At 73.2% G+C, this 56426-nt stretch carries 51 protein-coding genes, 1 pseudogene and 1 riboswitch (2 of these 53 running past the window's edge); of the genes and pseudogenes, 22 read left to right on the forward strand and 30 right to left on the reverse strand.

Going from position 1 to position 56426, the window contains the following annotated elements:
- The 6 genes from ABZZ38_RS04555 to ABZZ38_RS04580 all read left to right on the forward strand — a co-directional run.
- Positions 1-619: the 3' portion of a PmoA family protein gene (locus tag ABZZ38_RS04555; protein ID WP_356735667.1), read on the forward strand. Its footprint begins 272 nt before the window's first position; 619 of the gene's 891 nt are visible here — the last part of the coding sequence; its start codon lies off the left edge, out of view; the stop codon is at positions 617-619.
- Positions 616-2187 carry a family 43 glycosylhydrolase gene (locus ABZZ38_RS04560; RefSeq protein ID WP_356735669.1) on the forward strand — a complete coding sequence of 524 codons (1572 nt, stop codon included), beginning with the start codon at positions 616-618 and terminating at the stop codon, positions 2185-2187. Before ABZZ38_RS04555 ends, ABZZ38_RS04560 begins: the two co-directional genes overlap by 4 nt.
- A 29-nt stretch (positions 2188-2216) precedes the next feature.
- On the forward strand, positions 2217-4343 hold the full coding sequence (locus ABZZ38_RS04565; RefSeq protein ID WP_356735671.1) for a pectinesterase family protein: 2127 nt from the start codon (positions 2217-2219) through the stop codon (positions 4341-4343).
- 16 nt (positions 4344-4359) lie between these two features.
- On the forward strand, positions 4360-5703 hold the full coding sequence (locus ABZZ38_RS04570; protein WP_356735673.1) for a sugar ABC transporter substrate-binding protein: 1344 nt from the start codon (positions 4360-4362) through the stop codon (positions 5701-5703).
- A gap of 137 nt (positions 5704-5840) precedes the next feature.
- On the forward strand, positions 5841-6668 hold the full coding sequence (locus tag ABZZ38_RS04575; protein ID WP_356735867.1) for a rhamnogalacturonan acetylesterase: 828 nt from the start codon (positions 5841-5843) through the stop codon (positions 6666-6668).
- Positions 6669-6725: 57 nt separating this feature from the next.
- Entirely contained in the window at positions 6726-8075 is a 1350-nt protein-coding gene (locus tag ABZZ38_RS04580; protein ID WP_356735675.1) for a polysaccharide lyase family 1 protein, read from the forward strand.
- 202 nt (positions 8076-8277) lie between these two features.
- On the opposite strand, the gene ABZZ38_RS04585 is transcribed toward ABZZ38_RS04580, so the two are convergent.
- Positions 8278-9834, reverse strand: coding sequence for a D-glucuronyl C5-epimerase family protein (locus ABZZ38_RS04585; protein ID WP_356735677.1), 1557 nt, complete (start codon positions 9832-9834; stop codon positions 8278-8280).
- 211 nt (positions 9835-10045) lie between these two features.
- Between ABZZ38_RS04585 and ABZZ38_RS04590 the strand changes: the two genes are divergently transcribed.
- The 3 genes from ABZZ38_RS04590 to ABZZ38_RS04600 all read left to right on the forward strand — a co-directional run bounded on the left by ABZZ38_RS04590 (position 10046) and on the right by ABZZ38_RS04600 (position 13774).
- A complete protein-coding gene (locus tag ABZZ38_RS04590; RefSeq protein ID WP_356735679.1) occupies positions 10046-12232 on the forward strand; it encodes a cellulase family glycosylhydrolase in 2187 nt (728 codons plus the stop codon).
- 76 nt (positions 12233-12308) lie between these two features.
- On the forward strand, positions 12309-13394 hold the full coding sequence (locus tag ABZZ38_RS04595; protein ID WP_356735681.1) for a lytic polysaccharide monooxygenase: 1086 nt from the start codon (positions 12309-12311) through the stop codon (positions 13392-13394).
- A 140-nt stretch (positions 13395-13534) separates the two neighbouring features.
- Positions 13535-13774 (forward strand): hypothetical protein, encoded by a 240-nt coding sequence (locus ABZZ38_RS04600; RefSeq protein WP_356735683.1) that lies wholly within the window; start codon positions 13535-13537, stop codon positions 13772-13774.
- A 30-nt stretch (positions 13775-13804) separates the two neighbouring features.
- On the opposite strand, the gene ABZZ38_RS04605 is transcribed toward ABZZ38_RS04600, so the two are convergent.
- The 3 genes from ABZZ38_RS04605 to ABZZ38_RS04615 all read right to left on the reverse strand — a co-directional run bounded on the left by ABZZ38_RS04605 (position 13805) and on the right by ABZZ38_RS04615 (position 16044).
- The gene (locus ABZZ38_RS04605) at positions 13805-14452 is read right to left on the reverse strand and encodes a dihydrofolate reductase family protein (protein ID WP_356735685.1); all 648 of its coding nucleotides are present in this window, start codon (positions 14450-14452) and stop codon (positions 13805-13807) included.
- Positions 14453-14613: 161 nt separating this feature from the next.
- Positions 14614-14745, reverse strand: a complete 132-nt coding sequence (locus tag ABZZ38_RS04610) for a hypothetical protein (protein ID WP_356735687.1) — start codon at positions 14743-14745, stop codon at positions 14614-14616.
- A gap of 171 nt (positions 14746-14916) precedes the next feature.
- Positions 14917-16044, reverse strand: a complete 1128-nt coding sequence (locus ABZZ38_RS04615) for a cellulose binding domain-containing protein (protein ID WP_356735689.1) — start codon at positions 16042-16044, stop codon at positions 14917-14919.
- A gap of 263 nt (positions 16045-16307) precedes the next feature.
- Here ABZZ38_RS04615 and ABZZ38_RS04620 point away from each other — a divergent pair, with 263 nt between their 5' ends.
- Positions 16308-17024, forward strand: coding sequence for a hypothetical protein (locus ABZZ38_RS04620; RefSeq protein WP_356735691.1), 717 nt, complete (start codon positions 16308-16310; stop codon positions 17022-17024).
- A gap of 71 nt (positions 17025-17095) precedes the next feature.
- Positions 17096-17629: a hypothetical protein gene (locus tag ABZZ38_RS04625; protein WP_356735693.1), complete on the forward strand. Its 534-nt coding sequence runs from the start codon at positions 17096-17098 to the stop codon at positions 17627-17629.
- Here ABZZ38_RS04625 and ABZZ38_RS04630 read toward each other — a convergent pair.
- The 8 genes from ABZZ38_RS04630 to ABZZ38_RS04665 all read right to left on the reverse strand — a co-directional run bounded on the left by ABZZ38_RS04630 (position 17589) and on the right by ABZZ38_RS04665 (position 23858).
- Complete coding sequence (locus ABZZ38_RS04630; protein WP_356735695.1) at positions 17589-18620, reverse strand: LacI family DNA-binding transcriptional regulator; 1032 nt, start codon at positions 18618-18620, stop codon at positions 17589-17591. The two genes, ABZZ38_RS04625 and ABZZ38_RS04630, sit on opposite strands and share 41 nt — an antisense overlap.
- 115 nt (positions 18621-18735) lie before the next feature.
- On the reverse strand, positions 18736-19086 hold the full coding sequence (locus ABZZ38_RS04635; RefSeq protein ID WP_356735697.1) for a hypothetical protein: 351 nt from the start codon (positions 19084-19086) through the stop codon (positions 18736-18738).
- 55 nt (positions 19087-19141) lie between these two features.
- The gene (locus ABZZ38_RS04640) at positions 19142-19573 is read right to left on the reverse strand and encodes a hypothetical protein (protein WP_356735869.1); all 432 of its coding nucleotides are present in this window, start codon (positions 19571-19573) and stop codon (positions 19142-19144) included.
- A gap of 193 nt (positions 19574-19766) precedes the next feature.
- A complete protein-coding gene (locus ABZZ38_RS04645) occupies positions 19767-20414 on the reverse strand; it encodes a response regulator transcription factor (protein ID WP_356735871.1) in 648 nt (215 codons plus the stop codon).
- A complete protein-coding gene (locus ABZZ38_RS04650; RefSeq protein WP_356735699.1) occupies positions 20414-21691 on the reverse strand; it encodes a histidine kinase in 1278 nt (425 codons plus the stop codon). The genes ABZZ38_RS04645 and ABZZ38_RS04650 overlap by 1 nt, the downstream gene beginning before the upstream one ends.
- Positions 21688-22752 carry a hypothetical protein gene (locus tag ABZZ38_RS04655; RefSeq protein WP_356735701.1) on the reverse strand — a complete coding sequence of 355 codons (1065 nt, stop codon included), beginning with the start codon at positions 22750-22752 and terminating at the stop codon, positions 21688-21690. Before ABZZ38_RS04655 ends, ABZZ38_RS04650 begins: the two co-directional genes overlap by 4 nt.
- Positions 22753-22935: 183 nt before the next feature.
- On the reverse strand, positions 22936-23091 hold the full coding sequence (locus ABZZ38_RS04660) for a hypothetical protein (RefSeq protein WP_356735703.1): 156 nt from the start codon (positions 23089-23091) through the stop codon (positions 22936-22938).
- On the reverse strand, positions 23088-23858 hold the full coding sequence (locus ABZZ38_RS04665; RefSeq protein ID WP_356735705.1) for an IclR family transcriptional regulator: 771 nt from the start codon (positions 23856-23858) through the stop codon (positions 23088-23090). Before ABZZ38_RS04665 ends, ABZZ38_RS04660 begins: the two co-directional genes overlap by 4 nt.
- Positions 23859-23993: 135 nt before the next feature.
- Here ABZZ38_RS04665 and ABZZ38_RS04670 point away from each other — a divergent pair, with 135 nt between their 5' ends.
- The gene (locus ABZZ38_RS04670; protein ID WP_356735707.1) at positions 23994-25523 is read left to right on the forward strand and encodes an aldehyde dehydrogenase (NADP(+)); all 1530 of its coding nucleotides are present in this window, start codon (positions 23994-23996) and stop codon (positions 25521-25523) included.
- 390 nt (positions 25524-25913) lie between these two features.
- Positions 25914-26966 carry an aminotransferase class V-fold PLP-dependent enzyme gene (locus tag ABZZ38_RS04675; RefSeq protein WP_356735709.1) on the forward strand — a complete coding sequence of 351 codons (1053 nt, stop codon included), beginning with the start codon at positions 25914-25916 and terminating at the stop codon, positions 26964-26966.
- Here ABZZ38_RS04675 and ABZZ38_RS04680 read toward each other — a convergent pair.
- Complete coding sequence (locus ABZZ38_RS04680) at positions 26915-27448, reverse strand: MarR family winged helix-turn-helix transcriptional regulator (RefSeq protein WP_356735711.1); 534 nt, start codon at positions 27446-27448, stop codon at positions 26915-26917. The two genes, ABZZ38_RS04675 and ABZZ38_RS04680, sit on opposite strands and share 52 nt — an antisense overlap.
- A gap of 133 nt (positions 27449-27581) precedes the next feature.
- On the opposite strand from ABZZ38_RS04680, the gene ABZZ38_RS04685 reads away from it, so the two are divergent.
- A complete protein-coding gene (locus ABZZ38_RS04685) occupies positions 27582-28670 on the forward strand; it encodes an alkene reductase (RefSeq protein WP_356735713.1) in 1089 nt (362 codons plus the stop codon).
- 127 nt (positions 28671-28797) lie between these two features.
- Here the strand turns inward: ABZZ38_RS04685 and thpD are convergent, their stop codons facing one another.
- The 4 genes from thpD to ectA are packed head-to-tail and all read right to left on the reverse strand — an operon-like array spanning position 28798 to position 31930.
- Complete coding sequence (gene thpD / locus ABZZ38_RS04690) at positions 28798-29670, reverse strand: ectoine hydroxylase (protein ID WP_356735715.1); 873 nt, start codon at positions 29668-29670, stop codon at positions 28798-28800.
- Positions 29671-29673: 3 nt separating this feature from the next.
- Positions 29674-30072, reverse strand: coding sequence for an ectoine synthase (locus ABZZ38_RS04695; protein WP_356735717.1), 399 nt, complete (start codon positions 30070-30072; stop codon positions 29674-29676).
- Positions 30073-30103: 31 nt separating this feature from the next.
- The gene (gene ectB, locus ABZZ38_RS04700; RefSeq protein WP_356735719.1) at positions 30104-31372 is read right to left on the reverse strand and encodes a diaminobutyrate--2-oxoglutarate transaminase; all 1269 of its coding nucleotides are present in this window, start codon (positions 31370-31372) and stop codon (positions 30104-30106) included.
- 24 nt (positions 31373-31396) lie between these two features.
- Positions 31397-31930 carry a diaminobutyrate acetyltransferase gene (gene ectA / locus ABZZ38_RS04705; RefSeq protein ID WP_356735721.1) on the reverse strand — a complete coding sequence of 178 codons (534 nt, stop codon included), beginning with the start codon at positions 31928-31930 and terminating at the stop codon, positions 31397-31399.
- A 481-nt stretch (positions 31931-32411) separates the two neighbouring features.
- On the opposite strand from ectA, the gene ABZZ38_RS04710 reads away from it, so the two are divergent.
- Positions 32412-33332, forward strand: coding sequence for a LysR family transcriptional regulator (locus ABZZ38_RS04710; RefSeq protein WP_356735723.1), 921 nt, complete (start codon positions 32412-32414; stop codon positions 33330-33332).
- 30 nt (positions 33333-33362) lie between these two features.
- Here ABZZ38_RS04710 and ABZZ38_RS04715 read toward each other — a convergent pair whose 3' ends face one another.
- Positions 33363-34463 carry an aminotransferase class V-fold PLP-dependent enzyme gene (locus tag ABZZ38_RS04715; protein WP_356735725.1) on the reverse strand — a complete coding sequence of 367 codons (1101 nt, stop codon included), beginning with the start codon at positions 34461-34463 and terminating at the stop codon, positions 33363-33365.
- Positions 34464-34552: 89 nt separating this feature from the next.
- On the opposite strand from ABZZ38_RS04715, the gene ABZZ38_RS04720 reads away from it, so the two are divergent.
- Positions 34553-35644 carry an amidohydrolase family protein gene (locus ABZZ38_RS04720; RefSeq protein ID WP_356735727.1) on the forward strand — a complete coding sequence of 364 codons (1092 nt, stop codon included), beginning with the start codon at positions 34553-34555 and terminating at the stop codon, positions 35642-35644.
- Here the strand turns inward: ABZZ38_RS04720 and ABZZ38_RS04725 are convergent.
- Entirely contained in the window at positions 35634-36200 is a 567-nt protein-coding gene (locus tag ABZZ38_RS04725; protein ID WP_356735729.1) for a GNAT family N-acetyltransferase, read from the reverse strand. The genes ABZZ38_RS04720 and ABZZ38_RS04725 overlap by 11 nt on opposite strands.
- Positions 36187-38253: a penicillin acylase family protein gene (locus tag ABZZ38_RS04730; RefSeq protein WP_356735731.1), complete on the reverse strand. Its 2067-nt coding sequence runs from the start codon at positions 38251-38253 to the stop codon at positions 36187-36189. The genes ABZZ38_RS04725 and ABZZ38_RS04730 overlap by 14 nt, the downstream gene beginning before the upstream one ends.
- A 233-nt stretch (positions 38254-38486) precedes the next feature.
- On the opposite strand from ABZZ38_RS04730, the gene ABZZ38_RS04735 reads away from it, so the two are divergent.
- On the forward strand, positions 38487-39365 hold the full coding sequence (locus ABZZ38_RS04735; protein ID WP_356735733.1) for an SCO1860 family LAETG-anchored protein: 879 nt from the start codon (positions 38487-38489) through the stop codon (positions 39363-39365).
- A 635-nt stretch (positions 39366-40000) separates the two neighbouring features.
- Here ABZZ38_RS04735 and cobC read toward each other — a convergent pair.
- From cobC to ABZZ38_RS04780, 9 genes and pseudogenes are all read right to left on the reverse strand, one after another.
- Positions 40001-41068 carry an Rv2231c family pyridoxal phosphate-dependent protein CobC gene (gene cobC / locus ABZZ38_RS04740; protein WP_356735735.1) on the reverse strand — a complete coding sequence of 356 codons (1068 nt, stop codon included), beginning with the start codon at positions 41066-41068 and terminating at the stop codon, positions 40001-40003.
- A 146-nt stretch (positions 41069-41214) separates the two neighbouring features.
- A pseudogene (locus ABZZ38_RS04745) lies at positions 41215-41694 on the reverse strand (cobalamin biosynthesis protein); the annotation flags it as partial.
- Entirely contained in the window at positions 41640-43004 is a 1365-nt protein-coding gene (locus ABZZ38_RS04750) for a cobyrinate a,c-diamide synthase (RefSeq protein ID WP_356735737.1), read from the reverse strand. The pseudogene ABZZ38_RS04745 and the gene ABZZ38_RS04750, both read right to left, overlap by 55 nt.
- Positions 42998-43606 carry a cob(I)yrinic acid a,c-diamide adenosyltransferase gene (gene cobO, locus ABZZ38_RS04755; protein ID WP_356735739.1) on the reverse strand — a complete coding sequence of 203 codons (609 nt, stop codon included), beginning with the start codon at positions 43604-43606 and terminating at the stop codon, positions 42998-43000. The genes ABZZ38_RS04750 and cobO overlap by 7 nt, the downstream gene beginning before the upstream one ends.
- A complete protein-coding gene (locus ABZZ38_RS04760) occupies positions 43606-45648 on the reverse strand; it encodes a putative cobaltochelatase (protein WP_356735741.1) in 2043 nt (680 codons plus the stop codon). Before ABZZ38_RS04760 ends, cobO begins: the two co-directional genes overlap by 1 nt.
- Positions 45645-47180 (reverse strand): cobyric acid synthase, encoded by a 1536-nt coding sequence (locus ABZZ38_RS04765; protein WP_356735743.1) that lies wholly within the window; start codon positions 47178-47180, stop codon positions 45645-45647. The genes ABZZ38_RS04760 and ABZZ38_RS04765 overlap by 4 nt, the downstream gene beginning before the upstream one ends.
- On the reverse strand, positions 47177-48136 hold the full coding sequence (locus ABZZ38_RS04770) for a cobalamin biosynthesis protein (RefSeq protein ID WP_356735745.1): 960 nt from the start codon (positions 48134-48136) through the stop codon (positions 47177-47179). The genes ABZZ38_RS04765 and ABZZ38_RS04770 overlap by 4 nt, the downstream gene beginning before the upstream one ends.
- A gap of 108 nt (positions 48137-48244) precedes the next feature.
- Positions 48245-48379: riboswitch (cobalamin riboswitch) on the reverse strand.
- A gap of 140 nt (positions 48380-48519) precedes the next feature.
- Positions 48520-48741, reverse strand: coding sequence for a hypothetical protein (locus ABZZ38_RS04775; RefSeq protein WP_356735747.1), 222 nt, complete (start codon positions 48739-48741; stop codon positions 48520-48522).
- 12 nt (positions 48742-48753) lie between these two features.
- Complete coding sequence (locus ABZZ38_RS04780) at positions 48754-50037, reverse strand: inorganic phosphate transporter (protein ID WP_356735749.1); 1284 nt, start codon at positions 50035-50037, stop codon at positions 48754-48756.
- A 272-nt stretch (positions 50038-50309) separates the two neighbouring features.
- Between ABZZ38_RS04780 and ABZZ38_RS04785 the strand changes: the two genes are divergently transcribed.
- The 3 genes from ABZZ38_RS04785 (at position 50310) to ABZZ38_RS04795 (ending at position 53712) form a co-directional block, all read left to right on the forward strand.
- Complete coding sequence (locus ABZZ38_RS04785; protein ID WP_356735751.1) at positions 50310-50978, forward strand: class II aldolase/adducin family protein; 669 nt, start codon at positions 50310-50312, stop codon at positions 50976-50978.
- Between the two features lie 57 nt (positions 50979-51035).
- The gene (locus ABZZ38_RS04790) at positions 51036-52190 is read left to right on the forward strand and encodes a hypothetical protein (RefSeq protein ID WP_356735753.1); all 1155 of its coding nucleotides are present in this window, start codon (positions 51036-51038) and stop codon (positions 52188-52190) included.
- 214 nt (positions 52191-52404) lie between these two features.
- Positions 52405-53712 (forward strand): hypothetical protein, encoded by a 1308-nt coding sequence (locus ABZZ38_RS04795; RefSeq protein ID WP_356735755.1) that lies wholly within the window; start codon positions 52405-52407, stop codon positions 53710-53712.
- 29 nt (positions 53713-53741) lie between these two features.
- Here ABZZ38_RS04795 and ABZZ38_RS04800 read toward each other — a convergent pair whose 3' ends face one another.
- Positions 53742-54143, reverse strand: coding sequence for a VOC family protein (locus ABZZ38_RS04800; RefSeq protein ID WP_356735757.1), 402 nt, complete (start codon positions 54141-54143; stop codon positions 53742-53744).
- A gap of 349 nt (positions 54144-54492) precedes the next feature.
- Here ABZZ38_RS04800 and ABZZ38_RS04805 point away from each other — a divergent pair, with 349 nt between their 5' ends.
- Complete coding sequence (locus ABZZ38_RS04805; RefSeq protein ID WP_356735759.1) at positions 54493-56091, forward strand: ABC-F family ATP-binding cassette domain-containing protein; 1599 nt, start codon at positions 54493-54495, stop codon at positions 56089-56091.
- Between the two features lie 311 nt (positions 56092-56402).
- Positions 56403-56426 carry the start of a helix-turn-helix domain-containing protein gene (locus ABZZ38_RS04810; RefSeq protein WP_043439149.1) on the forward strand. 198 nt of this gene lie beyond the right edge of the window, so the window shows 24 of its 222 coding nt (coding positions 1-24); it begins with the start codon at positions 56403-56405; the stop codon falls past the right edge of the window.

Here is a 56426-nt window from a genome sequence, read left to right on the forward strand (position 1 = left end):
GCGCACCTTCGTACGCGACCGGGGGCCCACCCCGCTCGACAACCACGGCGAGCAGCGCCACCAGGACTGGAAGCTGCGGGACCCCGACGGCTTCGTCGAGGACCTGTCCTGGAGCAGCGGCGGACACGAGCTGCTGCGCGAGCGCCGCACCGTCGCCGCCACCGAACTGACCGACACGGCCTGGGCGCTGGACTTCACCTACTCGCTTACCAACCGGGGGACGGAAGACCTCTCCATAGGGTCCCCGGCCACCAACGGCCGCCCGGGAGCCGGTTACGGAGGCTTCTTCTGGCGCGCGCCCAGGGCGGCCACCCCGCCCACCGTCCACACGGCGGACGCGGAGGGTGAGAGCTCCGTGCACGGCCGCACCGCCCCGTGGCTCGCGCTCACCGGACCCGACTGGACGCTCGTGTTCGCCGGAGCGACCGAGGAGACGCGGAAGGACCCCTGGTTCGTGCGCACCGAGGAGTACCCGGGCGTCGGCTCCTCCCTGGCCTGGGACACCAGGCTGCCGTTCCCCGCCGGCGCGACCGTCGTACGCCGTGTGGTGACGGTCGTCGCCGACGGCGCCCTCGAGCGGGCCGAGGCCGCCGCCCTCGTCCGGAAGGCCCTGTCATGACACCGGTATGGACAGCGGATCTCGGCGACGGGACCTACCGCAACCCGGTCCTCAACGCCGACTGGTCCGACCCCGACGTCATCGCCGTCGGCCAGGACTTCTACCTGACCGCCTCCAGCTTCGGCCGCGCCCCCGGGCTGCCCCTGCTGCACTCCCGCGACCTGGTCAACTGGTCACTCATCGGGCACGCGCTCGAACGGCTGTCGCCCGCCCCGGAGTTCGCCGCGCCCCGCCACGACCGGGGCGTGTGGGCGCCCTCCCTGCGGTACGCCGACGGACGCTTCTGGATCTTCTGGGGAGACCCCGACCACGGGATCCAGCAGATCAACGCCGAGCGGATACGCGGGCCCTGGAGCGAACCCCACCTGCTGAAGGCGGGCAGGGGGCTGATCGACGCCTGCCCCCTGTGGGACGAGGAGACCGGCGAGGCGTACCTGGTGCACGCCTGGGCCAAGTCCCGGTCCGGGGTGAAGAACCGGCTCACCGGCCACCGGATGAGCCGCGACGGCCGCACCCTGCTGGACGAGGGCAAGGTGATCATCGACGGGGACCGGATCCCGGGCTGGTTCACCCTGGAGGGGCCCAAGCTGTACCGGCGCGACGGCTGGTTCTGGATCCTCGCCCCGGCCGGGGGAGTGGAGACGGGCTGGCAGGGCGCCTTCCGCTCACGGGACTTCTTCGGCCCGTACGAGGAGAAGGTCGTCCTCGCGCAGGGCCGCACCGACGTCAACGGCCCCCACCAGGGCGGCTGGGTGCGCACCCCGGCGGGGGAGGACTGGTTCCTGCACTTCCAGGCGCGCGGCCCCTACGGCCGGGTCGTCCACCTCCAGCCGATGGCCTGGGGAGCGGACGGCTGGCCGGTGCTCGGCGACGCGGGCGAGCCGGTCCGCGTCCACCGCAAGCCGGCCGGGCCGCCGCAGCCCGTCGAGGCGCCGGCGACCGACGACGCCTTCCCGGGCGGGCGCCACGGGCGGCAGTGGCAGTGGACGGCGAACCCTCCCCCGAGCCCTGGGCCTCGCTCGAACAGGGAGGACCCCCATGCCGGGTGGACCGTCGAGCACGGCGGCGACGGGCTGCGCCTGGCGTGCGTCCGGACGGCCGACACCCACGACCTGCGCCTGCTGCCGAACGTGCTGACCCAGCGGTTGCCCGCCGAGACGTTCACCGCCGAGGTGACGCTCGCCCTGGAGTCCACCGAGCCGGGCGCCCGCGCGGGGCTCGCCGTCCTGGGCGACGCCTACTGCTGGATCGGGCTGCGGCGGGCGGCGGACGGACGGGTGGAGCTCGTCCACCGGTTCGCCGAGACGGTCGCCGAGCGGGAGCGGGACGCGGCGCACGCGCGCGTGGCGCCCGCCCCGGACGGGCGGGTGCGGCTGGGCGTCGAGGTGTCGACGGGCGCCCGCTGCCGGTTCTCGTACGACACGGGGGACGGGTGGCAGCCGTCGGGACCGGTCTTCGCCGCCACGCCCTGGCGCTGGGTCGGGGCGCTGCTCGGCCTGTTCGCGGTGGCGCCCGAGGGACAGGGCGGCGCGGGGACGGCCATGTTCACCGACTTCCGGATCCACTGACCGTTTTCGATCGTCTGTTGGGAGCCGCAATGCCCTACCCGAACAGCAAGCGCTTGCCGGGCGGAGTCCTGGCCGCCGTCACCGGCCTCGTGGCCGCCCTCACCCTCGGCGCCGTCACCCCTGCCGAGGGTGCGCCGGCCGCCTCCGTCTCCGTGCCGGCCGCCCCCGTCTCCGCGCCGGCCGTTCCCGGACCTCCACCGGCCGCCCCCGTGTCCGGCGCCGCCCCGGTGTCGGACGGGTCCGACCCCGTCGCACTGTCCGACCCCGCGCCCGCCTCCCGGCCGCAGCGGAACCGCGCCCCCTGGGCCGAGGAGCCGCACGGCTTCGCCTCCCTCGCCGGCGGCACCACCGGCGGCAGGGGCGGCAAGGTCGTCACCGTCCGCACCCAGGCCGACCTGGCGGCCTACGCGGGGGCCGCCGAGCCCTACGTCATCCGCGTCGCGGGCACGATCGACGTCGAGCCCTTCGGCTCCTCGATCACCGTCGCCTCGGACAAGACCATCATCGGCGTCGGCGCGAGCGCCGAGATCGTCCACGGCGAGCTTCAGCTCAAGCCCGGCACGCACAACGTCATCATCCGCAACCTCACCATCCGCGACTCGTACGTCGAGGGCGACTGGGACGGCAAGACCACCGATTTCGACGCCATCCAGATGGACTCCGTCCACCACGTCTGGATCGATCACAACCGCTTCACGCACATGGGCGACGGACTGCTGGACGTCCGCAAGGACAGCCAGTACATCACCGTCTCGTACAACCGCTTCGACCACCACAACAAGGCCTTCGGGATCGGCTGGACGGACAACCTGACCACGCAGATCACCATCGACCACAACTGGTTCAGCGGCACCAAGCAGCGCAACCCGTCGGCCGACAACTGCGCCTACGCCCACCTCTACAACAACTACCTGTCCGCGCACGTCGCGGACGGCGACACGGTCTGGTCGTACGGCAACTGGGCGCGCGGCCGGACCCGGATGGTGATCGAGAACAGCTACTACCGGGACGTCCAGCACCCCTACCAGGCGGACGCCACCGCCCAGTTGGTGGAGCGCGGCTCCATTCTGCGGGGCACGACCGGCCGTCACGACGAGTGGGGCACCGCCTTCGACCCGCGCGCCTTCTACGCCTACCGGCTGGACCCGGCCGCCGCCGTTCCCGCCCTGGTCACCCGCTTCTCCGGCCCGCAGAAGAACCTCGGCGCCGGCACCGTGCTCGACGTGCCCGCCGCGTACCCCACCGTCCAGTCGGCGATCGACGCCGTACCGGCCGGGAACGACGGGCTCGTCACCGTAAGGATCGCTCCCGGGACGTACCGCGAGAAGGTCCGCGTCCCCGCCGACAAGCCCAGGATCGCCCTGGAGGGCACGGGCGAGGACCGGTCGCGGACCGTGATCGTGTACGACACGCCGAACGCGTACGGCGGGTCCTCCGGCAGCGCCACCGTCCTGATCGCCGCGTCCGACGTCTCCGCCCGCAACCTCACCTTCGTCAACGACTTCGACGAGGCGGCCGTCGAGCTCAGCGCCGAGCAGGCGCTGGCGATGAAGACCACGGGTGACCGGATCGTCTTCGAGAACACCGCCTTCAAGGGCAACCAGGACACCCTGATGACCGACAGCCCGAAGCTGGACGTCATCAGCCGCGTCTACATCCGCGACGCGTACATCGAGGGCGACGTCGACTTCGTCTACGGCCGGGCCACCACCGTCATCGACCGCTCACTGATCAGGGCGCTGAGCCGTGGCTCCGCCACGAACAACGGCTACATCACCGCGGCCAGTACGTGGAAGGACAACCCGTACGGCTTCCTGATCACCCGTTCACGGGTCGTCAGCGACGCCCCGGCCGGCTCCTTCCACCTCGGCCGTCCCTGGCACCCGGGCGGCAACCCGGACGCCGTCGCGCAGGTGCTCTTCCGGGACACCGAGCTGCCCGCCGCGATCAAGGCATCCCCGTGGACCGACATGAGCGGCTTCTCGTGGAAGGACGCCCGCTTCAGCGAGTACCGCACCTACGGGCCCGGCGCGGCCGTCACCGCCGACCGCCCGCAGATGTCCGACGCCGACGCCGCCCGCCACGAGGTCGCCGACTACCTCGCCGGCCGGGACGGCTGGGCCCCGCACGACTCCCGCACCACCCGCACGCACTGAGAGAGAAGAGCCGACCATGAGCAACACCCCACAGGTCCCCGGACGGCGCCGTACGACAGCGGCCGTGTCCCTGGCGGCGGTGCTCGCCCTCACCGCCACCGCGTGCGGTGACGACGGCACCGGAGGCAGCGGCGACGAGGGATCGGGCAAGGGCACCATCACCTTCTGGGACAACAACGGCGGCGTGCGCACCGCCGTCTGGCAGGAGATCATCAAGGACTTCGAGGCGAAGAACCCCGGCATCAAGGTGAAGTACGTCCCCATCCCCAGCGAGGACGTGCAGTCGAAGTACGACACCGCCATCGCGGGCGGCGGCCTGCCGGACGTCGGAGGCGTCGGCGCCGCGTACCTGGCCAACATGGTCGCCCAGAACGCCCTGGACCCGGTCGGCGACCGCATCAAGGACTCCGGCCTCGACGGCAAGCTGGTCCCCACGATGGTCGACTCGGTCAAGTCCGCCGGCGGCCGGGCCGACGAGATGTACTCCGTGCCGACCTCCGCCAGCAACGGCACGCTCTACTACCGCACCGACCTGTTCCGGGCGGCGGGCCTGGAACCCCCCACCACCTGGGAGAAGTTCTACACGGCGGCCGAGAAGCTCACCGACGCCGACAACAACAGGTTCGGCTACACCATCCGGGGCGGGGCGGGGTCCATCGCGCAGGCGCTGGACGCCATGTACGGCCAGTCCGGCATCACGTCCTTCTGGAACGGCGAGAAGACGACGGTCAACGACCCGAGGAACGTCGCCGCGCTGGAGAAGTACGTCGGGCTGTACAAGAAGACGACGCCGGCCGCGGACGTCAACAACGACTTCAAGAAGATGGTCGCCCAGTTCGACACCGGCTCCATCGGCATGCTGAGCCACAACCTCGGCTCCTACACCGACCATGTGAAGTCGCTCGGCAAGGACAAGTTCGCCGGTATCCCCAACCCGGTCGGGCCGGACGGCAAGCGCGTGCAGGTCTCCAACCCGGTGGACGGGCTCGGTCTCTTCAGGACCGGCAAGAACAAGGCCGCCGCCTGGAAGTTCATCGAGTTCGCCGTCTCGCACGAGTCCAACAGCAAATGGAACGCGTCGGCGGGTGCCATCCCGGCCAACAAGGACGCGCAGGCCGACCCGTGGCTGCGGGCGGCGGAGGCGACCAAGCTGGGCGCGCAGGCCCTCACCGACGGATCCACCAGGATCGTGGAGCTGCCGTACTTCCTGCCCGACTGGAACAAGATCAGCAAGGCCGACAACGAGCCGAACTTCCAGAAGGTCCTGCTCGGTCAGATGACCCCCAAGGCGTTCCTGGACACCGTCGCGGAGCAGCTCAACACCGCCCGTGCCGAATGGAACGAGCAGAACAAGGGCTGACCTCTTCCCGAACCGGCCGGCGGCGGCCTGACGTCGCGCCCCGCCGCCGGCCCCCTCTCCCTCTCCCCACCCTTGTCCCTCCCACCCTTCTTCCTCTTCCCTCTTCCCTCTTCCGTACGAGAGTGAGGCACGCTTCCGTGTCCCTGAGCCGCAGACAGACCGTGGCGGCGGCCCTCGCCGCCCTCCCCCTGGTGCCGGCCGCCGCGGCCTCACCCGCGGCGGCCGGCGCCGGCACCCGGCGTACGCTCCACATCGCCGGTGACTCCACCGCCGCGCGGAAGTACGCCGACGCCGCCCCGGAGACGGGATGGGGGATGGCCCTGCCGTTCTTCCTCACCCCCGGCATCCGCGTCGCCAACCACGCCGTCAACGGCCGCAGTTCGAAGAGCTTCATCGACGAGGGCCGACTCGCCGCCGTGCTCGACGCGCTCCGCCCCGGGGACGACCTCCTGATCCAGTTCGGGCACAACGACCAGAAGGCCGCCGACCCCACCCGTTACACCGAGCCGTGGACGTCCTACCGGGACCACTTGCGCCAGTACGTGGCGGGTGCCAGGGCGCGCCGGGCGCGGCCCGTGCTGCTGACCTCCGTCGAGCGGCGGAGGTTCGACGCCTCGGGCAGCGCCGTCCCGACGCACGGGGAGTACCCGGCGGCGATGCGGGCGCTGGCCGCCGAGGAGGGGGTCGTTCTCGTCGACGTACAGGCGGCGAGCCTCGCCGAGTGGCACAGGCTCGGGCCCGAGCCGTCCAAGGCGTACTTCCTGTGGCTCGCGCCGGGCGAGTCGCCGAACCACCCCGACGGCGAGCAGGACAACACCCACTTCCGGCCGCGCGGCGCCATCGAGGTGGCGCGGCTGGTGGCGGCGGGGCTGCGGCGCGCCGGGGTGCTGCGCCCGCGTGACGTACGGCGGCTGGAGGACCCCGTCCCCGCCGAGTGGATCACCTGGCCGCCCGCCACCGGCTGACCGCTCGCCACCGGAGCAGCCCCCGCACGCCCACCGGACCACGACAGGAGCCGCGACATGCGCACACAGAGACGTTCCGCACGGGTCATCGCCTCGGCGGTGGCCCTGGCCGGGTGCACCGCCCTGGTGCCGCCCGCCCAGGCCGCCCACCCCGCCCACGCCGGGGACTCCGGCGCCGGGGCGGCCCGCGCCGGCACCGGCCCGCGCGACCTGGCCCGTCAGACCCTGCCCGCCGGCGACGGCTGGGCCTCCGAGGGCGCCGGCACCACGGGCGGCGCCGCCGCCGACGCCGCGCACACGTACACCGTGACCACCTGGGCCGCGTTCAGGGCGGCCCTCGCGGCGGACACCGGCGGCGCGGCGCGGATCGTCCGCGTCGCCGGCACCCTCGACGCCACCGAGGGCGGCTGCCGGACCTTCGAGGCCGACGGATACGACTTCGACCGCTACCTCGCCGACTACGACCCCGCCGTATGGGGGTACGAGAGGCCGGTCAGCGGGGTCCAGGAGGACCTGCGGGCCGCGTCCGCCGCGAACCAGGGCAAGGCCATCAAGGCGTACGTCCCCGCCCGCACCACCATCGTCGGCGTCGGCGAGGACGCCGGGATCACCGGCGGCAGTCTCCAGATCCAGGGCGTCGACAACGTCATCGTCCGCAACCTCACCCTGGAGAGCCCGCTCGACTGCTTCCCGCAGTGGGACCCGACGGACGGCGCGACGGGGGCGTGGAACTCGGAGTACGACGCGATGGTGGTGTACGGCTCCACGCATGTGTGGATCGACCACAACACGTTCACCGACGGCCGCCACCCCGACAGCTCGCTGCCCCGCCACTACGGCGAGCTCTACCAGCAGCACGACGGCGAGCTCGACATCGTGCGCGGCGCCGACCACGTCACCGCCTCCTGGAACGTCTTCGCCGACCACGACAAGACGCTGATGATCGGCAACAGCGACAGCGCCGCCGCCACCGACCGGGGCAAGCTCAGGGTCACCCTGCACCACAACCTCTTCCGGGGCGTCGTCGAGCGGGCGCCACGGGTCCGGTTCGGCCAGGTCGACGTGTACAACAACCACCACGTGGTGGAGGGGGGCCAGGACTACGCGTACTCCTACGGCATCGGCTTCGAGTCGCGGCTGTACGCGGAGAGGAACGCGTTCACGCTGCCGGACGGGGTGAGCGCGGCCCGGCTCCTGAAGAAGTGGAAGGACGCGCCGGTGACCGCGCGGGGCAACCACGTCAACGGCAGGGCGGTCGATCTCATCGCCGCGCACAACGCGGAGAAGCCGGACGAGGCGCTGCGGTCCGGGGCGGGCTGGACCCCGGTCCTGCGCACCCGGGTCGACGACCCGCGTGCCGTCCCGGGCCTGGTGCGTGGCCGCGCCGGAGCCGGAAAGATCCGCTGAGCGGACGATCCGGATCCGTTCCGGCCCCGGCCCGGATCCCGGCCGGGCCCCGGGCCGGAACCCGACGGCATACCGGCCCCGGGTCCGTACCGGCCCCGGACCGGACACCGGTCCCGGACACCGGTCCCGGACACCGGTCCCGGGCTCCTGCCCGGGACCGGCCGTACGGGCGGGCCGGGCGGCCGGCCGTGCGGACGGGCCGTCAGTGCCCGTCGGTGGTGACCCGGTTCGCGGCCACCCAGTAGCCCGTGAGAGCACCTGCCGTGATCTGGCACATCGGGCGCCCGTTGACGACGGCCCGCCGGTCGAAGGGGGCGTTGGAGGGCTGGGCGAACGAGACGGTCCTGACGCTGGTCACCGTGCCGTCCTCGGCGAACTTGTGGACCTCGACCTCCTGGCCCCCACCGGGGAAGGTCAGCGTGCGCTCCGGGCGGTAGACGGTCCGCAGGTGCTCGCCGAGCAGGTAGGAGTTGGGCCAAACCTCGCCGACCCACCACCCGGCGTAGGGGCCCTCGCTGATCAGGTAGTAGACGCCCCGGTTCTGGATGCGTCGCCGCATGGTCGTCGGAGCCTGGGTCGCGCGGGCGAACGTGACCTGCTTCGTCTCCAGCTGGGCGTCCGCCTTGGCCGCGGCCCAGTTGCCGTCGGCGGCGGTGTCGAGCCGGTAGAGCGTGTGCGTGCCCGCGGCGAAGGCGATCGTGGAACCGGCGCGCAGGTACGGCGACGGGTAGTCGTCCGTGAGCATGTCCTGGTGGTGGGCGAAGTCGGGGCTGCCCGTCTGCCAGTGCATCTGTCGGTACAGGTTGATGTGGTGCTGGTGGTAGGTGGACGCCGGTATCCGGTGCGTGTGGCAGTAGTAGGAGTGCCAGCGCACGTTCCTGAGGCGGGGGAAGTACTGCGCCATGGTCATGGCGGAGCCGTCGTACAGCGCCGCGGCGAGCTGGTTGCCCGTCGCCACGTAGTAGTCCCACAGGCCGAACATGGCGAAAATCATGCCGTTGAAGGTGTAGTCGCCGGTTCCCGGCTCGGCTCCCGGATACTCCTGGATCCACAGGTAGCCGGAGGCGTCCTTGTTCACGACCCACGGGTGGGCGTCGTCCGCCCGCAGCAGCGAGGCGAACGCCGCGTCGGCGGCGGCGCGGTAGCGCGTCCGCTCCGCCGTGGTGACCCCGGCCAGCTCCGACAGCTGGATGAAGAGGCTGATCGCCTCGCCCTGTGCCATGCCGGAGAACCAGGGGGCCTTGTACGAGATGCCGCTGTGCGTGCCGTGCGTGTAGTCGAAGGGGTACGGGAAGTACCAGGCGCCCCGGCTCTCGACGCGCTTCTCGATCAGCCGCTCCGCCTGCGCCTTGGCGCGCGTCAGGAACAGCGCCTTGCGGTCCGGGTCGGTCTCGACGCGGTAACCGGTAACACAGCCGAGGCCGAACTGGATCTGGGTCACCGGCCGGTCCTGGCCCGGCTTGTCCCAGCCTTCCCGGTACTGGATGACTCCCGCGGAGTCCAGGTAGGTGTGTTCGGTGTTGGGCGACAGGTTCGCCCAGGTGGTGGGGCGGTCCCGCCAGGGCCGCATGGCCTCGGGCAGGTCGGTGACGAGGGTGTACCCGTTCCGGTGGAACGAGAAGGGCAGCGCCGCCGGTAGGTCGGCGGCGGCGGCGACGGCCGCCGGCCCGGCGAAGGTGCCCCCCGCCGCGACGGCGGCGGCACCGGCGGCCAGGCGCAGGAGATTCCTGCGGTTGACACCCGGACTGGTTTCGGACATGACAAGTCCCCCCGTGGTCGGTCCCTCAGTGAAGATCGGATCTTACGCGGACGACGGCCTGCGGATGGTGCCGCGTGCCGAGGAGCGGCCCGATCCTGTCCGAAAGGTTGACAGCCCTCGGGGCGCCTGGCTTCATGAACAGCGCGCATTTGGGAGCGCTCCCACGTCTGTAGGTGCTTCTCGTCCCGGCGAAACCACAGAAGGGCACACAGTGGGACAGTCACATACACGGATCCGGCCGCGCGGACCGCTCCGCCCCGTCAGGGCGCTGATCGCCGGGGTGATGGCCGCGGGGCTCCTCTCCGCCGTCGGCCCGGCGACGTGGGCCGCCGACCGGCCACCCGCCGCGGAGCGGGAGCACGTGGCCGCCGCGCCCGCACCGCCTCGGGCGGAGGCCGCCGCCGTCGCCGCGCCCGGTGACGACTGGCTGCACACCAAGGGCAACAAGATCGTCGACGCGAACGGCGACGAGGTCTGGCTCACCGGCACCAACTGGTTCGGCTTCAACGCCGGCGAGCGGGTCTTCCACGGGCTGTGGTCCGGCAACATCACCGACATCACGAAGTCCATGGCCGACCGGGGCATCAACATCGTCCGCGTCCCCATCTCCACGCAGCTCCTGCTGGAGTGGAAGAACGGCCAGGCCACCGTCCCGAGCGGGGTCAACGCCTACGCCAACCCCGAGATCGCGGGCAAGACCTCGCTGGAGGTCTTCGACCACTGGCTCGCCCTGTGCAAGCGGTACGGCATCAAGGTCATGCTCGACGTGCACAGCGCCGAGGCCGACAACTCCGGCCATGTGTACCCGGTCTGGTGGAAGGGCGCCATCACGTCCGAGCAGTTCTACACCGCGTGGGAGTGGGTGACCGCCCGCTACAAGAACGACGACACGCTCGTGGCCATGGACGTCAAGAACGAGCCGCACGGCACGGCGAACACGTCGCCCCGCGCCAAGTGGGACGGCTCGACGGACCAGGACAACTTCAAGCACGTCTGCGAGACCGCCGGCAAGCGGATGCTCGCCATCAACCCCCATCTCCTGGTGCTGTGCGAAGGCATCGAGATCTACCCCAAGGCGGGCGTGAGCTGGACCTCCACCACCCCGACCGACTACCACTCCATGTGGTGGGGCGGCAATCTCCGCGGTGTGCGCGACCACCCCGTGGACCTGGGCGCCCAGAACGACCAGCTCGTCTACTCCCCGCACGACTACGGACCGCTGGTCCACCTCCAGCCGTGGTTCACCGGCACCTGGGACCGCACCACCCTCGAACGGGACGTGTGGGACCCCAACTGGCTGTACCTGCACAAGGAGAACAAGGCCCCGCTGCTGATCGGCGAATGGGGCGGCTTCCTGGACGGCGGCCCCAACCAGAAGTGGATGACCGCGCTGCGCGACCTCATCGTCGAGCACCGCATCCACCAGACCTTCTGGTGCCTCAACCCCAACTCCGGTGACACCGGCGGCCTGCTGCTCGGCGACTGGAAGTCGTGGGACGAGGAGAAGTACGCCCTGCTCAAGCCGGCCCTGTGGCAGCACGGCGGCAAGTTCGTCTCCCTGGACCACGAGGTGCCGCTGGGCGGCGCCGCGAGCACCACGGGCATCAGCCTGCGCGGCGTGTACGGAGACGGGGGCGGCGACCCGGGCGACCCGGACACCACCGCGCCGACCGCGCCCACCGCGCTGACCGGCACCGCGAAGACGTCCTCGTCCGTCACCCTGTCGTGGACGGCGTCGGCCGACAACGTGCGGGTGACCGGTTACGACGTGTACCGGGGTGCGACCAAGGTGAACGCGGCGCCGGTGACGGCCACCACGTACACCGACACCGGGCTGACGGCGTCCACCGCGTACAGCTACACTGTCCGGGCACGCGACGCGGCGGGCAACGTGTCGGCGCCGTCCGCCGCGCTGAGCGTCACCACCGAGGGGGCCGGTGTCCCGTCGGGCGGGGTGAAGGTCCGCTACAAGAACAACGACGCGTCCGCCACGGACAACGCGATCCGGCCCTCCCTCCAGATCGTCAACAGCGGTACCTCCGCCCTCAGCCTGAGCACGGTGTCGGCGCGGTACTACTTCACCCGCGACGGCGCGTCCCCGGTGAGCGCCTGGTGCGACTACGCGGCGGTGGGCTGCGCGCAGGTCAAGCTGCGGGTCGTGCCGCTGACGACTCCGGTCACGGGCGCGGACGCCTATCTGGAGGTGACCTTCGCGGCCGGTTCGCTGGCGGCCGGGAGCACGTCCGGTGACATCCAGCTGCGGATGGCCAAATCGGACTGGTCGAACTTCAACGAGGCCGACGACTACAGCCGTTCGGCGGCGACCGCGTACGCCGACGCGCCCGCGATCCCCGCCTACACCGGCACCGCTCTGGCCTGGGGCGCACCCCCGGCCTGATCCCCGCTCCTGTCCGCCCGGCCCGGTGGGACGTGCCGGGCCGGGCGGACAGGCCCTCACCGAAGGAGGAAACACCATGAAGGTCCGGTTACTCCGCGCCCGACGGGCGCGCACGCTGTCCCTGCTCAGTCTGCTGGCCGCCCTTCCCGCCCTGCTCCTGGTCATGATGGCGAGCGGCCCGGCCGCGGCGCACGGGGCGATGATGCAGCCCGGCAGTCGTACCTTCCTGTGCTGGAAGGACGGCCTCACCCCCCAGGGCGACATCGACCCGAAGAACCCCGCGTGCGACGCGGCTGTCACCCGGAGCGGTGACAACTCCCTCTACAACTGGTTCTCGGTGCTCCGCTCCGACGGCGGCGGTCGCACCGTGGGCTTCATCCCCGACGGCAAGCTGTGCAGCGGCGGCAACCCGGGCTACGCCGGGTTCGACCTGCCCCGTACGGACTGGCCGGTCACCCATCTCACCTCCGGCGGCCGACTGGACTTCTCGTACAACGCGTGGGCCGCGCACCCGGGCTGGTTCCACCTCTACATCACCAAGGACGGCTACGACCCGACGCAGCCGCTGGGCTGGGACGACCTGGAGGCCCAGCCGTTCCTGACCGTGGACCACCCCCGGGTCACCGGCCAGGTGGGCACGCTGGAGGGCCAGTACAAGTGGACGGCCACCCTGCCCGCCAACAAGACCGGCCGCCACGTCATCTACTCGGTGTGGCAGCGCTCGGACAGCCAGGAGACCTTCTACGGCTGCTCCGACGTGGTCTTCGACGGCGGCAACGGTGAGGTGACCGGCATCGGCGACACGGGCGGCACCCCCGGCCCGACCCCCACCCCCACCCCGACGCCCGCGCCCACCGGTGTGTGCTCCGCCGCCCAGCGCACGGTCAACGTCTGGAACGGCGGCTACCAGGCCGAGGTCACCGTCAAGAACACCGGCACGGCGCCCCTCCCGTCCTGGATGGTCCACGCGACCCTGCCGGACGGCCAGCGCGTCGACAGCGTCTGGAACGGCACCCTCGGCGGCAGCGGCACCGCCATCACCGTCTCCAGCGTCGCCTGGAACGGAAACCTGGCGCCGGGAGCCACGACCACCTATGGCTTCACGGCCACCGGCGGCGCCCCGCCCGCCACCCCGCAGCTGAGCTGCATGGTCCACCACTAGTCCCGTATCCCGCGGGTCGCTGACAGGGCTGGAGAGCGGGGCCGGGCGGTGTCCGGCACGGGCGTGTCAACGTTGATCAGGGTGTGTCGATGACTTCCCGGTCCCCGCGGCCACGGACGGAACGCCCCCGTATGGAGTGCGTGATCGAGTCCGTGGTGACCAGGCGTTTGGGCGCTCCGCCCGTCGCTGCCGAGTTTCTGCGTCAGCTGGATGTTGCCGGGATCGTCGATGCCCTTTGCCCGCCCGATCCCCGGATGGAGCTGACGCACGGCCGGGTGATCGAGGTGCTGGTGGCCAACCGGCTTGACCGCTCCGGCGCCGCTGGCGAAACGCCGGGCCAGGACGCCGCCGGGCGGCGGCCATGCCGTGGGCGCCGGTGACGAAACCCGCGCCGGCCGGCTGGTCCGGCCTCACTTCCGCCAGAACAGGTGGTGCGTCACGCCGCTCGGACTGGGCACGACGTCCTGGTGGAACCGGTCGAGCAGCTCATCGGGGGACTCCCACAGCCGGGCCCCGGAGCCGAGCTTTGTCGGCAGGACCGCCACGTGCAGGGTGTCGACGAGGTCGGCCTCGAGGAACTGCCGGATGATTGTGGCCCCACCGCCAAGCCGGACGTCCTGGCCCTGCGCCGCCTCCTTCGCCTGGGCGAGCACCGCGGCCGGGTCGCCGTCGACGAAGTGGAACGTGGTGTCGGAGAGCGTGAACGACGGACGCTTGTGGTGCGTCATGACGAACACCGGCGTGTGGAACGGGGGCTCGTCACCCCACCACCCCTGCCACTCGTGGTCCTGCCAGGGCCCGCGCTGCGGCCCGAACTTGTTGCGGCCCATGATCTCGGCGCCGATGTTACGGGCGTAGTCCCGGGTGATGTAGTCGTCCAGACCGCGGCTGCCACCGGGTCCGGAGCGGTTGATGGGTGGGTGGTCGGTGGCAATGGCCCAGGCGAACATGCTCCCCGGATCGGCCTGGCCGAACGGCTTCTCGAGGCTCTGGCCCTCGCCGGCGCCGAACCCGTCACTCGACACGGTGAAGTTTTGGACCCGCAGTAACTGGCTCATGCCGCTCCTCCTGCTGCGCGCTTTCTGATCACTCGACGAACGGTAGACCGGCCGGGCCGGGAAAACTCATCGCCGCATCGTGCGGTTCTCATCGGGCTCCCGCAGCCGTGCGCCGGGCGACGACTCCCCGGTGGCCGTCCCCCGGCGCGGCCGCGTGCGGCTCACCGGGCGAGCGTCCAGCGGAAGCAGCGGGTCCTGCGGTCCTTGCTTTCGCCGCGGGCGGCCGCGGCCTGGCGGGCCGGCTCCCGGTTGGCCACCAGCACCTCGATCACCTGTCCGTGCGTCAGCTCCATCCGGGGATCGGGTGGGCAAAGGGCATCGACGTTCCCCGCACCATCCAGCCGCATCAGCGCCCCGCGAAATACGGGACTGGTGACCGAGTGACCGAGTGACGGAGACGGCCGGCCGTCCCCCCGTGGGTACGGCCGGCCGTGTCACGTGCGCGGTGGGCGCGGTGGGCGTGGTCACGCCACCGCGCACGCCGTCCCGTTGAGGCTGAACTGCGTGGGCTTGGCGAAGGTCCCCGTGTAGGTGCCCTGGAAGCCGAACGACTGGCTGCCGTTCGCGGCGATCCGGCCGTTCCCGCTCGTGTTACTGGCGGTCACCGCGCCCGAGGACGGGGTGATGGTCGCGTTCCAGGCCTGGGTGACGCGCTGGCCCGAGGGGAGGGTGAACGCCACCTTCCAGCCGTCGACGGGCGTCGGGCTCGTGTTGGCGACCGTCACATCGGCGGTGAAGCCGCCCGGCCAGACGTTCGTGGCGTACGTGACCTTGCAGGCCGCCGGCGTACCCGGGTCGCCGGGGCCGCTGCCCCCTCCGTTGACCGTGGAGGAGAAGGAGTCGACCCGCAGGCCGGCGCCGTTCTGCCACGGCTCGAACCCGGCCTGGACGCTGGTGAGGTACCACGACGGCTGGGCCATCCCACGGGCGACGGTCTGGTCGACGAAGTCCATCACGTCGAAGCTCCAGTTGCTGATCGCCGAGGGGGCGACAAAGGAGATGACGTCGTTGGAGCCGTTGCTGCCGGTCCAGACGGCCCAGGTGCGGCCGCCCACGGTCGCCGTACCGGTCTGCGAACCGATCGGCTGGATCGGGCCCACCCGGTTGAACCAGATCATGATCTCGGTGCGGTTCACACCGTCGGTCCTGGGCGTCGGGTCCAGCCAGATGTCGTACGAGGCGTTGTAGACGGCGTTGCCGACGTAGCCGTACGCGATGCTGCTCGGCGCACTGCTGATGGCGCTCACCTGCATGGGCAGGTTGGTGCCGGGGGAGCAGTTCGTGTAGTGGCAGCCGTTGAAGACGGACGGGTACGACTTCGGCGCCCCGTTCGTCGGGACGGAGCCGTCGGCCCGGGTGAGCTCGAAGCCGGTGGCGGTGGCGTTGACGCACTGCGTCTCGCTGGTGCCCCAGCGGTTGTTCTGGACGACGTAGCGGCCCTGGATGGTCGTGGAGCCGAACTGTTCGCAGATCAGGGTGTCGGCCTGCGCGGGGCCGGCTCCGGCCGTCAGGGCGGTCAGAGAGCCCAGCGCCACGACGGCCGCCGCCGTGGCGGCGCGTAAGGAGCGGATACACCGTTGCCAGGTCTTCATGGGGATCCCTTCGGAAAGGCATGGGGGGACGATGGAAATGGGAGCGCTCCCAAATGTGTGGCTGCGGCTGGACTGTAGAAGCCGGCGGTGACTCTGGCAAGACGGTGACGCCCTCATTGACGTGAGCCACTCAAGTCTCCACAGTGGAGGGCGAGGGCGGGAGCGCTCCCAAAACCTACCGCCCTCACCTTCGGGCGGCGTGACGGCGCGGACCCGCCGATCCCTTCCGTCGCGCCGCCCTCCCCCATGTCCAGGAGGACCCCATGCGCAGACCCGCCTTCCACTTAGGGCTGGCAGCGTTCGCCGCACTCGCCCTCGTACTCGCCGCCGTCGCGGTCCAGTTGGGCGTCTCCCGCCCCGCCACCGCCGCCGCCGGCCAGACCACCGCCGTCAGCGGCGGCCCCGAGACCTTCACCCAGCAGCTCCCGACCGGGGGAGCCTCGCAGTACACCACCCCGCTGGAACGCTGCCACACCAGCCCCAGCTACCCGCTGTCCGGCCGCAACCCCGTCCTTGACGAGCCGCTCACCACCTCCTTCACCTCCAACGTGCCGCTGACCGTCAGCGTGCGCGCCGACAGCACCTCCGGGTACGGCCTGCGCGAACTGGTCTTCACCAACCGGTCCAGCCGGCCCATCCACCTCGACTGCGGCGTGCTGATCTTCCGCGCCCCCTCCGGCTCCGATCAGCACCACTACGGCGCCTCCCAGGCCTTCGGACACCCCCAGCAGGACTTCGTCGAGGTCAAGCGGGGCGACGGCACCTCCTTCTACATCGCGCGCCTGGGCTTCCACGATGTGTCGCTGCCCCAGCGCGGCATCGACCCCGGCCACACCTGGGTCTACAAGCTCGGCGGCCCCAACCAGGGCGCCGTCGGCCTGGAGACCACCCGGGACTCCATCCGCTTCACCGCGGACCTCACCGTCTCCTCCAACACCGACCTGGTGAAGAAGTACGGCACCACGCGTTACGCCAACTGATCACCCCGCAGGGAGCGTGACCGGGCACGCCGAGCCCGGTCACGTCCCGCCGCCCCAGCGGAAGGCAACCCATGGACCGATCCGCGCGCCTGCCCCGGCTCGCCGCGGTCGCCGTCGCACTCGTCGCCGTGGCGCTCCTCAGCCGCGCCCAGGACGTCACCGGCTCGCCGTCCGGCGCCACCCGCCCCGACGCCTCGGCGGCCAGGTCCGCGCGGACCGCCGCGCAGACCCACCTCGGCCTGCTCTCCGGCGGCGACTGGCCGGGTGCCTGGGCCGACTGGAGCCACGGCGCCCGGCAGCGCGTACCGCGCGCCACCTACGTGCGCGTGCACCGGACCTGCCACCCGCTGCTCGCCGTGCCCCTCCACGCGGTGCGCACCGTCGCCGTGGACAGCCGCACCGTCGACGTGCACTGGCGGGGTGGCGGTACGTCCGGGACCCTGCGCATGGTTCACGAGGGGGAGAGGTGGCGGGTCGCGATGACGGGCGATCAGCTCGCCCCGTACACCCGGGGTCCCGACTCGGCCATCGCCGTCCTCCGTCGCCGCGGAGCGTGCGGGAGCGTCACGTCGACGCCCGCTTCACCAGTTCCGTCCGCAGGATGACGTGCCGCCAGGCGGCAGCCTTGTTCCGGTCGTCGATGCTCTCCAGCAGGACCCGCGCCATGGCCCGTCCCATCTCCTCCACCGGCTGACGCACCGTCGTCAACGGGGGGTCGGTGTGCTGGGCGATCGGCGAGTCGTCGAACCCCACGACCGCCACGTCCTCCGGCACCCGCCGCCCCGCCGCCCGCAGGACCTGCAGCGCGCCCGCCGCCATCACGTCCGACGCGGCGAAGACGGCGTCCAGCCCGGGATGGCGCTCCAGCAGCTCCTCCGTCGCCCGGCGCCCGCTCTCCTCGGTGAAGTCGCCCTGCGCCGTATACGCCGGGTCCACCTCCCCGAACGCCTCCCGCATCGCCTCCTGGTAGCCGCGCAGCCGGCACTGCGCCCCGTACATGTCGAGCGGCCCGGCGATCGTGGCGATCGCGCGCCGACCGGTCTCCGCGAGGTGGCGGACGGCCGCCCGCGCCCCGCCGACGTTGTCGGAGTCGACGTACGACACCGATTCGTCACTGCGGCGGCGCCCACTGAGCACCGTCGGCACCTCCAGCTCCGCCAGCATGTCCGGCAGCGGCTCGCTGTCGTGCACCGACACCAGCAGCACCCCGTCCACCCGGCCCGCCCGCGCGTACTGGACGAAACGCTGCCGCTCCTTGTCGCCGCGCACCAGCGTCAGCAGCAACTGCATGTCGGTGTCGGCCAGTCCGGCCGTGACACCGTGGACGATGTCGGAGAAGAACGGCTCGGTGAAGAACCGCCGCGCGCTCTCCGGGATCACCAGCGCCACCGCGTCACTGCGGCTGCCCGCCAGCGCCCGGGCGGCGCGGTTCGGGACGTAGCCGAGCTGCGCGATGGCCTGCTGGACGAGCAGCCGTGTCGCCTCCTTGACCCCCGGCGCGTTGTTGACGACACGCGACACCGTGCCCCGCCCCACACCGGCGAGCGCGGCCACCTCCTCCAGCGTCGGCGGGCCCGAACGTCCACTCGCCACCATCGCGTGACCTCCAGGGCTTCAGCAAAGCTCCATCGAAGCACCGGAATCGCTCATGCCGCGACCCTTGATCACAGGTGTTACACGGCTGTTCGGCGACCGGCGTCCACCGGCCGGGTCAGTATGGCCGCTCGGCGACCCGTGCGGAGACCGGGAACACCGTCCCGCAGTCGGGGCAGGTCGCCTCGCCGAAGAGGTACGTCAGCCCGCGCGCCGGGCCGTCCCGCCCGGCGGCGCGGGCCATGCCGGACAGGCGGGGCGCGATCCCGTCGAGGCGCTCGGGGTCGGCGGGAAGCAGCGGCGCTCGGGGCGGGTCGGCCGTGACGTGGTCGCCGGCCGACGCGAACGCCTCCTCCTCGTGGAACGCGACGAACAGTTCCGACCGGCAGACCGGGCAGCCGATCCCGTACTCCCCCCGGCCACGCCCTCGAAGGTCCGCACGGAGCCCCGGTGGCGGAGGCCGTCCCACAGCTCCTGCCACACCTTGTCGTCGTCGTCCCCGCCGAGCAGGGCGAACCGGTGCGTCATCCCGCCGCATTCTGCCGGGCCCGGCGCTCGTGCCGGAGCGCGGCCCCCGTCACCAGCGCTCCCAGACCCTCCCACAGGCCGACACCGAGGAACCCGGCCGGAGCCCGGCCGGTGACCACCGCGAGGACGAACACCGCGCAGGTGAGCAGACGGAACGGGACCGTCCAGCGGAAGAAAGGGGTCCAGTCGGCGAGGGCCGCCAGGACGTAGTAGACGCCCATGTTGAGCGCCGCCATCGACGAGGCGGTCAGAAACACCAGCGTGTGGTCGCCCTCCGCGCGCCGGGCGGCCGGTATGGGTGCGAAGCCCATGAGGGTCAGCAGGGCGTCCGGGGCGGCCAGCCCCAGGGCGCCGAGGACGGCGGCGCACAGGCCGAAGCCCGCCATGGTCCAGCCGGACAGGGAACGGGGGCGGGGCAACGGCCGCACGGTGAGCCTCCATACGCACAGGGGTACGGTCACCCTGCATACCGTGCGACCGGCAACGCCCCGCCACCGGGGGTCACGTCAGCGCCGCGGCCATCATCTTCCGCGCCACCGGCGCCGCCGGCCCGTTGCCGCTCACCTCGGCGCGCGCCGCGTCCGAGTCCTCGATCAGGACCGCGACGGCGACCGGGAATCCTCATCCGGGAGTGATGAAGCCCGACTCGTACGCGACGATCACCGCCTGGGTACGGTCCCGGGCCCCCGTCTTCGCCAGCACCGCCGCCACATGCGTCTTCGCCGTCGCCGGGCCGACGTGCAGCCGCTCCGCGATCTCCGCGTTCGTCAGCCCCGTGGCCATCAGCCGCAACACCTCCGCCTCCCGCTCGGTCAGCCGCGCCACCCACGGCGGGGCGGCGACCGGCGCGCGCCGGCCGTACTCCGCCGCCAGGCCGCGCAGCGCCGCGGGGAACAGCAGCGAGTCGCTCCGCGCCACCAGCCGCACCGCGCCGACCAGGTCCTCCGCCGCCGCCCGCTTCAACAGGAACCCGGCCGCCCCGGCGCGCAGGGCCTCGTACACATACGCGTCGTTCTCGAAGGTCGTCACCACCACGATCCGAGGGCCCCCGGGCATCGACGCGACCACCCGCTCGGTGGCCCGGATGCCGTCGATCCCGGGCATCCGCACATCCATCAACACCACATCGGGCCGCAGCTCACGCACCACCGACACCGCCTCGGCGCCCGTGGACGCCTCGCCGACCACCTCCAGGTCCGGCTCGGCGTCCAGGATGACGCGCAGCGCCGTACGCACCATCCGCTCGTCGTCGGCCAGCACGATCCGGATCACCGGCCACCGCCCGTCAACGGCAGGCGCGCGGTCAGCCGCCACACCCCGTCCCCGGGCACCGGGCGGGCCACGGCGTGCCCACCCAGCAGCCGGGCCCGCTCACCGATGCCGCGCAGGCCCCGCCCACCGCCCGGGCGCACCACCCGGACGCGGGCGCCGCCGCCGTCCCCGTCGCCGGACAGCGGATTCTCCATCACGATCTCCAACTCCTCCTCGTACCGCACGATCCGCAACGACACGGGGGTCGCTCCGCCCGCGTGCCGCGCCGCGTTGGTCAACCCCTCCTGGACGATCCGGTATGCCTCACGGGACACCGGCCCCGGTACGCCGGCGACCTCCCCGCCCGCCACGGTCAGCGCCACCGGCACACCCGTCGCGGACAGCAGCCCCTCCAGCGCCTCCAGCCCCGGACCCGGCAGCTCCCCGTCGTCCGCACCCTGCCGCAACAGCCCGAGCACGGCGTCGAGTTCACCGACCGTACGACGCGTGGTCTCCTCGATCGCGGCCAGCGCCTCCCGTACGAACTCCACGTCACTGTCCAGCACCTTGCGCGCCGCGCCCGCCTGCAATGTGACGGCGCTCAGCGCGTGCCCCACCGAGTCGTGCAGCTCCCGGGCGAGCCGGTTGCGCACGGCCAGCTCGGCTGCGCGCCGCTCCGCCGCCGCGAGCCGGTCCGCGGGCGTCGACCCCAGCAGCCGCGGCGCCACCCGGGCCAGCAGCTCCCCGGCCCCGGCACAGGCCCCCGCGAGGGCGAGCAGCATCAGCAGCCCGGCCGGCACCCCGCCGTACACCAGCCAGTCATGGTCCAGCGCGTAGGACGCGCCCACCGCCGACTCGCGCAGTCCGGCCGAGAACGGCAGCGCCATCACCGTCACCGCGAACGGCGGCAGCGCCAGCGACGCCCCGCTGACCAGCCCGCCCACCCCCACGTGCAGCGTGAACCAGCCGGCGGTCCGCACCCTCGCCGCCCAGGACCGCGCCGGCGCCTCCGCGAACCGCTCGGGCGCCACCCCGCACAGGGTCCGGGCCGCCGCCACCGACATCGGGCGGGCCAGGGGGAGGAGCGCCGAGACGGCGGCGAGCGGCAGCGCGACCGCGTACGCCCCGAACTGCACGGCCACGGAGCCCGAGAACAAGCCGGCGGCGTCCGTGAAGGGCGCGACGACCAGCGTGCCGACGAGCCAGTACGGCATCAGCAGCGCGCCGCCCAGGATGAGATGGACCCACCGCAGGCGGGCGCGGCGGCCCAGCAGCCCCGTGCCGAGCCGTCTCACGCCGGGACCGCCGTATCCGCCGTATGCGCCGGGACCGTCGTGTTCGCCGGGCCGGCGGTGACCGCGGTGTTCGCCGGGACCGCCGAGCCGGCCGAGGCCGTGCCCGCCCGGTCCGTCCTGTCCGCCCCGCCCGCCGTATCCACCGGGCCGGCGGTGTCCGCGGCGCGCCGCCGCAGGAAGACGGCCACGCACGCCGCCAGCAGCAGCCCGGAGATCATCTCGCCGGCGTAGGTCAGGGTCATCAGCCCGGTCGGCCCGTCGGCGGAACCGCCCTGGGGAAGCAGCCCGACCAAGGTCAGATACCCGCCCCAGCAGCCGACCGCGCCCGACCCGACCCATGCGAGCCCCAGCGGAACCCTCACCGGCAGCGACCGGCCCGCCCCGAACACCAGCGCCAGGGCGCCGGCCACGGCCGTGACCGCGAAGAGCGCCCGCACCCCCTCCAGAACCCGGAAGTCGGCCGACGGCTCCACGCTCGGCTCCGCGGACGGCCCCGGCGTCACGCCGAACGCACCCGTCAGATGCACCGCGCACGCCACCAGCAGCAGCGCCGACGCACCCACGGCGACCGCCCGCACCCACGTCCCCGACAGCCCGGGCCGCCCCCGCCACACGTACCCCCAGCGGTCCCGCGCGTAGAGCGCGAAGAGCCCGCCCAGCGCGACCCCCTGCACGATGAAACCGCCGTAGACGACACCGAAGACCCACTCGTGGAGGAACGGCTCCCGGGGGGCGGAGTCCCGCGCGCCGCCCGTGACGAGCCCGGCCACCAGCTGCACGGGAAAGCCGGCCATGATCGGCGCGAGCAGTCCGGTCGCCACCCACATCGGGACGGCGAGCAGCCAGGCCCGTACCCGCCGCCCCCAGCGCTGGGTGAGGAGCAGCGCCAGCACGACGACACACGAGTCCATCAGGACGGAGACGCCGTTGACGACGGCCATCATGAGCCGGTGGTCCAGCAGCCCGCTCCCGTCCGGGACGCCGATACGGCTGCCGGCCACCCAGGCGACCTTGAGCGCCAGGTACGGGACGCAGGCGGTGACGGCGAGAGCGCGCAGCACCCGCCGCGTTCCCGATACGGCGGTGGGGCCCGGGGACGGTGTTGGTGCCGGAGGTGCCGGAGGTGCCGGAGGCGTCGGCGTAGGCGCTGGTATCGGTGTCATGCTCCTACGCTCCCGTCCGCGCCGCCGTCCGTGCCTCCTGCCCGCTGGTGAACCGCCTCCGCCGCGCGGCGGAGAAGCGCCTCACCCGCGCGGCGGCAGGACCACCTCGTCCGTCTCCTCGCCGGGCGCCCCCGCGAAGCCCCGGTCGTGGCCGACGACCGTGAAGCCGCACTTCTCCAGGACGGGGTCCGGCCGTCGGACCTCGCGGAGCACGACGTCCGCCACGGGGCCGGTCACAGCCTGCGGGTGGCGAGCGTCAGCCGGTCGCGGGCGTCGAACAGCGCGTCCTTGATCATCTGCTCGTGCGCCGGGGTGAGCCGGGCCACCGGCACCGAGCAGCTGATCGCGTCGCGCGCCGGTGTGCGGTAGGGGATGGCGATGCCGAAGCAGCGCAGGCCCAGCGTGTTCTCCTCGCGGTCCACGGCGTACCCCTGCTCGCGGATGACGTGCAGCTCCTCGATGAGCTTCTCGCGGTCCGTGAGGGTGTGCTCGGTCAGGGCGGGCAGGGACTCCGGAAGCATCTTGCGGACCTGCTCGTCGCTGTGGGTGGCGAGCAGCGCCTTGCCCAGTGAGGTGGAGTGGGCGGGGAGGCGCCGGCCGACCCGGGTGAACGGCCGCAGGTAGTGCTGCGACTGGCGGGTGGCGAGGTAGACGACGTTGGTGCCGTCGAGCCGGGCGAGGTGGATGGTCTCCGTGGTGTCGTCGGAGAGCCGGTCCAGGGTGGGCCGGGCCGCGGCCACCACCTCGTCACCGTCGATGTACGAGGTGCCGACCAGCAGGGCGCGGACGCCGATGCCGTACCGCGTCCCGGTCGCGTCCGTCTCCACCCAGCCGAGCTCCACCAGCGTGCGCAGCAGCATGTAGAGGCTGGACTTCGGGTAGCCGACGGCTTCCTGGACGGCGGCCAGGGAGTGCATGCCGGGGCTGCCCGCGAAGTACTCGAGCAGTTCCACCGTGCGTACCGCGGATTTGACCTGTGATCCGCCGGTTTCGGCTGCTGGCATTCGCTCTCGCCCCTCTTGTTATGACGGTACGCCCGTTAATAGAGTCCAGGATATTCATCATCAGGAACGTTGTTCAGAATACCGAACAACCCTGGACGGGCAAGACCGAGTCGAAAGTCTGAAAGGACGTCCGCGGTGTCAGCAGCACAAGTCTGGAGTGTCGACCCTCGAACCGGAAAGCGGCGGGAGCAGGTCGCGGTGGAAGCCACAGCCGAGGACGTCGACAGCGCCGTACGCGCCGCTCACTCCGCCCGGGGCTCCCTCGCCGACCGCGCCGTGCGCGCCGCCTTCCTGCGCACCGCCGCCGACCGGCTCGACGCCGCCAAGGAGCGGCTCATCGAGACGGCGGACGCCGAGACGGCGCTCGGTTCCCCCCGCCTCCCCGGGGAACTGGCGCGCACCTGCTACCAGTTGCGCGCCTTCGCGGACATCGTCGACGAGGGCGCCTTCCTCGACGTGATCATCAACCACCCCGACGACACGGCCACCCCGCCCGTGCCGGACCTGCGCCGTTACAAGGTGCCGCTCGGCGTCGTCGCCGTCTACTCCGCCTCCAACTTCCCGTTCGCCTTCTCCGTGGCGGGCGGCGACACCGCGAGCGCGCTCGCCGCCGGCTGCCCCGTCGTCGTCAAGGCCCACCCCGACCACCCGGCCACCTCCGAGCTGGCCGCCGAGTGCCTGCGCCGGGCGGCCGTCGAACACGGCATCCCCGAGGCCGTCGTCGGCCTGGTGCACGGCTTCGAGGCGGGCGTCGAGCTGGTGAAGCACCCGCTGATCACGGCGGCCGGATTCACCGGCTCGGTGCGCGGTGGACGGGCGCTCTTCGACGCCGCCGCCGCCCGCCCGGTCCCCATCCCGTTCCACGGCGAGCTCGGCTCCCTCAACCCGGTCGTGGTGACCGAGTCGGCCGCCGCCGAGCGGGCCGAGCAGATCGGCACGGGGCTCGCCGGGGCGATGACGCTGGGGCACGGCCAGTTCTGCGTCAAGCCCGGCCTGGTGCTGGCGCCCACCGGCGAGGCGGGCGACCAGCTCGTCAAGTCCCTGGCCGACGCCGTCGCCACCACCGGCGAGGGCGTGCTCCTGGACCACCGGATGCGCGACAACTTCGTCGCGGGCGTCGCCGAGCGCGCCGCCCTGCCCGACGTGGACGCCCCCGTCGCCCCGGGCGCCGGCGACGAGCACACCGTCAGCGCGGGCTTCCTGACCGTACCGGCGGCCCGCCTCGCCGCCGAGGGCGAGCACGACGTGCTCCTGGAGGAGTGCTTCGGCCCCGTCACCGTCGTCGCGCGGTACGAGGACGACGCCGAGGTCAAGGCCGTCCTCTCCCGGCTCCCGGGCAACCTGTCGGCGACCGTCCACCTCTCCTCGGACGAGGCCGAGGGCAAGGGTGACGGTGCCGCCATCCTCGCCGAGCTCACCCCGCTCGCCGGCCGCGTCCTGGTCAACGGCTGGCCCACCGGCGTCGCCGTCGCCCCCGCCCAGCACCACGGCGGCCCCTACCCGGCCACCACCTCCACCTCCACCTCGGTCGGCGGCACCGCCATCGAACGCTGGCTGCGCCCCGTCACGTACCAGTCGACCCCCGAGGCGCTGCTGCCGCCGGAGCTGCGCGACGACAACCCGCTCGGCCTTCCGCGCCGCGTGGACGGCCGCCCGGAACACTGACCCCGAGACCGGCGCCCCGATCCCGGCCCCGACCCCGTACCGCCCCGCCGGAGACAAACGGCGGGGCGGCGGCGGTCCACCCGCCACGCCCGCGCCCGCGCCGCGCAACCGGCCGGGCGGCGCCGTCACCGCCCTCCACGGCGAGGTCCGGGTTACGTACCACCGCGGCCCCATCCCGGACGCCGACGGCGCCGCCGCCGACGGTCCGGCGGAACGCGCACCCGCACGCGCCGGCTCCCCGACGAACGCCCCCCCCGTGACCGTTGGCGGACGACTCGTCGCGGCCGATCCCGGGTCCCGGGGGCCGGCCGGCCTATGAGCGAGGCCGGGACACCGCAGCCAGAAGTACGCGATTGACGGCGAGTTGGGGCAGAGCCCAAGGTGGGGGGCATGGAGAATCCCCTCGGAGGCGCCGAGTTCGCGCCCGCGCAGACGTATCTCAACACCTCCACCTGTGGGCTGCTGCCCCGCCGGACCGTCGACGCCATCACGGCGCTCGCCGAGCAGAACGCCGCCGGGCGCCCGGATGGGGCCGGTGATTTCGAGGTGGTGGACGCCGTACGGGAGCGCTTCGCGCGGCTCGTCGGGGTGCGTCCGGACCGGGTGGCGCTCGGCGGGGCGGTCACGGTGCACGTCGCGCTGATCGCCGGGTCGCTGGCGCCCGGTGCCGAGGTGCTGTTCGCGGAGGGCGACTTCAGCTCGGTGATCACGCCGTTCACGGTGCGCGGTGACCTCAAGACGCGGTTCGTGCCGCTGGAGGAGCTGGCCGACGCCGTACGGCCTCAGACGGCGCTCGTCGCGTTCTCGGCCGTGCAGTCCGCGGACGGCAGGGTGGCGGACCTGCCCGCGGTGCGCGAGGCTGCGGCCGCGCACGGTGCCCGTACGCTGCTGGACGTCTCCCAGTCGGCCGGCTGGCTGCCGCTGGACGCCTCCGCCTGGGACTACACCGTCGCCGGTGGCTACAAGTACCTGATGTGCCCGCGGGGCGCGTCGTTCCTCACGGTCGGCGAGGAGGCCCAGGAGTCCCTGGTGCCGGCCCACGCCGGCTGGGTCGCGGCCGAGTCCCCGTTCGACAGCACCTACGGCCCCGTCGAGCGGTTCGCCCCGACGGCGCGGCGCTACGACGAGCCCCCGTCGTTCCTCGCGTACTACGGTGCCGAGCAGTCACTCGCCCTGCTGGAGGAGATCGGCGTCGACGCCGTCCGCGCCCACGGCACGGCCCTCGCCGAGCGCTTCCGGTCCGGGCTGGCCGAACTCGGACACGAACCGGTCCGGGCCGACGGGTCGGTCGTCGTCGCCGTGCCGGGCCTGGGCGGACTCCGGCCGGAGCTGGCCCGCGCCGGCGTCATCGTCTCCGCCCGCGCCGGAAACCTCCGGGTCTCCTTCCACCTCTACAACTCGGCCGCCGACGTCGACCGGGCGCTGGACGTCCTGTCGTCCTGAGCGACGGCGCACTCCGCCGCCTCCTTGCACAGGTTCGCCTCGACCTTGCCCAGCAGCCGTGCCAGCTCGGCGCGTTCGCCCGCGTCGAGCCCGGCGAGGGTGAGCCGCTCCAGGTCGCACCAGGCGGCGGTCACCTCGGTGAGCAGCGCGCACCCGGCGTCGGTGGCCTCGACGAGCACCGCGCGCCGGTCGGCGGGGTCGGGGGAGCGGCGGACGTGCCCGGCCTGCTCCAGGCGCTGGAGCATCTTGGTGACCGTCGACGGGTCGAGGTCCACGGTTCTGATCAGCTCGGACTGGCGCACCGGACCCCGGTCCCACAGGCACATCATCACGAACTCCTGGCCCGGGTAGAACCCCGCCGCCTTGAGGAGCCTGCCCGCGGCGATCCGGTGGAGCCTTGCCACCCGGGACAGGGTGTGGCTGACGGGGCCGCCGCGCGCCGCGGTCGGCAGCGCGTCACCGCAGGCGGGGTCGGCGGACATCGGGACCAACTCCTCACGATCGGGGGGCCCGGGGAGGGCTCTGCCCACGATTTTACCTTGGCCGGCCAAGTAATGAGTTACAGTGGCGGAAGCGGAAATACTTGGCCGACCATATAACGCTCCGGGAGCACCCATGACCACCGCGTTCGACCCCATCGACCTGTCCGGTACGCAGCTCGCCAACCGCATAGCCATGGCGCCCATGACCCGCAGCCGGGCCACCGCCGACACCCGGGTGCCGACCGGCCTCACGGCCGAGTACTACGCGCAGCGCGCCTCCGCCGGACTGATCATCACCGAGGGCGTACAGCCCTCACCGGTCGGCCAGGGCTACCCGGACACGCCAGGCCTGCACAGCGCCGAGCAGGTCGCCGCCTGGCGCGAGGTCACCGACGCCGTGCACGCCGAGGGCGGCAAGATCTTCGCCCAGCTCATGCACGCCGGCCGGATCGGCCACCCGGACCTGCTGGCCGACCACCCCGGCGACCTGCACCCCGTGGCCCCCTCCGCCGTCGCCGCCAAGGGGCAGGTCTTCACCCACGAGGGCCCCAAGGACTTCGTCACCCCGCACGAGCTCACCGACGCCGAGGTGCGCGCCACCATCGCCGACTACGCGGCCGCCGCCCGCAACGCCGTGGACGCCGGCTTCGACGGCGTGGAACTGCACGGCGCCAACGGCTACCTGATCCACCAGTTCCTGGCGCCCGGCACCAACCGGCGCACCGACGCGTGGGGCGGCTCCGTCGAGGGCCGCATCCGCTTCGCCGTCGAGGTGGTCAAGGCCGTCGCCGCCGCGATCGGCCCGGAACGCACGGGGCTGCGGGTGTCGCCCGGGAACCCGTTCAACGACATCGACGAGCCCCAGCCGGAGGCGGAGGCGGCGTACCCCGCGCTCGTCCAGGCCATCGAGCCGCTCGGGATCGCGTATCTGCACGTGACGGAGTGGAGCCCGGCCGTCCGTGACCTCACGCTGGAGCTGCGCAAGAGCTTCCCGGGCGCCCTCGTGCTCAACCCGGCGACCGAGGGGCCGACGGGTGCGGACGCGCTCGGGCTGGTCGAGGACGGCACCGCCGACCTCCTCGCGTTCGGCGCGCTGTTCCTGGCCAACCCGGACCTGCCGGCCCGCCTCCGGGCGAACGGCCCGTACAACGCCGTGGACCCGTCCACGCTGTACGGCGGCGACCACCGCGGCTACACCGACTACCCGGCCCTGAGCGCCTGACGGACGCACGGGGGAGGGGCGGGACCGATGACCGGTCCCGCCCCTTCACCCTCACGCGCACGAAATACGCGCCTCACGGGCCTCACGCGCCTCGCGCGGTCGCGGCGGTCCTACGCGCGGTACGGCGTCACCGCACCGGCGTGAAGTCCCGCGCCCCGATGAAGTCCGGCCGCCGGACGGGGGCGGCGAACGGCTCCACCGCCGTGTTCTCCACGCTGTTGAAGACGATGAAGACGTTGCTGCGCGGGTACGGGGTGATGTTGTCGCCCGAGCCGTGCATGGCGTTGCAGTCGAACCAGGTCGCCGATCCGGCCTTGCCGGTGAACAGCCGGATGCCGTGCGCGTCCGCGAACCTCGTCAGGGCCTCGTCCGACGGCGTGCCCGCGTCCTGCATCTGCAGCGACTTCTTGTAGTTGTCCTTCGGTGTCTCGCCCGCGCAGCCGAGGAACGTCTTGTGCGACCCGGGCATGATCATCAGGCCGCCGTTGGTGTCGAGGTTCTCGGTCAGCGCGATCGACACGGACACCGTCCGCATCCGCGGCAGCCCGTCCTCCGCGTGCCAGGTCTCGAAGTCCGAGTGCCAGTAGAAGCCCGACGCGCCGAAGCCCGGCTTCACGTTGATCCGCGACTGGTGGACGTAGACGTCCGAGCCGAGGATCTGGCGGGCCCGGCCCACGACCCGCTCGTCGCGCACCAGGTTCGCGAAGACCTCGCTGATCTTGTGGACCTCGAACACCGACCGCACGTCCTGGGACTTCGGCTCGATGATCGAACGCTCGTCGGCGCGAACGGCCGGGTCGGAGATCAGCCGCTCCAGCTCGGCGCGGTAGACGCCGACCTCGTCCTCGGTGATCAGCTCCTCGACCGCGAGGAAGCCGTCGCGCTCGTACGACTCCAGTCCGTCCCGCGCCCCCCAGACGACCGGGTCACGGCGGGGCGTCATCACCTCGGACGCGCCGCGGGTGGGGTACAGGTCCTGGACGGTCGTGGTCATCGTCATCGGTCAGCCCTCCTCGGTGAGCCGGGGGTAGACGCCGTTCTCGTCGTGGTCCTCCCGTCCCGTGACGGGGGGATTGAAGACGCACACGCACCGGAAGTCGGTCCTGGGCCGCAGGGTGTGCCGCTCATGGCCGTCGAGCAGGTACATGGTGCCCGGCTCGATCCAGTGCGTCTCGCCCGTCTCGTCGTTGGTCAGCTCGGCCTCGCCCTCGACGCACAGCACGGCCTCGATGTGGTTGGCGTACCACATCGACGTCTCCGTGCCCGCGTAGAGCACGGTCTCGTGGAGCGAGAAGCCGACTTTCTCCCTGGCGAGCACGATGCGCTTGGACTCCCAGGTGCCGGAGGCGGCCTTCACATGGCGCTCGGTGTTCTCGATGTCCTTGAACGATCGGACGATCACGGTGGTGCAACTTCCCTTCGTACCTGAGGATTCAGGCGGTCTCACGGACCGCGCGGGCCAGCGTGCGCAGCCCCTCGTCCAGCTCGTCGGGCGTGATGGTCAGCGGCGGCAGCAGCTTGACCACTTCGCTCTGCGGGCCCGAGGTCTCCAGCAGCAGCCCCAGGTCGAACGCCCGCCGGCAGACCCGGGTCGCCCGGCCCTTGTCGGCGAACTCCATCCCCCAGACCAGGCCGCGGCCCCGGTAGTGGGCGCCGTAGGCGGAGTTCTCGTCGCAGATCGTCAGCAGCGCCTGCTCGACCTGCTCGCCGCGCGTGATGGTCTGCTTCTCCATCTGACCGTCGGCCCAGTACGTTTCGAGGGCGGCGGTCGCGGTGACGAAGGCGGGGTTGTTGCCGCGGAAGGTGCCGTTGTGCTCGCCCGGCCCCCACACGTCGAGCTCCGGCTTGAACAGGCACAGAGACATGGGCAGCCCGTAGCCGCTGATGGACTTCGACAGGGTGACGATGTCGGGGGTGATGCCGGCCTCCTCGAAGGAGAAGAAGGCACCGGTGCGGCCACAGCCCATCTGGATGTCGTCGACGATCAGCAGCATGTCCTGCCGCTCGCACAGCGCCGCCAGCGCCCGCAGCCACTCGGCGCGCGCGACGTTGATGCCGCCCTCGCCCTGCACGGTCTCCACGATCACGGCGGCCGGCTTGTTGAGGCCGGAGCCCTCGTCCTCCAGCAGCCGCTCGAACCAGAGGAAGTCCGGGACGCGGCCGTCGAGGTAGTTGTCGAACGGCATCGGCGTGCCGTGCACCAGCGGGATGCCGGCCCCGGCCCGCTTGAAGGCGTTGCCCGTCACGGCCAGCGAACCCAGCGACATGCCGTGGAAGGCGTTGGTGAACGACACGATCGACTCGCGCCCCTTCACCTTGCGGGCCAGCTTGAGCGCGGCCTCCACGGCGTTGGTGCCGGTCGGGCCCGGGAACATCACCTTGTACGGCAGGTCACGCGGACGCAGCACCACGTTCTGGAAGGACTCCAGGAAGGCGCGCTTCGCGGTCGTCGCCATGTCCAGGCCGTGGGTGATGCCGTCGCGCTCCAGATAGTCGAGCAGCGCCCGTTTCAGCACCGGGTTGTTGTGTCCGTAGTTCAGCGACCCTGCACCGGCGAAGAAGTCCAGATAGGAGTGGCCGTCCTCGTCGGTCAGGCGTGCGCCCTGCGCGCGGTCGAACACGGCCGGCCAACCGCGGCAGTAGCTGCGCACCTCCGACTCCAGGGTCTCGAAGACACTCAGGGCGGGCGGGGTGATGGTCACAGCGGTTCGTCTCCTCGGTCGTTCTCAGGCAGCTATCGGACTGATGCGGTAGAGCACTTCCGGCAGGTGCGTCCCCTCGGGGAACAGCCCCCCGTCGAAGAGCACCTCACGCTCCACCGACGCGCCGCGGCGCTCGGCGTACGACGTGAAGAGCCGGTCGGACGCGGTGTTGTCCGGGGTGATCGTCGTCTCCAGGGTGCGGACGCCCTGTCCGGCGAGGCGCGTGGTCAGGGCGTCCAGCAGGACGCCGGCCAGGCCCCGGCCGCGGTGGGCGTGGTCCACGGCGACCTGCCAGACCACGAGGGTGCCCGGCCGCTGCGGCCGGATGTAGCCGGTGACGAAGGCGATCGGCTCGCCGTCGGCGCCGCGCGCCACCAGGGACGTGGCGGCGAAGTCCCGGCACCACAGCAGATAGCTGTACGAGGAGTTCAGGTCCAGGACCTCGGAGTCCCGGGCGATGCGCCAGATCGCGGCTCCGTCCTCCACTCGGGGGGCGTCGAGAACGACGGCCGAGGTGTTCGGTGCGACTCGGTGGAATTCTGCTTGTGCAGCGGTCATGCGAATGGAACTTACCCAGCAAATTCTGAAATTGCATGGGCAACAGGGGTTGGGTGGACGCGTGGAATGTGTTATCACGCGAGCGCGAGCGCCGTCGGGCGCCCTTGCCGAACGCTCGGTTTTGCCCGGATATTCTCGGTCAAAAAGGGCGGCATGTGGAGTCGATCACACCAAAGTAACCACCTTGACATGTGCGCGAATTGTGCGCGGAGCCCTGATGGAATCTTTGCGTTTAGGTTCCCGGGAACGGGGCAGAAGAACGCGGGAAACCCATCACCTATAACCTGCTCCCGGTATTCATGAATTAACTCCCATTCGCAGGGCCGCCTCCTCGCCGACGCACACCGGCACACGCACCGGCGTGGGCGTCGGCGCGTACTTCTCCACGCGCGGCGACGCGTCACCGGTTGAGTCGTTCCGGCCCCTCGCCCGTACGTCTGCTTCGAGCGGACGGCGGGAAGAAGACGTGACGGGGGAGCGGTTGACCGGCACAGTGATCATCAACGGTGACGGGATGGGGGGACCAGGGGTGGAGCTGCGTCAGCTGGAGTTCTTCGTCGCGGTCGCCGAGGAGTTCGGCTTCGGCCGGGCCGCGGCGCGGCTGCGCACCGGCGAGACCTCGGTGAGCCGCCAGATCGACCTGCTGGAACGGGAGGTGGGGCTGCGGCTCTTCGACCGCTCCAGCCGCGTACGCCTCACGGCCGCCGGTGAGCGGCTGCTGCCCGAGGCGCGGGCCGCGCTCCTCGCGGCCGACCGGGTCCGGCGGATCGCCGACGGGATCGCCGCCGGCACCGAGGGGCTGATCCGGCTCGGCACCACCCGCGCGTTCGCCGACCGCGTGTACCGCGCCCTCGACACGCTGGCCGCCCGCAGCCCCGGGCTGCGCGTACGCCTGGAGCGCGGGCCCCAGGAAGCGAGACTCGCGGCGGTGCGCTCCGGCACGTTCGACGCCGCCCTCGTGCGCACAGTGGACCGCGCGGACGGCGTGGCGCTGCACCCGCTGTGGACCGAGCCGCTGATCGCCGCGCTGCCGGCGTCCCACCCGCTCGCCGGGCCGGAGCCGCCGAGCCTTGACCGGCTCGTGAGCCTGCCGCTGCGTCTCGCGCCGCGCGCCGCGAACCCGGCCTTCCACGACCTGGTCACGTCCGCGCTCCCGGCCTGGACGCCGGGCCCGCCGTTCACCACGCTCCAGGACACGCTCGCCGACCTGGCGGCGGGCCCGGAGCCGTCGTGGACGGTGTTCTACCCGGTGGGCGGCGGCCTCCCGCCGGCGGACCGCGTCACCTTCCGCACGCTGCCGAACCTCACGGTCCCGGTCTCCCTCGCCACCCCACCGGGCCCGCTGGAACCCCCGCTCAAGGCCCTCCTGGACGCGCTGTCGCCCGCCACCACGCCCGCGTGAGGAACCGTCCCCCAGGGGACCGGGGGCCTCCTACGCCCACACCTCGCCGACCGCCCGTCGCGCGCCCTCCACGTCCACCTCCGCGCCCGTCCCGGCCAGCGCCGCGCCCAGCGCCTCCAGCGAGCCCAGGACGGCCTCGCGCGTGGCGTCGGGACCGTAGTGGTTGACCCGGATCATCTCCTTGGCGAGCGCGCCCCCGCCGGCGACCAGCGGCAGCGAAGGGTTCACCGCCAGAGCGCCCGCCACCAGCTCGGAGGCGTCGACCCCGCTCGGGGTGCGCAGCGTCGTCGCCACGGGCGCGGCGTCCTTCGCGTCGCGTACGTAGGGCTCCAGACCGCCGCCAAGGGCGAGCGCGCCCGCGCGGGTGGCCGCCGCGGCCGAGGCGTGGCGGGCCATCACGACGTCCGCACCCTCCGCTTCGAGACGCTCCACGCACGCCTCCAGCGCCAGCATCTCCAGCTGCGCCGGCGCGTGCGGCAGCGCGCGGCGGCCGCCGTCGATCCAGCGCTCCTTCCAGTCGAGGAGCGAGAGGTACGAGCGGCGGGGCGCCGCCGGGTTGGCCGCGAACCGCTCCCACGCGCGCGTGCTCACCGACACCGCCGAGACGCCCGCCGGGCCGCCCATCGCCTTCTGCGCGCCGATGACGCACATGTCGACGCCCCACGCGTCGGGCAGCACCGGCTCGGCGCCGATCGAGGCCACCGCGTCCAGGTGGAACAGTGCGCCGTGTGCCCGGACGACCTCACCGATCTCAGCGACGGGGTTGGTGTTGCCGGTCGCCGCCTCCGCGTGCACGAGCGACACGAAGTCGATCTCCGGGTGCGCGCGGAACGCGTCGTTGACCTGCCCGGCCGTCACCGCCGTGTGGAACGGCACCTGAAGGTCCACCACCGTCGCGCCGCAGTCGCGCAGCCAGTCGCCGAAGGTCTGCCCGTACGGGCCGGTGACGATGTTCAGCGCGGTGGAGCCCGGCCGCGCGCCGGCGCGGATGCAGCCCTCCAGCGGCAGGAGCGCCTCGCCCTGGGTGATGACCACGTCCTGCTCGGTGGAGAGCAGCGCGGCCACGCGCCGCTCGATGGCCGCGAAGCGGTCGGCGGTCAGCGGGGCCAGGTCGAGGAGGGGGTGCGTCACGGCGGACTCTTTCTGTTCATGTACGGACTGCTCGGCCGAGCGTACCCACGCGTATCCACCGGGGGCGACGCCCTCGTAGAGTGCTGGTCATGAGCGTGGTGTTGCGGGTGCGGGGGCGGGTGCTCGCCGGCCCGGAGGATGTGCGGGACGAGCTGTGGGTGATCGACGGGCGGGTCACCTACGACCGGCCGTCCGGAGCGGCGGCGCGGGACGTGCGGACGGTCACGGGCTGGGTGCTGCCGGGTCTGGTCGACGCGCACTGCCATGTGGGGCTGGACGCGCACGGGGCCGTGGACGAGGCGACCAGCGAGAAGCAGGCGCTGACGGACCGGGACGCGGGCACGCTGCTGATCCGCGACGCGGGGTCGCCCGCCGACACGCGGTGGATCGACGACCGCGAGGACCTGCCGAAGATCATCCGTGCGGGGCGGCACATCGCCCGCACGCGCCGCTACATCCGCAACTACGCCCATGAGATCGAACCGGCCGAGCTCGTCGCGTACGTCGCGAGGGAGGCCGGGCGCGGGGACGGCTGGGTGAAGCTGGTCGGCGACTGGCTGGACCGGGGCGTGGGCGACCTGGCGGCGTGCTGGCCGCGTGCCGAGGTGGAGGCGGCCATCGCTCAGGCGCACCGGCTGGGCGCCCGGGTGACCGCGCACTGTTTCGCGGAGGAGTCGCTGCGGGACCTGGTGGAGGCGGGCATCGACTGCGTGGAGCACGCGACGGGCCTGACGGAGGACACCATCCCGCTGTTCGCGGAGCGCGGGGTCGCGATCGTCCCCACGCTCGTCAACATCGCGACGTTCCCGAAGCTGGCGGCCGGGGGAGAGGGCAAGTTCCCGCGCTGGGCGGACCACATGCGACGGCTGCACGAGCGCCGCTACGACACCGTGCGCGCCGCGTACGACGCGGGCGTCCCCGTCTTCGTCGGTACCGACGCGGGCGGTTCGCTGGCGCACGGCCTGGTCGCCGCCGAGGTCGCCGAGCTGGTCACGGCCGGCATCCCGCCCCTGGACGCCCTGTCGGCGACCACGTGGGGGGCGCGGGAGTGGCTGGGGCGCCCGGCCCTGGAGGAGGGCGCCCCGGCGGACCTGGTGGTCTACGACGAGGACCCGCGCGCGGACGTCCGCGTCCTGGCGGCGCCGCGCCGGGTGGTCCTCAACGGCCGCGTCATCGACTGAGGAAGGCGAGCCGGGCCCGCTTCTCCAGGATGTGGACCTCCGGCAGCAGGACTTCCGGCAGGACCACTTCGGGGCCGAGCTCGAAGCCGTTGCGGGTGAGCAGCGCGATGGCCTTGTCGTTGGCGGCGTCCGGCTCGGCCACGATCCGCTCGCGGCCGGTGAGCGCGAACGCCGTCAGCGTGGTCAGCAGGCGGGACGAGAAGCCCCTCTCCGGCGCCCGCGCGGGCGCGAGCAGCAGGTGGACGCCGATGTCGCCCGGCCGGACGTCGTAACACTCGCTGACGCGGTCGGCCTCCGGCTCGTACGTCTGGAACAGCGCGACGGGCTCCTCCTCCCGGTACACGAGGAACGCGTGGTGGGTGGTGAGCGAGTCGAGGTGGGCGTAGATCTCGCGTACGTCGTCCGGTGTCGCGTCCCGCATGCCCCAGAACCGGGCGCGGTCCTCGCTGACCCAGCGGTGCAGCAACGGCGCGTCCCGGTGGGGGTCGACGGGGACGACACGGACCGTCCCGAAGCCGTCGACGGTCTGCTCGTACACGCACTCAGTCGTGGTCATGCCGCTCCTCGTGCTCCTTGGTGAGCTGGTTCCAGTCGGTGATGACGGGGGCGAGCCCGCCCCGCAGCCACAGGGGCAGCTGGTCGCGCCGGTGCGGGTCGCCGGGCACGCCGGAGGCGCCGAAGGGCACGGCCCACAGGCTGTCCTCGCGCCGGGCCAGGTCCCACACGTAGCGGGCGGCCGGGCCGCGCGCGGCGCGGTCGGTGAGGCCGGGCACGGACGACGTCGACAGCACGCAGTCGTGGTCGCCGCCGAGACCGGGCCGGTCGTCGTCGTCCAGCGAGTCGGGCAGGGCCGCCCAGGGAGCGAGGCGGTGCGTGTCGCCCCAGGGCCGGTCCGTGTGGCCGGCGGCCACCTCGTGGAGGGCGGCGCGGACGGCGGCCAGCCGGTCGGCGGCGGGCACCGGACCGGCCGTCAGCAGGGTCTCCAGGGCGTACGCGACGCGCGGGACGAGCGCGAGCCAGGGCTGGAACAGCGCGGGGTGGGCGGGCGGCTCCGCCAGCACGGCGAGCGCCGGGTGCCGGGCGAGGCGGCGCACCACCGCGCTGCGGACGGCCGCGAAAGCCGCCGCGTCCGTGCTGTCGGCGGCCATGCGGCGGTTCCAGCACAGCAGCCGGTCGCGCAGCTCCCGCGCGGCGGGCTCCAGGTCGGGCAGGGCGGCGACGAGCGCCAGCAGGGGCCGGGCCGAGGCGAGATGGGTGTCCATGTGGACGGCCGCCATGTCCGGGGCGGTCCAGCTCTTCGACGCGTCCAGCAGGCGGGTGATCCGCTGCGCCCGGTGCGGGGGCGCGAACTCCACGCCGAGGGGCGTCGCCAGACCGCGCGCGTTGGCCATGACCGCCACGCCGTCCACCGTTTCGCGCGGCATCGGGTCGTGGTGGCCGCGCCACTCGTGGCCGGGCTCCCAACCGGGCACGACGCGCAGCCGGTTGTCGCGGTGGCGCAGCGGGACGTAACCGGCGACGCGGTGGAGGGTGCCGCCCCGGGTGTCGGCGGCCTGGACGACGTTGACCGGCTCGATCCACCGGTCGAACGCCCGGTCCACATCGCCGACGGTGCGGGCGGCGAGCATCGCGGGCAGGGCGGCGAAGCCGAGTTCGCGGGTGACGCGGGGCGGGTAGCGCAGGCTGATCGGGCCTTCCTCGCCCTCCGGGATGATCACCGGTCCGCGCTCCGTCTCGACCACCTCGACCTCGACCGGCGCGGCGTCCTTCACCTCGACGGTCTCGGTGTGGACGTGGGCGGGTGCCCAGCCGTCCGGGCCGAGCGCCTCCACCGCGCCGTCGCCGGTGCGCCGGAGCCGCTCCCGGTACAGGTCCTGGTAGTCGGCCATGGCGTTGGTGATCGCCCAGGCGACGGCACCGGTGTGCCCGAAGTGCGCCAGGCCGGGCACGCCGGGTACGGCGAGCCCGACGACGTCGAACTCGGGGCAGGCGAGCCGGATCTGCTGGTACACGCCGGGCGCCTCGATGAAGCGGTGCGGGTCGCCGGCGATGAGCGCCGCGCCGGTGGCGGTGCGGTCGGCGGTGACGAGCCAGCCGTTGCTGCCGGAGGTGGCGGGGCCGTCGGTGGCGAACAGCTCGACGGCGTCCTCGCCGAGCCGGCGGGCGACCTGGTCGCGCCACAGCTTGGTGGGGAAGCCCGCGAAGAGGATGTGGGTCGACAGCCATACGGCGAGCGGTGTCCACGGCTCCCAGCGCCCGGCGGTGAGCCCGGTGGCGGCGAACTCGGGCGCGCGGCGGGCGCCGCGCGCGAGGCCGGCGTTGACGCCGTCGACGTACGCGCCCACCCAGGTACGCGTCGGCTCGTCGAGCGCGTCGTAGCAGCGGCGGGCGGTGTCGGCGAGCCGGGCGCGGCGGGCGAAGAGGTCCCAGTCGAGGGCGTCGGCGCCGAGGAAGGCGGCGGTGGTGCCCTGGGCGCGGTGCCGCTCGACCTCCAGCTGCCAGGCGCGGTCGAGGGCGGTGGTACGACCCTGGGCGTGGGCGAGTTCGTGCGCGTCGGCGGCGCGGAGATGCGGGATGCCCCAGGTGTCCCGGTAGACCTCGATGCTCACTCTTGTCCCGATCTCTTTAGGTTAGGCTCGCCTAACTTAAGCCACGCTTGGGGCAGAAGCAATCCCGGGGTATCCGAATATGAGCACGAGAACCCCCCTTTGGGGTGAACTCCCTTGGGAAAGCTGACGGTTCACTCCCGTCACGCCAGGATTCCGGTGTCCCACGTCACCGCCGCCCCATGTCCCCGTGGGCCGTGCCGGTGACGCCATGTCTCCGTGGGGGTTCCACCACCGTGAACGGCACCACCTTCCGCCTGCCCGCCGCCGCCGTCCTCGTGGCGCTCGCCGCCCTGCCCACCCCGGCACACGCCACCCAGGGCGACGCGGGCCGGGCGAACGCGGCCGTCCTGCGCACCGCCCTGGACGTCTCGCTCCTCGACAGGGCCGTCGACATCCCGCTCAAGGCCGCGCTCAACGAGGTCCGGGCACCGGCGAGCGCCGAGAAGACGGCGCTCACGGTGACCCTGGACGGCGTCGACCGCGGCAAGTCGTTCAGCATGCTGCGCGCGGACACGGCCACCGCCAGGGCCGCGGCGGACGCGCACCGCGCCGAGGCCTCCACCCACCTCGCCCACGCCCGGCTCCACGTCCCCGGGCTCCCGCTGCTCTCCCTCGTCGAACTCCGGCAGGTCACCTCCCGCGCGGTGTGCGAGGCGGGGAAGCGGCCCGTCGCCGAATCCAGTCTCCTCGGCCACGTCACGGTCCTCGGCAAGAAGGTGACGCTCACGCCCGGCGGTCCCACGCGGGTCGAGGTCCCCGGGATCGGGCAGGTCGCCCTCCACCTCTCGAAGACCCACACCACCACCCGCACCGCGGCGGCCACCGCGCTGTCGCTCACCGTCTCGCTGAACCCCCTCCAGCTCAACGTCGCCGACGTCACCGGCACGCTCACCCTGGCCGAGGCCGGCTGCACGTCCCCCATGGCCGCCCCGGCGCCCGTCACCAAGCCCCGGACCGCCGCCGAACCGCCCCGGGCCCGGGCGGACCTCGCCGAGACGGGCGGCGGCTCCAGCACCCCGTACGTCGCCGGTGGCGCCCTGGCCGTCCTGGCGGCCGGCGCCGGCGTCCTGCTGGCGGCCCGCCGCGCCCGCACGGCACACGGGCGCGACTGACCGCCGTGGCCACCCGGCCTCCCGCCGGCCGCGCCGGCGCGGCCCGGTGGCCGCCCATCCGAGCGCCACGGCCCCGGCGCCGACCGAGAGCGCCGGGCCATGGGCGGCCTCGGTCCCACCGGCCCGTACGGAGCCGCCTGTACCCCCCCGGACACCGCGCGTCGGTTGCGTGGCGGGAGCGGAAGGGATGGCGTCGGGAGTGGTGGTGGGCGTGGGCGTCAGGGGGGGTGACGGCCCCGGTGTCGGCCCTGCCGGGCAGCGCCTCACAGGCCCGGCCGTCGTCCGGCCCCTGATCCTCGTCGAGCCGGTGCGGGTCACGGGGGTCCAGGTCGAACACGGCCTGGGCCTCCTCCCGGAAGGCGAGGTCCGCGCAGTCCAGGTCGCCCTGCGCGGCGGAAACATCGCAGAGCGGTACGGAGACGGCGACGGCCAGGAAAGCCATGGCCACGGCGGTACGGAAGTTCATGGGAAAACCTCCTCGTGCGACATGCGCCCCTCGACGACAGGGAGGGCCGCACCGCACCGCCCCTCGAACACGACCCGGGCCCTGCCGAGCCCGGGGCGTGGCGCACCGCCGTGCCCGCCGCGGACGCGTCCGCGCCCACGCGCGCCTCACGCCCCGTCACCGGAGGGCCTCACCGCTCCTTCGCGCACCCCGCCATCACCAGTGCCTGGTCGAGGGCCTGGAGGAAACGGTTCGTCGTCGTACGGTCCCGGACGGCGAGCCGCAGCCACTCGGGGCCCAGGCCCGGGAAGGTGTCGCCGCGGCGGGCCGCGAAGCCGAGGGAGCGCAGGCGGTCCCGGACCGCGTCCGCGCGGTCGATACGGACGAGGACGAACGGGCCCTGAGCCTTTGTCACCGCACGGACCTCGTCGAACTCCGCCAGCCCCGCCAGCAGATGCGCCCGGTCCGCCGCGATCCGGTGCGCCGCCGCCTCCGCCTCCGCGAGCGCCGCCCGCGACACGCACGCCTCCGCGGCGGCCAGGGCGGGCGTGGACACCGGCCACAGGGGCTGGGCCCGCTCCAGCGCGGCCACCGTCTCCGGCCCCGCCAGCACATAGCCGATCCGCAGGCCCGCCAGACCCCACGTCTTGGTGAGGCTGCGCAGCACGACCAGACCGGGCACGTCCGTCCGCCCGGCGAGGGCCTCCCGCTCACCCGGCACGGCGTCCATGAACGCCTCGTCCACCACCAGGATCCGCCCGGGCCGGGCGAGGCGGGCCAGCGTCCCGGCGGGGTGCAGCACGGACGTCGGGTTCGTCGGGTTGCCGACCACCACGAGGTCCGCGTCCCGCGGCACCGCCGCCGGGTCCAGCCGGAAGCCGTCCTCCTCCCGCAGCAGGACCCTCCGCACCTCGTGCCCGGCGTCCCGCAGCGCCGCCTCCGGCTCCGTGAACTGCGGGTGCACCACCACCGGGCTTCGCACCGGCAGCGCCCGTGCCAGCAGCACGAACGCCTCCGCCGCCCCCGCCGTCAGCAGCACCCGCTCGGCGGGCAGGCCGTGCCGCGCCGCGACCGCCGCCCGCGCCGCCCGCCCGTCCGGATAGGCGGCGAGCCCGCTCAGCGAGTCCGCGATGCGCTCCCGCAGCCAGGCGGGCGGGGTGTCCGCGCGCACATTGACCGCGAGGTCGGTCAGCTTCTCGTCCCGAACCTCCGCGTCACCGTGGTGCCGCAGGTCGTGGGTGTCAGTGTGGGTATACATGGCCGCCATCGGGGGGTGGGGGGGTGGGGATGCGCACAGGTGCGTTACGGACGCTCCGTCTCTAAAGACTCCGGCGCCGGCCGTGATGTCAACGCCGTTTCCCCACCGGTGTACCCGGGCACCACATTCAACAACCTTCCGCGCGCCACGGCGCACGTCACCCGCGCGGCCGGATGCGCGGCCTTCCGCTTCGGCACGAGCAGTTCGCCCTCACCCGCGAGCGCCCCGTCGGTGAGCCGCTCACCCGCGAGCGCCCCGCCGGGAAGCGCGCCTCCCGTCCCCGCGAGCGCCGCCGCCTCCGCCACCGACGGCGTCCCCACGGCGCCCCGCACGGCGTCGGACGGATGCGGTACGGGCACCCGTGCCAACTCCCGCGCCGCAAAGGCGAGGAGCGGCACCCCGAGCCGTGCCGCAGCGGCCACGATGCCCGGTTCGTCCGCCTTCGTGTCGACCGTCGCGAGCGCCGCCACCTCGTCCACCCGCAACCCGGCGTCCCGCAGCGTCTCCTCGACCAGCCCGAGCACGGCGTCGGCGTCCACGCCCCGCCCGGCCCCCACCCCCACCACCAGCGTCACCGCGCGCAGAACTCCACGAACCGCCGCGCCGTCCCCGGCACCGCCGCCCAGTGCGTATGCACATAACTCGCGTGCACACCCCGCTGCACGAAGCCCTCCACGCGGCGCTCCGGCTGCCGCAGCCCCCACGCGGGCACCGCGCCCGCGCCCGGCTCCAGCACCGTGCGGTGGAACTCGTGACCCCGCATCCTGGTACCGGCCGCGGCGAGCGGGCTGTCGTTCACCGCGACCGCGTCCCGGTAGCCCAGCGTCAGCCGCGGCGACATCCGCGCGTCGGCCTCCAGCACCCCGCACATCGGCTGCCCGTCCAACGACCGCGCCAGGTACAGCAGTCCGGCGCACTCGGCGGCCACCGGCGCCCCCGACGCGGCCAGCTCCGCCACGGCCCCGCGCAGCCGCGCGTTGGCCGACAGCTCCGCGCCGTACATCTCGGGGAAACCGCCCCCGATGACCAGCCCCCGCGTCCCGGCGGGCAGTTCCTCGTCCCGCAGCGGATCGAACGGCACCACCCGCGCGCCCGCCGCCGTCAGCAGCTCGGCGTGCTCGGCGTACGAGAACGTGAACGCCGCGCCGCCCGCGACGGCGATCACGGGCCGGGCCGCGACGGGCTCCGCACCACCGGTGTGCGCCCGCAGCGCGTCGCCGGGGTCCCACGCCTCCGTGCGCAGCGGCGGAGCCGACCGTGCCAGCGCCAGCAGGGCGTCCAGGTCGCAGCCCTCCCGGACCCGCTGCGCCTGCGCCGCCACCGCGTCCACCGCGTCCGTGTGCCGCTCGGCGACCGGAACCAGGCCCAGATGGCGCGACGGCGTCGACACGGCCGGGGCCCGCCGCAGCACGCCCAGCACCGGCACGCCCGACTCCCCGAGCGCCTCGCGCAGCAGGTGCTCGTGCCGGTCGGTGGCCACCTTGTTGAGGATCACCCCGCCGATCCGCACCTCCGGGTCCCACGACGCGAACCCGTGCACCAGCGCGGCCACCGACCGCGACTGCGACGACGCGTCCACCACCAGCACCACCGGCGCCCTCAGCAACTTCGCCACCTGCGCCGTGGACGCCAGCTCACCCTGGTCGGCGGCACCGTCGTACAGGCCCATCACGCCCTCGACGATCGCCAGGTCGCAGCCGCGGGCACCGTGCGCGAAGAGCGGCGCGATCAGCCCCGTACCGCACATGTAGGCGTCGAGGTTGCGGCCCGGGCGGCCGGTGGCGAGGGCGTGGTAGCCCGGGTCGATGTAGTCGGGGCCCACCTTGTGCGGGGACACCGCGAGACCACGGCCGGCGAACGCGGCCATCAGGCCGGTCGCCACCGTGGTCTTGCCCGCGCCCGACGAGGGCGCGGCGATGACGAGACGTGCTACCACTCGATGCCCCGCTGGCCCTTCTGACCGGCGTCCATCGGGTGCTTGACCTTGGACATGTCGGTGACGAGATCGGCGAACTCGCACAGCTCGGCGGGCGCGTTGCGGCCGGTGATCACCACATGCTGCAGGCCGGGCCGGTCGCGCAGCACCCGGACCACCTCGGCGGTGTCGATCCAGCCCCAGTGGAGCAGATAGGCGAACTCGTCGAGGACGTAGAACTTGTACTTCTCCTCCGCGAGGTCGCGCTTGACCTGCTCCCAGCCCTCGCGCGCCTTGTCCTCGTGCGACTGCTCGCCCTCGGCGACCTCGCGCTGGATCCAGGACCAGCCCTCGCCCATCTTGTTCCAGGTGACGGTCCCGCCCTTGCCGGTCTCGCCGAGCGCCTTGAGGGCGTTCTCCTCGCCGACCTTCCACTTGGCGGACTTGACGAACTGGAACACCCCGATCGGCCAGCCCTGGTTCCAGGCGCGCAGCGCCATGCCGAAGGCGGCGGTCGACTTCCCCTTGCCGACGCCCGTGTGCACCATCACCAGCGCGCGGTTGCGGCGCTGGCGGGTGGTGAGTCCGTCGTCCGGTACGACGGTCGGCTGTCCCTGCGGCATTAAGCGGCCCTCCTGGCGGACTTGGTGGTTGCTTGGACGTCCCTGACCAGACCCGCGATGGAGTCCGCGCGCAGTTCGTCGAGGGTGACGGCGGTGCCGCCGAGTTGACGGGCCAGCTCGGCGGCCAGCCCCAGCCGTACCGGCCCGCTCTCGCAGTCCACGACCACGGACGCGGTGCCTTCCGCCGCGTGCAGCCCGGCGGCGCGGGCGGCCAGCGCCAGCGGTTCGGGCCCGCCGGTCGCCCGGCCGTCCGTGACGATCACGAGCAGCGGGCGGCGCGACGGATCGCGCAGCCGCTCCACGCGCAGCACGTCATGCGCCTTCAGCAGCCCCGCCGCGAGCGGGGTGCGCCCGCCGGTGGGCAGCTGTTCCAGCCGCGCGGCGGCGGCGTCGACGGACGACGTGGGCGGCAGGGCGACGTCGGCGGACGCGCCGCGGAAGGTGACCAGCCCGACCTTGTCGCGCCGCTGGTACGCGTCCAGCAGCAGCGACAGCACGGCGCCCTTCACCGCGCCCATCCGCCGCCGGGCCGCCATCGACCCGGACGCGTCGACCGCGAACAGCACCAGGTTGCCCTCGCGCCCCTCGCGCGTCGCCTGCCGCAGATCGTCACGGCGTACGACGAGCCCGGGCCCGGACCGGCCGCGCGCCCGCTGGTGCGGGGCAGCCGCCTGGATGGTCGCCGCCAGGTGCAGTTTGGTCAGCGCCCCGCGCGGACGTGTCGCACCCGTCGTCCTGCCCTGCTCGGTACGCGCCCGGGAACGCCGCCCCGCCGCGCCCTCACCGAGGCCCGGCACGCTCAGCATCTTCGTACGGAACGGCTCGGCGGCCCTGGCCGGTGCCTGCTCCCCGCCACCGCCACCGGCCCCGGCGCCCGCGCCCGCACCGGCGTCCGGGGCGGGCGTCTCCTCCGGTGAGCCGGTCGGCTCACCGGCCGACTCGCTGTCCGGCGCCCCGCCCTGCGGCGGCACACCGCCGCCGCCCCCGGGACCGTCGCCCGGGCCCGGGTCCGGCTCGTCGTCGCCGCCCCCGAACTCCTCCAGCGTCTCGTCCAGCTTGTCCTCGTCGAGCCCCGGCGCGTCGAAGGGGTTGCGCCTGCGCCGGTGCGGCAGGGCCAGCAGCGCGGCCTGCCGCACGTCCTCCACGGTGACCTCCGCACGCCCCGCCCAGGCGGCCAGCGCCGTCGCCGTGCGGGCCATCACGATGTCGGCGCGCATGCCGTCCACCTCGAACGCCGCGCACGTGGCGGCGATCTGCCGCAGCGCGTCGTCCCCCAGCCGTACCGTCGGCAGCAGCGCCCGCGCGGCCACGATCCGCTCCCGCAGCGCCGCCTCCTCGCCGGCCCACCGCTCCGCGAACGCGGCCGGATCGTCGTCGTACGCCAGCCTGCGCCGCACCACCTCGACCCGCTGCCCGGGGTCACGGGAGGCCGCGACCTCCACGGTGAGCCCGAACCGGTCCAGCAACTGCGGCCGCAGCTCGCCCTCCTCCGGGTTCATCGTCCCGACGAGCAGGAACCGGGCGGCATGCCGTACGGAGACGCCCTCCCGCTCGACGTAGGAGGCGCCCATGGCGGCGGCGTCCAGCAGGAGGTCCACCAGGTGGTCATGGAGCAGGTTGACCTCGTCCACGTACAGCACCCCGCGGTGCGCGTCCGCCAGCAGACCCGGCTCGAACGCCTTCACCCCGTCCGCGAGGGCCCGCTCGATGTCCAGGGCGCCCACGAGCCGGTCCTCGGACGCGCCGACGGGGAGCTCGACCATGCGGGCCGGGCGCGCGACACCCGGCGCCGCCTCGTGCGGCCCGTCCGGACACGCCGGATCGGGGGAGTCGGGCGGGCACGAGAAGCGGCAGCCCGCGACGACCTCGACGTCGGGCATGAGCGCCGCGAGGGCACGCACCGCCGTCGACTTCGCGGTGCCCTTCTCACCGCGTACGAGGACGCCGCCGACAGCCGGGGACACCGCGTTCAGCAGCAGCCCGAGCCGCAGGTCGTCCATGCCGACGATCGCGGTGAAGGGGTAATGGGGGGCAGTGCTCATGAAGGCGCTCCGGGTGCGATGAAGGGAAGTCCTGACGGGGGGCCCTGCTCGATGAGCTTCCAGAGCGCGCCGGTGTCCGCGTGCTCCTCGATCAGGTCGCCGAGCCGGTCCAGCTGCTCCTCGCGCAGCGCGCCGAACGACGTGTCGGGCGCCGGGACGAAGCGCCGGCCGGCCGCCGCGGCGACCTCCCGCAGGAACGCCCGCCGGAAGCCGTCGCTCTCCAGCGAGCCGTGCCAGTGCGTGCCCCAGACGGCCCCGACGCGGCAGCCGTCCAGGCTGCGTCCCGCGTCATCGGAGAAGAACGTCTCCCCGCCCCGTACGTCCGCGACGCCGTGGTGGATCTCGTACCCCTCGACCGGCTCACCGAGGGCCTCGCCGACCGGCCGCGCGAGGGTCTTCCCGGGCGCGAACCGCACCCGTACCGGCAGCAGTCCGAGCCCGTCGACCGCACCGGCCCGGGACTCGACGTCGTCATGGATGTGCTCGCCCAGCGCCTGGAAGCCGCCGCAGATGCCCAGCACGGGACGGCCTTCGGCGGCCCGCCGGGCGATCGCGTCCGCCAGGCCCCGCTCGCGCAGCCACGCCAGCGCCTTCACCGTCCCGCGCGTGCCGGGCAGGACGACCAGGTCGGCGTCGGCGAGCTCCTCCGGCCGGTCGACGAACCGCACCACGACACCCGGCTCGGCGGCCAGCGCGTCCACGTCGGTGAAGTTCGACATCAGCGGTACGGCGCAGACGGCGACGCGCAGCACGTCCTCGCCGACCGGCGGCGCGACGACCGACTCCCGTACGGCACCCCGCAGGGACACCCGCAGGCCGTCCTCCTCGTCGATGCCGAGGCCGTGCGCGTACGGCAGGACACCGAAGGTGCGGCGGCCGGTCAGGCCGAGCAGCATGTCCAGCCCCGGTTCCAGCAGCGTCACGTCACCGCGGAACTTGTTGACCAGGTAGCCCGCGATCAGGTCCTGGTCCTCGGGCGCCAGCAGCGCCGTCGTCCCGAAGAACTGGGCGAACACCCCGCCCCGGTCGATGTCGCCGACCACGACGACGGGGAAGCGCGCGGCCCGCGCGATGCCCATGTTGACGATGTCGTTGCGGCGCAGGTTGATCTCCGCCGGGCTGCCCGCGCCCTCGCAGATCACCGCGTCGTACGTGTCGCGCAGCTCCTGCAGGCACTCGACGACCGTGCCCAGCAGCGCCTGCTGCCGGCCGCCGTGGTAGCCGCGCGCGCTCAGCTCGCCCACCGGCTTGCCCATGAGCACGACCTGGCTGGACCGGTCGCCGCCCGGCTTGAGCAGCACCGGGTTCATCAGCGCGGTCGGCTCGACCCGCGCAGCCTGCGCCTGCATGGCCTGGGCGCGACCGATCTCCGCGCCCTCGCGCGTCACGAACGAGTTGAGGGACATGTTCTGTCCCTTGAACGGCGCGACCTTCACACCCTGCCGCACCAGCCAGCGGCAGATGCCGGCCGTGACGACGCTCTTGCCCGCGTCGGACGTGGTGCCCGCGACGAGCAGCCCCCCACCCCTCATGTACGCCTCCGCTTCCCGGCCTTCACGGCCCCCAGGACCAGTCGCCCACCCACGCACACCGCGAGCGTGAGGGCGGTCACCCGGCGCGACAGCCGCGCCGCGCGCTCGATGTCCGCCACCTCGACGGCCCGGCCCCCCGCGTTGAGGACGGGCCGGTGTTCGACGCGCCCGCCGTACGACAGGGTGCCCCCGAGCCGTACGCCCAGGGCGCCCGCGAAGGACGCCTCCACGGGCCCCGCGTTGGGGCTCGGGTGCTTCGCGGCGTCGGCGCGCCAGGCCCGTACCGCGCCGCGGGTGTCCTCGCCCGCCACCGCCGCCAGGGCGGCCGTGAGGCGGGCGCCGGGCCAGCCGGCCAGGTCGTCGAGCCGGGCCGAGGCCCAGCCGAAGCGGCGGTGGCGCGGCGACTTGTGACCGACCATCGCGTCCAGGGTGTTCACCGCCCGGAAGGCGACGAGGCCGGGGACGCCGCCGATCGCGCCCCACACGAGCGCGCCGACCACGGCGTCGGAGGTGTTCTCGGCGACGGACTCGACGACCGCGCGGGCGATGCCGGGTCCGTCCAGGGACTGCGGGTCGCGCCCGCACAGATGAGGCAGCCGCTCCCGGGCGACCTCCAGGTCGCCCGCCGCGAGCGCGCCGCCGATGGCGCGGGCCTCGCGGCCCAGCGTGGTACCGCCGACGACGGCCCAGACGGAGGCGGCGGTCAGCGCGACGGAGGCGGCGCGCCGTCCGCGTACCGCCCGGGCCGCGAGCGCCGCCGCACCGGCCGCACCCCCGGCGCACACCAGGGCGTGCAGCGCGCCCCACGCGCGGTGGTCGCGCCACAGCACGCCCTCCACGCACCCCGCGGCGCGGCCGAAGGCGGCCACGGGATGCCCGCGGCGGGGGTCGGCGAGGAGGAGGTCGGCGGCGAGCCCGGCGGCGGCGCCACAGGCGAAGACATGGTCGCTACGCATCGGATCAGCAGGCCGACACGGTTCGCAGACCTCGGGGACGTACGGCTCTCGACGCAGCGGGAAGGCAGCCTGACATGGCGCAATGTCCTCACTCAGGGTCCGCGCCCTGGCTCGACGTGACCGGCGGCGAAAGTTCCTGACTCATCCGGCCGGGGCCGGACTCACAGTGGCGGGACCGCGCCGGATTCTCACCGGCTTCCTCTCTCCTGCCGCCGTAATGGCCCCGGCAGTCCACCACGCCCCGCGAACGCCCGTCAACTCGCCGTTGACCTGCGGAGGGAGGGTGTGCCGAGACACACACGGCGCACGCCCGGCACGCCGGTGCGCACGACGGCGCCCCCGGAGCGGAGAACCGTTCCGGGGGCGCCGTGGACGTGCCGGGGTCAGGTGACGATCAGGAAGATTCCGTACGCCACCGCCGCGGCGCACAGCGCGAAGCACGCGTAGGCGCCGGTGCGGGCCATGACCGCGGTGCCCCCACTCGCCGAGGCCGTCTCCTGCTTGGAGAGGCCGATGATGCCGAGGGTGAACAGGCCCACCAGTGCGACGGTGGCCAGGAGGCTGACACCGAAGACGGAGCCGAGAGCTGCCCAGTCGATCTTCATGCTGTTCTTTCCTTACACCGTGGCGGCGGGAGCCTGGGTGGTGGACGCCGAGCCGGCGGCCACCGGGGTGGCCTCGCCGACCGGAGCCGGGATGGTGGCCTTGAGGTCGTCGGAGGTGGCCGTGACGGTGCCGGCCGGCGGCGGGGTGACGGCCGCGATGGCGGTGGTCACGACGCCCGCGGGCTCGGCGTCGGTCTCCACCTCGTTGACGTTGGTGTGGTCGACGACCTGGCGGCGGGAGATGAACCAGATCGCGGCGCAGGAGGTGACGAGGAAGACCGCGACGACGGCGACGCCCCAGTCGCCCTGCTTGGTCACGAACTCCGAGGCGGCGGCGACCAGACCGGCGGCGGGCAGGGTCAGACCCCACGCGACGAACATCCGGGTGGCGGTGGACCAGCGGACCACGCCGCCCTTGCGGCCGAGGCCCGCGCCCATCACGGCGCCGGAGCAGGAGTGCGTCGTGGAGAGCGAGAAGCCCAGGTTGGACGAGGCGAGGATGACGGCCGCCGCGCTGGTCTGGGCGGCGAAGCCCTGCTGCGGCTGGAGGTCGGTGAGGCCCTTGCCCATGGTGCGGATGATGCGCCAGCCGCCCAGGTAGGTGCCGAGCGCGATGGCCAGACCGGCGGAGACGATCACCCAGACCGGCGGGTTCGAGCCGGGGGCGAGGGCGCCGGCGGCGACCAGCGCCAGGGTGATGATGCCCATCGTCTTCTGGGCGTCGTTGGTGCCGTGGGCGAGGGAGACCAGACCGGCGGAGGTGATCTGACCGGCGCGGAAGCCCTTGCGGCCGGTCTTCTCGTGGACGTGCGCGCCGGCCTTGTAGGTCAGGCGGGCGGCGAGCATCGCGGCGAGGCCGGCGACCAGCGGCGCGGCGATGGCCGGGATGAGGACCTTGGTGACGACGACGCCGCCGTTGACGCCGGACAGGCCGACCGAGGCGATGGTCGCGCCGATCAGGCCGCCCATGAGGGCGTGGGAGGAGCTGGACGGCAGGCCGACCAGCCAGGTCAGCAGATTCCAGAGGATGGCGCCGACGAGCGCCGCGAAGATCACTTCGGGTTGGATGCCGTCCTCGTTGACCAGTCCGCTGGAGATCGTCTTGGCGACCTCGACGGACAGGAAGGCGCCGACCAGGTTGAGCACGGCGGACATGGCCACCGCCGTCTTGGGCTTCATCGCGCCGGTCGAGATGGTCGTCGCCATCGCGTTGGCGGTGTCGTGGAAACCGTTCGTGAAATCGAACACTAGAGCTGTCACGACCACAATGGCGAGCAGCAGCGTGATGTGTTCCATTTACCCAGGCAATCGTTCGACGTCAGTGGCTCGGCGAACGTAAGCAACCTGAGTGAACGGAAGGTGAACTGACGCGGGCGTCGTGGTGTCCGGCGTTCCGGATCCGTCACGGCCCTCCGAGGGGCGGGCGGCCCGATCCCTTGCCCCATGGGCCCGGGAAGCCGGTTTGCTGCCGCTTCGCGTACTTTCCCGACCGGGGCGCCGGCCCACGGAAGAGACAAGTGTCACCCTGCCGTGACCGCCGTCGCGGGACGGGCTGACAGGATCGGCGCATGACACAGGACGCGATCGAGCGGGCGATCGAGCAGGCGTGGGACGCCCTGGTGGCCACCGCTCGCAGGACAGTGACGGACGGGCTGGTCGTCGGCACCTCCGGAAACGTCTCCGTACGGGTCGGAGACCTCATCCTCGTCACCCCCAGCGGTGTGCCCTACGACCGGCTCACCCCCGCCGACACGACCGCCGTCGACCTCGACGGCACACGGCTGCGCGGCACGCTCACCCCCACCAGCGAGCTCCCCATGCACCTGGAGATCTACCGCCACACCCCGGCCGGAGCCGTCGTCCACACCCACGCCGTGCACGCCACCGCGGTCTCCACCCTGGTCACCGAGCTCCCGCCGATCCACTACATGACCGCCGCCCTCGGCGGCCCCGTCCGCGTCGCCCCGTACGCCCTGTACGGAACGGACGAATTGGCCGAGAACATGCTCCGCGCCCTCGACCACCGCACCGGCTGCCTGCTGCGCAACCACGGAACCGTCACCTACGGCGACACCCTGGACCAGGCCTACGACCGCACCGCCCAGCTGGAGTGGATGTGCCGGCTGTGGCTCACCGCCACCTCCGTACCCGGCCACACGCCCACCCTGCTCTCGCCCGGTGAGCTGCACCAGGTGGCCGAGAAGCTTCGCGGCTACGGCCAGGCCCACCGACCGTGACCCTCCGGCGGCCCCCGTCCACTGGCAGGGGCCCGTCCGCCCGCCCACACTGGAACGGTGCGCCCGGCTACAGCGACGGCAGCGGCCGTCACCACCCTGATCGGTGTCGGCGCGGCCGCGGTCGCGGCCGCCCGATACGCCAGCGACGTCGCGCTGCGGCCCCGCCCCGACCGCCCCCTGCCCGGCGACCCCCCGCTCACCGTGCACGCCACCGCCGCCGGTCAGGTCACCCTCACGCGCTGCCTGGCCTCACTGCGGCCCGGCACGTACGGCCTCCAGGGCTCCGCCGGGTCCGGCGGCCCCGGGGGCCCCGGCGTCCACGCGATCGTCGGCCCCGTCCTGAACGACGTACCGCACTCCGCCGACACCGTCGTACGCCGCCTGGAGCGCGTGACGCGCGGCAGCCTGGACACGGGCAGCCGGGTCCGGCTCACCCCGCAGCTGCACACCGGCACCCCCACCACCGCGCTGGGCCTCGCCCACGAGGACATCGACGTCCCCGGCGAACTGGGCGACCTGCCCGCCTGGCTCGTCCCCGCCCCCCGCTCCACCTGGGTCATCGCCGTCCACGGCCTCGGCACCACCCGTGAACACCCCCTGAACGTGCTGCCGTTCCTCAACGGCCTGCAGCTCCCCGTCCTCACCCTCGCCTACCGCGGCGACGACGGCGCGCCGCGCCCCACCGACGGGCTCGGCCACCTCGGCGACTCCGAGTGGCGCGACCTGGACGCCGCGATCCGCCACGCCGTACGGCGCGGCGCCGAACGCGTCATCCTGCACGGCTGGTCCACCGGCGCCTCCATGGCCCTGCACGCCGCCGCCCACAGCGGCCTGCGCGACCGCATCGGCGGCCTCGTCCTCGACTCCCCGGTCCTCCACTGGGAGACGACGCTGCGCGCCCTGGCCACCGCCCACCGCACCCCCGCGCCGCTGCTCCCCCTCGCCGTCCGCGCCGCCCAGGGCAGGACCGGCGTGCACGGCGACCGCATCGCCGAGGCCGCCGCCCCCGACGGGCTGCGTGTGCCGACCCTGATCCTCCACGGCCCCGACGACCACCTCGCCCCCTGGGAGGGCTCCCGCGAGCTCGCCGTCCGCCGCCCCGACCTGGTCACCCTGCACCCCGTCCGGCGCGCCCCGCACGCGGCCATGTGGAACGCCGATCCCAACCGCTACGAAGAGGCGTTGCGCCGCTTCCTGACCCCCCTTCTGTAGTCCGCCCGGAGCTCCTTGCCGGAGCTCCTGCCGGAGCCCCTCCGGTGGCCCCGCGACCGGCCGCGAGGGGCGGTGAATCCCATTCCGTTTGGGCTTTCGGGCGGTCAGCGGGAAGACTGCCCCCGTGACGTCTCGAAAGCCTGATGAGCAATTGGCGCGCAACTCCAGACTCCGACTCGTCCGTCCGCGGCCCCTGACCACGGCCCGACGGGCTGTGACGACCCGGCGTACCCGGTCGGCGCCGCGGCCGCCGGAGGGCACGCCGCCCCCCGCCGAGCTCGCCCGTCAGGCGAGGGCCGTCCTCCACGACGCCGTACGCATCGCCCGCTGGGCCGCCGCCGGGCGCCACCCCGACGCCGGGCCCGCCCGGGAACGGGCGGCCACGGCACTGGACCTGACGCCGGACCAGGTGCGCGCCGGCTGGGACCGGGCCCGCCTCGCCGGACTCGTCGAGCTCCACGGCGGCACCGCCCGCCCCGGCTGGCGGCTGCACGCCTGGGACCGCGACGACTCGGCCGTCCTGCGCGGCTGGGTCGCCCTGTTCGACGCCTGGTCGCTCGTCCACCCGGCCCCCGGCGACGTCCCGCCCGCCGCGGTGGCCGAGGTCGTCGAAGCCGTCCCCCAGGTGCTCTCGCTCCTCCAGCTCTCCGCCGGGCCCGTGCCCGTACCGTCCCTGCTGGACCTGCTCCAGCAGCGCGTCGCCGAGCTCCGCGAGGAGCGCTGCGAAGTCCCCCCGGGCCCCGGACCCGACGGCGGCGCCGCGCCGCGCGAGCACACCCCGGGCCCCCTGCCGGGGCCCGACTCGCTCGCCCGCCTGCTCGACTGGGCCCTGGAGGGCCTGGCCGCCGTCGGCGCCCTCACCCTGGGCGAGGGCCAGGCCACCCTCACCCCGCTCGGCAACTGGGCGGTGTGGGTCAAGCTGGAGCAGATCTGCGTCGCCGCGCAGAGCCCCGCCGGCCACATCGAGCAGTCCGCCGAGGACATGCTGCGCGCCTGCGCCCGCCTCACCCCGGGCCCGGCCCGCGCCGAGTACCGCGCGTGGCTCGCCGCCCGCACCGTGGGCAGCGCCGTCACCGAACTCCTCGGCGTCGCACGCGGCGAGGACGCCCTGCTGCGCGGCCTCGCCTTCGAGGCGCTGCGCGTGGTCGGCGCCGCGGCCGAGGCCGAGGTCCGGGCAGCCGCCGACGAGGTCCCGCTGCGCCCCTACGCCCTGATCTGGCTCGCCGAGTACGAAGGCGCCGACCCGGACGAGGCCGCCGACGTCCTCACCCGCGAGGAGGCGACCTGGCTCTGGGTGGACACGGCCGCGGCCGTCGCCGACCACGGGGAGGCCACCCTCCTCGTCCGCCACCTGGACTCCGCCGTCCAGGGCACCGTCCCCGCCCTCCTCGACGAGGTCCGCGCGGTCGGCCACCCCCGCACGGTCCAGGTGCTGGTGGCCCTGGCCGCCGCACACCCCGACCCCGCCCTCGCCAAGGCGGTACGCCGCGCGGCCTTCCAGGTCCACACGGGCGGCGCCTGACCGGTAGCCCCCCGCGCCCCCGGGCCGCTCTACTCCGCGGCGCCGGGGGCGTACGTCCCGAAGCTCCAGACGTTGCCCTCGGCATCCCGCGCCATGTAGTCGCGCGAGCCGTAGTCCTGGTCCGTCGGCGGCATCAGGATCTCCACCCCGTGCTCCACGGCGCGGGCGTGGTGCCCGTCCACGTCCTCCACGACCACGTACACCCCCACCGGGCCCGCGTTCGCCATGGCCTTCGCGAAGACGCCCTCCCGGCGCTTCGTGCCCAGCATCACCATGCCGTTCCCATGGGCCAGCTCCGAGTGGACGACGGAGCCGTCCTCGCCCTCGTACACACTCACCTCGGTGAAACCGAAGGCGTCCTTCAGCGTTCTGATGGCCGCCTTCGCGTCCTCGTACAGGATCGTCGGATAGATGCTCGGTACGTCCGCCATGCTGCTCACGCTCCGCTTCGGCTGCCGTTCGGGCGGGGGTCCGGCCTCTCGGCTGTGATCGGGGTCTCAGCTTCTTCCCAGTCTGGCACCCGCCACCGACGACGCCGCGCCGAGTGACCCCCGGCTCACCGGAAGGTGTCGTACGCCCCAGGTCACCCCGTCGGCCGCCGCCGCGCCGGCCCGCCCCCCGGGCCGTCCGGCGGCGCCCTCCGCGCGGCGCGCGGCCGGAAAAGAAGTTGCACCCGCCCGTTAGACTGGCCCGTATGGCCATTCTCCCTGTGCATTAGCCGGCGTCGAAGCCACCGCACCCGCCGTCCTTCCGCCGTCCGAACCGCCCTGGAGTCTGTCCGTGATCACCGCTTCCGGTATCGAGCTGCGCGCCGGTGCCCGCGTCCTCATCGAGTCCGCGTCCTTCCGCGTCGCCAAGGGCGACCGCATCGGCCTCGTCGGCCGCAACGGCGCCGGCAAGACCACCCTCACCAAGTGCCTCGCGGGCGAGGGCATCCCCGCCGCCGGCACCATCACCCGCTCCGGCGAGGTCGGCTACCTCCCGCAGGACCCGCGCACCGGTGACCTCGACGTCCTCGCCCGCGACCGCATCCTCTCCGCCCGCGGCCTCGACGTACTGATCCGCAAGATGCGGCAGAACGAGGAGCGCATCGCGGTCGGCCAGGGCGCCACCCGCGAGAAGGCGCTGCGGCAGTACGAGCGCCAGGAGACCGAGTTCCTCACCAAGGGCGGGTACGCCGCCGAGGCCGAGGCCGCCACGATCGCCCACGCGCTCGGCCTGCCCGACCGCGTCCTCGGCCAGCCGCTCCACACCCTCTCCGGCGGTCAGCGCCGCCGCGTCGAGCTCGCCCGCATCCTCTTCTCGGACGCCGACACCCTCCTCCTCGACGAGCCCACCAACCACCTCGACGCCGACTCGATCGTCTGGCTGCGCGACTACCTCAAGACGTACCGCGGCGGGTTCATCGTGATCTCCCACGACGTGGACCTCGTCGAGACCGTCGTCAACAAGGTCTTCTACCTGGACGCCAACCGCTCCGCGATCGACGTCTACAACATGGGCTGGAAGCTCTACCAGCAGCAGCGCGAGGCCGACGAGAAGCGCCGCAAGCGCGAGCGCCAGAACGCCGAGAAGAAGGCCGCAGCCCTCAACGCGCAGGCCGACAAGATGCGCGCCAAGGCCACCAAGACCGTCGCCGCGCAGAACATGGCCCGCCGCGCCGAGCGGCTGCTGTCCGGCCTCGACGACGTCCGCGTCTCCGACAAGGTCGCCAAGCTCCGCTTCCCCGATCCCGCGCCCTGCGGCAAGACCCCGCTGACGGCGGAGGGGCTGTCCAAGTCGTACGGCTCCCTGGAGATCTTCACCGACGTCGACCTCGCCATCGACAAGGGCTCGCGGGTCGTCATCCTCGGCCTCAACGGCGCGGGCAAGACGACCCTGCTGCGGCTGCTCGCGGGCGCCGAGAAGCCGGACACCGGCGAGGTCATCCCGGGGCACGGCCTCAAGCTGGGCTACTACGCGCAGGAGCACGAGACCCTCGACCCGGACCGCTCGGTCCTGGAGAACATGCGCTCCGCCGCCCCCGACCTGGACCTCGTCGAGGTCCGCAAGGTGCTCGGCTCCTTCCTCTTCTCCGGTGACGACGTCGACAAGCCGGCCGGTGTGCTGTCCGGCGGAGAGAAGACCCGCCTGGCGCTCGCCACCCTGGTCGTCTCCTCGGCGAACGTGCTGCTCCTCGACGAGCCGACGAACAACCTCGACCCGGCCAGCCGCGAGGAGATCCTCGGCGCGCTGCGCACCTACAAGGGCGCCGTCGTCCTCGTCACGCACGACGAGGGAGCCGTCGAGGCGCTCCAGCCGGAGCGGATCATCCTGCTGCCGGACGGGGTCGAGGACCTGTGGGGCGCGGACTACGCGGACCTGGTCTCCCTCGCCTGATCATCCCCGTATGGATCATTCGGCTTACGCGTGATCCTTCATCTGAGTGAGTGCGTCTCATACCGCGGCGTGGCACCGGGCGGATTCCCGTCCTCCGGCTCCACGCCGCGCACGCGTCCCACGCACCGCTCTGACCTGGCCGTTCGTCGCCGGGGTCGCCGCGCCGCCGATCTTCCGGTCGGCAAGGTGACCGTTCGGTGACCTTTTGGTGGCGAAACCTTGCGGCACCGACCTTGTCGAATGGCTGGCCATGTGGCGCCCGAGGGGTGATCATGAGAGTCCAGAGGCGCACTTCCCATGAGGAGGCACGGGTGGCCGAGACTCTGAAGAAGGGC

Origin of the sequence: Streptomyces sp. NPDC006368, from assembly GCF_040612535.1 — a bacterium.
Taxonomy (GTDB): Bacteria; Actinomycetota; Actinomycetes; order Streptomycetales; family Streptomycetaceae; genus Streptomyces.

Excerpts from the sequence above, each read along its gene's own strand:
- ABZZ38_RS04800 (WP_356735757.1), bottom strand. The coding sequence starts at position 54,143 with ATGGCGGACGTACCGAGCATCTATCCGACGATCCTGTACGAGGACGCG.
- ABZZ38_RS04665 (WP_356735705.1), bottom strand. The coding sequence starts at position 23,858 with ATGCCAGCAGCCGAAACCGGCGGATCACAGGTCAAATCCGCGGTACGC.
- ABZZ38_RS04570 (WP_356735673.1), top strand. The coding sequence starts at position 4,360 with ATGAGCAACACCCCACAGGTCCCCGGACGGCGCCGTACGACAGCGGCC.
- ABZZ38_RS04765 (WP_356735743.1), bottom strand. The coding sequence starts at position 47,180 with ATGAGGGGTGGGGGGCTGCTCGTCGCGGGCACCACGTCCGACGCGGGC.
- ABZZ38_RS04595 (WP_356735681.1), top strand. The coding sequence starts at position 12,309 with ATGAAGGTCCGGTTACTCCGCGCCCGACGGGCGCGCACGCTGTCCCTG.
- ABZZ38_RS04630 (WP_356735695.1), bottom strand. The coding sequence starts at position 18,620 with ATGGTGGCGAGTGGACGTTCGGGCCCGCCGACGCTGGAGGAGGTGGCC.
- ABZZ38_RS04565 (WP_356735671.1), top strand. The coding sequence starts at position 2,217 with ATGCCCTACCCGAACAGCAAGCGCTTGCCGGGCGGAGTCCTGGCCGCC.
- ABZZ38_RS04560 (WP_356735669.1), top strand. The coding sequence starts at position 616 with ATGACACCGGTATGGACAGCGGATCTCGGCGACGGGACCTACCGCAAC.
- ABZZ38_RS04625 (WP_356735693.1), top strand. The coding sequence starts at position 17,096 with ATGGACCGATCCGCGCGCCTGCCCCGGCTCGCCGCGGTCGCCGTCGCA.
- thpD (WP_356735715.1), bottom strand. The coding sequence starts at position 29,670 with ATGACGATGACCACGACCGTCCAGGACCTGTACCCCACCCGCGGCGCG.
- ABZZ38_RS04725 (WP_356735729.1), bottom strand. The coding sequence starts at position 36,200 with ATGACCACGACTGAGTGCGTGTACGAGCAGACCGTCGACGGCTTCGGG.
- ABZZ38_RS04780 (WP_356735749.1), bottom strand. The coding sequence starts at position 50,037 with ATGGAACACATCACGCTGCTGCTCGCCATTGTGGTCGTGACAGCTCTA.
- ectA (WP_356735721.1), bottom strand. The coding sequence starts at position 31,930 with ATGACCGCTGCACAAGCAGAATTCCACCGAGTCGCACCGAACACCTCG.
- ABZZ38_RS04585 (WP_356735677.1), bottom strand. The coding sequence starts at position 9,834 with ATGTCCGAAACCAGTCCGGGTGTCAACCGCAGGAATCTCCTGCGCCTG.
- ABZZ38_RS04720 (WP_356735727.1), top strand. The coding sequence starts at position 34,553 with ATGAGCGTGGTGTTGCGGGTGCGGGGGCGGGTGCTCGCCGGCCCGGAG.
- cobO (WP_356735739.1), bottom strand. The coding sequence starts at position 43,606 with ATGCCGCAGGGACAGCCGACCGTCGTACCGGACGACGGACTCACCACC.
- ABZZ38_RS04605 (WP_356735685.1), bottom strand. The coding sequence starts at position 14,452 with ATGAGCCAGTTACTGCGGGTCCAAAACTTCACCGTGTCGAGTGACGGG.
- ABZZ38_RS04680 (WP_356735711.1), bottom strand. The coding sequence starts at position 27,448 with ATGTCCGCCGACCCCGCCTGCGGTGACGCGCTGCCGACCGCGGCGCGC.
- ABZZ38_RS04760 (WP_356735741.1), bottom strand. The coding sequence starts at position 45,648 with ATGAGCACTGCCCCCCATTACCCCTTCACCGCGATCGTCGGCATGGAC.
- ABZZ38_RS04785 (WP_356735751.1), top strand. The coding sequence starts at position 50,310 with ATGACACAGGACGCGATCGAGCGGGCGATCGAGCAGGCGTGGGACGCC.
- ABZZ38_RS04580 (WP_356735675.1), top strand. The coding sequence starts at position 6,726 with ATGCGCACACAGAGACGTTCCGCACGGGTCATCGCCTCGGCGGTGGCC.
- ABZZ38_RS04620 (WP_356735691.1), top strand. The coding sequence starts at position 16,308 with ATGCGCAGACCCGCCTTCCACTTAGGGCTGGCAGCGTTCGCCGCACTC.
- ABZZ38_RS04770 (WP_356735745.1), bottom strand. The coding sequence starts at position 48,136 with ATGCGTAGCGACCATGTCTTCGCCTGTGGCGCCGCCGCCGGGCTCGCC.
- ABZZ38_RS04615 (WP_356735689.1), bottom strand. The coding sequence starts at position 16,044 with ATGAAGACCTGGCAACGGTGTATCCGCTCCTTACGCGCCGCCACGGCG.
- ABZZ38_RS04610 (WP_356735687.1), bottom strand. The coding sequence starts at position 14,745 with ATGGAGCTGACGCACGGACAGGTGATCGAGGTGCTGGTGGCCAACCGG.
- cobC (WP_356735735.1), bottom strand. The coding sequence starts at position 41,068 with ATGTATACCCACACTGACACCCACGACCTGCGGCACCACGGTGACGCG.
- ABZZ38_RS04675 (WP_356735709.1), top strand. The coding sequence starts at position 25,914 with ATGGAGAATCCCCTCGGAGGCGCCGAGTTCGCGCCCGCGCAGACGTAT.
- ABZZ38_RS04685 (WP_356735713.1), top strand. The coding sequence starts at position 27,582 with ATGACCACCGCGTTCGACCCCATCGACCTGTCCGGTACGCAGCTCGCC.
- ABZZ38_RS04775 (WP_356735747.1), bottom strand. The coding sequence starts at position 48,741 with ATGAAGATCGACTGGGCAGCTCTCGGCTCCGTCTTCGGTGTCAGCCTC.